Raw genomic sequence first — 57,671 nt, 5'->3', positions numbered from 1 at the left:
CAATCGTCTCATCTGTACAAAACTTTTGAATTTTTTATCAGTTTCCAAGCAAACTACATGAGCGATGGGGCTGTTTCAATGTTGAAATGTATCTGTAACGTTGTGCTTCGGCAGTTTTAATGATTAAAGCTACAATTTTTATTCATCTTGCATCGCTTAAAGGCTTTTAGGATACAACACCACATTGTGTGCATTGGATCGTGGACAACAAAATTAAAAGTAAAGTTTATCCTCCGATTCTAAGACAGGTGTTGATCAAACCAATATATTCAACATAAAAATGTCTGAGCATGGATTCATGCTCAGACGCTGTCTATAAGAAGTCTAAAAATCAATGCTTCAGATATTGAGTCGGGACTTTTGGTAAAACCACGCTTGATGGGTATTGTGAATTCGAATAGATCGAAATCGATCCCAAAAGCGATGAAGTTAAACTTGGTAATGGGGCAACGCCTTTCCATACATCACTGGAAACCACCGAAATTTGAATACGATGTCCTTTAGGAATAAGCGCAGCAGTTGCTGGAATCTCAACATTGACCAAGACTGGCTTGTTTTTGTCTAAAGGCTGAATATCCGATGCTTTAAATGTATGCCAAGGTTGAATCATTTGTCCTTTGATATAACGAGAACGTGATTCGTCAACTTTACGCATGGACGCTGTGATAATACCCGTGCTTAATGTTTTAGCATTGCCCGTTCTTGGGTCCACATCGGATACACGTACGACTAAACCACTGTCTTTAGAGCTGGATGAAATCCACAAGTCAGCTTGTATCGGTCCATTTAAATAATAGTCTTCAGTTAAAGGGACTGAGTTAAAGACCGAAGCAGGAATATTCGCTAAGTTGCTATTTTCCAGACATGGGAACGGTAGGATAGACGTTGCACCAATGAGAACTTGTTCAACAGTACTTGAGCATAAACCGAAAGCTGGCGCTTGTAATAAGTAGTTTTCACCAGAGCTTGACGTTGGTCGATCTTTTGCAAGATTTCCACGTGTATTTAAGAATAAACGATCAGGTTCTAATGCTACATGCGGCCAATCCGTGCTGACGACATAATCTTCATAACCGTGCACCCATTGTGTGACATTAGGTAGAGTTTCAGCGCCAGTGTTGATGCCTTTTAAATATTGATCAAACCATTGAAGTTGCATTTTGTCTAAACGCGGTACATTACCTTTAGGCAAACTTGGGAAAAGTTGTGCGGCTTGAATGTGTGCCCAAGGTCCAATAAAGGTTTTTACTGTGGTATGACCTTTTAATGCTTCATGCCAAAGCGGTTCACTGCGTTGGAACAAATCACGTGTACCCCCGACAATAAAAGTCGGAACTTTAATATTATTGGCTTGTTCTAACAACGATCGTTCTTGCCAAAAGTCATTATCAAAAGCATCAGCTTTGCCTTTTAGAGCATTGGCAAAAAGCGGTATTTGGAATTCTGTACTGTTAATAATTTTATCGAGTGCGGTCAGTTTTCCAGTAATCGGATCTTGCACCAAGGTATCAATCGGTAAAGTACCCAACAGTGTAATCAAACTCATCCAAAGTGGAATGAAGTTCGTATTTAGCTGTCCGCCATTGAAAAGAATATCACGGTACGCATCACCCATAGGTACGATGGGAAACGCTGCCTTGATCGCTGGATGTTGTGTCGCTGCACCCAGCATCGCCGTGATTCCTAAATAAGAAACGCCATATAAGCCGACATTTCCATCAGAGAAGCTTTGTTTACTTGACCAGTCAATAATTTCATAAGAATCTTGTTGTTCGACTTTGCCAAAAGCTTCCCACTTGCCTGTAGAGTTACCTGTTCCACGAACATCTGCAACGACTGTTGCATAGCCACGTTTCACCATTTCAGGGTCTGCACCACCTGCTATTGCTGAAACCTTACCTGCAACCCCTGCGCTATAGGCCGTTTGAATAACAATTACAGGGAATTTTGCATTGATAGGACGACCTGACTCATCCGCAGGGAGCGTGACATAAGTGGCGATTCGCGTTCCATCACGCATGGTAATCCACTGTGCTGGCAAGGTCACCGACTTAGGATATTCAGCAGGTCGATCATACAATTGCCATTGAGCATTGGCATTGGAAAGTAATGGGACTTGAGTTTGACTCGGAGATTGTCTAGTTCCGAGTCGGGTGTTTTTTAATGCAACGGGAGTACTTGGGAGTGTGACATCTGGGGAGGTCACTGGGTCGGGTTGAGGACTTAAATAGCTTAAGTCTGGTGTCACATTTGGTGTTGGATTAATTGTTTTATTTGCTATGCCGATGGTGGTCGCAAGTATCGTGACACCGATGCCAACAGCAGCATAGAAAGAATTTAGCAATTTCATTACATAATTCCTTTTTGTTTTTTCATTTTTTTAGTCGTGCTTGAGTGAAGAATGAAATATGCATAAAGCCAAATCGTTCCATTCATTTTATTGTTATGTCTCCTAATCTGATCAAAAAAGATAATTCAGATCAGGCTTCAATGTTGTATCACTGTTTAGTTTAACTAACAAGTTTGGGGCTTGCTGTTTGTCGGATTGGCAATGATGTTTTGATTAAGTATTTTATTTTTAATATAAAAAAATGTTTATTGGGTCAGTTTAAAAAATACAACTGTATATAAATTAATCATAATTTAGAAGATATTTCTTCTATCTGATTTCTAAAGAAAATTGTTGAAGGTGAGCACTTATGCCAATCAGGAACTGTGATTAAGAAATCATGAAGTAGCTTCATTCCAATTAAAAAAGCACAGTTGGTTTTAGCCAATTGTGCTTTTGTAGTTTACGAATGATCAGATGAATGGTGTTTAGCGTCTTAGAAATGTTCACACTGTTGAAGATTTTGCGCGTTAAAGTGGTTTTTTAGCGCGTTAAAGTTGGATTGTTTCGTCGAATCTTGAATATCAAATACGGTTTGTTTTTCTTCGACATCAGCATCTAAATTTGAATGAGCCGAAACCAGTTGCTCTCCTTGGAAGAACCAGTATTCAGTGGCTTTTCCTGTTTCAAAGTTGCCTGTAAATTCGATGAGGCAGTTGTCGTTTTGTTTAATGAGGCGAGCAATATTGTGTTGAGTTTCAGGTTCTACAGCAATGTTTTTATGTTGTTCTAATACGATAGGGGTATTGGGATTTGATGGAGCTGTTGAGCAAGCGCTAACAAATACAGCGATAAGAGAAATAAATACCGTTCCTTGGAATTGCATAAGATTCTTTCTTGTTCTTTGTGGTTAGTTTGATTATATGCAAAAGGGTAAAAGTTGGCTATAGAAACAATTTTAGCTATCTCAACATATGAACTGTATATTTGGAAAAGTTAAAAAAACAGTTAGTATTTTAAAGATTAAAAAATAAAGAGAAAAACATGTACTTACGTAACTTTCATATTAGGAATATAGGCCCACTTGCAAAAATCGATATAGAGTTTGAATTACAAGAAGACTCTACGCCTAAGCCAATAATATTGGTTGGGAAAAATGGATCTGGTAAAACCTATATGCTTTCTTATATTGCAGATGCTTTCTTTGAGTTCGCAAAGGAATTTTATTCTGATGTGGTAAATGGACAAGGTTATAGCTCTCCTTATTTTAAAATAATAACTGGTAAAGATATCAACACTCAGTCAACTGGTGGGGCAGCAATCTATTTGAGATTCCAGGATATTAACAAAAATGAGGAATTACATTTTGGACAGAATATAGCAAAGGAAGATCCAAAAGAGCTTTCTAATTTATATGGTAACAAGTTAGCTATTTCTGATAAAACTACGAAGAAGTCAGATATCAGTAAAGAAAAATCGGAGCAAATTTTTCAAGAAAATGTCTTTATATTTTTCCCTGTATTTAGAAGTGAAATTCCACATTGGTTGAATCAGAATGCTATTAATGATTTAGATATAAAAAACAAAGAGAAAATGCACAAAGAGTTAGCTCGAGAAATTCTTGTAATTCAAAGTTTAGATAGAAATATAACATGGTTGTTAAATGTACTATTAGACTCTAAACTAACTCTCGAGGAATCTGCATTGGCAAGCCAAACTAATCAGAGTGAGGAATTTCAAAGAAATATTAGAGTGAAGAATGCTTTTGATTATTCCTTAAAAAAAGTAAATGAAATTATTCAAACTATATTAGAAGATTCTACTGCAAAGATTCATTTAGGGTGGCGTAATAGAGCTGGTGAGAGATTAAGCATTTTAAAGAATAATGGAAGAATACCTTCAATTCAGCAGCTTTCTACGGGTCAGTTGCAATTGTTTAATATGTTTGTGACTATTATTAGGCATGCTGATAACAATGATGTGTCAAACAGTTTTCAATATGAAAAAATATCGGGAATTGTTGTTATAGATGAAATAGATGCTCACTTACATACAAAACATCAAAGTGAGATTCTGCCAAAACTAATAAAACTTTTTCCAAGAATTCAATTCATTGTCACTTCTCATTCGCCGCTATTTATTTTAGGAATGGAAAAAGAATTTGGCGCTGAAAACATCCAATTAATCGATTTACCTTCAGGAATGAATATCACTTCTGAGCGGTTCGGAGAGTTTGAAGAATCATTCAACTTTTATAAAGATACAGCAAAATTTGAAGAAACTTTACATAAAAAAATTCAAAAAACTCAAAAGCCTCTAATTTTGGTTGAAGGTGAAACAGATGTTAAATATTTGAAGAAAGCGTTGGAACTTTTTGAAAAAGAAGAATGGATTGAACTAGTACAAATTGATGAAGCAGGTTTATCCGAGCAAGGCGGGAGTAGGAACAGTGGGCAAGATAGTTTAAAGAAGGGTTTTGATTTTTTACTTACAAATAAAAAGTCTTTCCAACGTAAAGTTCTATTTCTATTTGATTGTGATTCTAAAAACTTTACTGAGTATAAAGATGAACATATTTTTAAAATGAAAGTGCCACATAACGGTGAGAATACAAAAGTTTTAAGTGGTGTAGAAAATTTACTTCCTGAATCATTATTTGAAATTAATTTTTATTCAAAAGAAGTTAAAGAAACAGGGGATGGAGGAAGAACCACTATCGAAAAATTAAAAAAACAAGAATTTTGTGATTTTGTATGTAATTCTAATGATAAAGAAATTTTTGAAAAATATAGAGAGTTTATATTCCCTATAATTGAAGAATTTTTAGCATCGTAAATAATAAAAAAACCCGCTCTAAAGCGGGTTTTTTAATGCTGAAAGCTTAGTGCTGTAACACTGAAATATCAGCCACTTTGGTAAACAAATCACGAAGCTGTGCAAGCATACGTAAACGGTTTGCTTTTAGGTCAGCATCATCTGCCATCACCATTACACCATCAAAGAACGCATCGACTGGCGCACGAAGTGCAGCAAGCGCAGACAATGCAGCAGTGTAGTCTTTGGCAGCAAATAACGGCTCAACGACAGGCGTAATTTTCGCAAGTTCAGCGAATAATGCTTTTTCAGCTTCTTCAACCAAGTTTGCTTCAACAACGTTTCCTTCAGGTGCAGCTTCTTTTGCAAGAATGTTTGCAACACGCTTATTCGCAGCAGCAAGCGCTGCAGCTTCAGGCAATGCACGGAAGTGATTTACCGCATTTACACGCTTGTCAAAATCAAGAGGAGATTTTGGTGACAATGCTTGAACAGCTTGAATCACATCAACAGCTACGCCTTGATCTTCGTATTTCGCACGGTAACGACCTTCAAGGAATGCAACAGCATCGTTTAGCGTCTTATCATGATCTTTTAATACATCGCCATAAGCCGCTAAAGCAAGTTTGATCAAGTCTTCAATCGATACATCAAGCTCGTTTTCAGTCACAAGACGTAAGATACCAATTGCAGAACGACGTAGTGCAAACGGGTCTTTAGAACCTGTAGGTGCTTGACCAATACCAAAAATACCTGTGAGCGTATCTAAACGGTCAGCAAGGGCAATCGTTGTACCTGTTTTGGTTTTCGGTAAAACGTCACCAGCAAACTTCGGTAGGTATTGCTCACCTAAAGACTCAGCCACTTCGTCATTTTCGCCTTCAAGACGTGCGTAGTAAGTGCCCGCAATCCCTTGAAGTTCAGGGAATTCACCCACGAGTTCAGAGGTTAAGTCACATTTTGCAAGAAGCGCAGCTTTTTCAGCGTCTTGAGGGTTTGCACCTGTAATTGGTGCTAAAGCAACAGCGAGTTTTGCAATACGTGTCGATTTGTCCCAAAGCGTACCCAATTCTGCTTGGAAGACCATGTTCGCCAATTTCTCTTTACGAGAAGCAAGCGGTTGTTTTTGGTCTTGTAAGAAGAAGAATTCAGCATCCGACAAACGTGGACGAACCACTTTCTCGTTACCTTCAATAATTTGTGTCGGGTCTTTCGACTCAATGTTTGACACAGTAATGAAGTACGGTTGAAGTTTATTGTCAGCGTTTACTAAGCAGAAGTACTTTTGGTTGTCCTGCATTGTTGTGATGAGTGCTTCTTGAGGAACAGCAAGGAAGCGTTCTTCGAAGCTTGCACGAAGTGCAACAGGCCATTCAACCAGTGCAGTCACTTCGTCACGTAAGTCGCTAGGTACAATCGCAATCGCATTTACTTCATCAGCTAAAGCTTTGACTTGACCGTCAATGATTGCTTGACGCTCTTCAAAGTTTGCCACAACGTAAGCCGCTTTTAACTTCGCTAAGTATTCATCAGCATGCGTTAAAGTAATTGCTTCAGGTGCATGGAAACGATGACCGAAAGTTACGTTACCTGCTTTGTGATCTTGAATTGTTGCATCAACAACGTCGTTGTCTTTAAGCAATACCACCCATTTTACTGGACGTACAAATTCGGTACGGCTTGCCGCTGAACGCATACGTTTCGCAATTGGAAGATTGTCCAATGCATTTTGTAAAATTTGTGGAAGTAAAGCATCAAGGCTTTGACCTTTGACATCTTTTAAGTAGCAAACTTTTTCGACTTTACCCGCTTGAAAAGTCGAGATTTGATCAACCGTGATGCCTTGACCACGCATAAAGCCTTCAAGCGCTTTAGTTGGGTTACCTTCAGCATCAAACGCTGCTTGTTTCGCAGGGCCATCAAAACGTTTTTGCGTGTCCGCTTGCGCGCCATCAACGTTTACGATTTTCAGGGCAAGACGACGTGGTGCTGCATAGGCTTCGATCGAGTCGAATGCAAGACCTGCATCTTTTAAGCCTTTTACAGTTTCAGCTTGCAGTGCATCACGTAATTTTTTTAAGCTTTTTGGTGGAAGTTCTTCACAACCTAATTCGAACAAAACGGTATGTTTAGACATTATTTGCTCTCCTCAGATTTTGCTTCTGCTTCAACTTGTGCCTTTAACTGTGCCAATACTTCATCACGTAATGCTGGTTCTGCCATTGGGAAACCAAGTTCCGCACGTGCAGCCACATAAGCATTTGCAATTGAACGTGCCAATGTGCGTACACGTAAGATATAACGCTGACGTTCTGTCACAGAAATCGCACCACGCGCATCGAGTAAGTTAAAGCTATGCGACGCTTTAACCACTTGCTCATACGCAGGAAGTGGAAGTTTTGCTTCGATTAAACGTGTTGCTTCAGTTTCATAGAAGTCGAAGAGTTCAAACAGTTTATCAACAGGTGCGTATTCAAAGTTATAAGTCGACTGTTCAACTTCATTTTGATGGAATACATCACCATAAGTCACTGTACCAAACTGACCTTTAGTCCAAACCAAATCGTAAACTGAGTCTACACCTTGCAAGTACATTGCAAGACGCTCTAAACCGTAAGTGATTTCTCCAGTAACAGGGTAGCACTCAACACCACCGACTTGTTGGAAGTAAGTGAACTGAGTCACTTCCATGCCGTTTAACCATACTTCCCAACCTAAGCCCCACGCGCCAAGCGTTGGAGATTCCCAATTGTCTTCTACGAAACGAATGTCGTGTACCAACGGATCAATTCCGATCGCTTTAAGCGAGTCAAGATACAACTGTTGGATGTTGTCTGGGTTTGGCTTAAGTACCACTTGGAATTGGTAGTAATGTTGCAAACGGTTTGGGTTTTCACCATAACGACCATCTTTCGGACGACGTGAAGGTTGAACGTATGCAGCGTTCCAAGTTTCAGGCCCTAATGCGCGTAGGAAAGTTGCAGTGTGGAATGTACCTGCACCCATTTCCATGTCGTAAGGCTGTAACACGACGCAGCCTTGCTCCGCCCAGTAGTTTTGTAAGGCAAGAATTAAGCCTTGGAAGGTATCAATATGCGATATGGCGCGACTCATGGTCATCCACTTAAAATTAGAGAAAAATTGTGCTTGATTATAAGGATTTTACAGGGGAGTGGCAAAGGGTTAATACGCTGAAAATATTTTGGAAAAAATTAAAATGGTCTTGATTCATGCCAGATTTTGCGCGGCTTTGCTGCAATTTTATGCTAGATCAGCAATGGGGTGAGATCTAAAAATCAGGAATAAATCAGATGTATAACATCCTGTTCACTGAAGCGCGATAAAGTTAAACTGATCTCATACGATTGCGGTCTTAGAATTAGTTCAATCTTCACACAATATAATAATGCCTAATAATAAGGAACTTCATGACCACTTACCAAATTCAGTGTCATTTGAAATACAAGATTGTGCAACCTACCGAATTTATTTTTATGGTTCAGGTCGCCCATCATCCCGATCAGAATATTCTCGAAGAACAGCTCACCATGAATATGCCGGTCAAATGGCATGAATTTCGGGATGCTCAGCATCAAAACCGTCATATCCGGTTGCAACTCGAGCCTTGTGAGGCATTTGAACTGAATTATAGCGCGACAGTTACCCGTCAGCCGTGCATTCCTGTTGATCTGAGACAAAACCTGAATGAAGTCAAAATTCCAGACCTGCCGGATGAAGTACTACCTTATTTGCTGGCCAGCCGCTATTGCAATTCAGATTTATTACTAGAAATGGCGAAACGCTCATTTGGCTGGATGACACCCGGCTATACGCGTGTAAAAGCCATCGAACAGTGGATTTATAACAATATTTTTTATGTCTCTGGCTGCTCTGACCAGTTTACGACTGCGACGGATGTACTGATCCACCGGGCGGGGGTATGCCGTGACTTTGCCCATTTAGGCATTGCGCTGTGCCGTGCTTTAGGAATTCCGGCACGCATGGTAGTCGGTTATGTGGAAATTGAAAAGTTTTTACCTGATTTTCATGCCATTTTTGAAGCCTATCTGGAAGGAGGATGGGTGCAGTTTGATCCGACCCGTTTAGCTCCAGTCGACGAGCTGATTCGCATTGGCACCGGGGTAGATGCCGGAGATGTGGCATTCTCAACCTATTATGGTCAGGTCGAGCTGCTTAAAATCGAGCCTCTGATTAAACCTGAATGCGATAGCGGCGCTGAGGCTAAAATTACCTGACATGAATGATCTTATTGAAAATCCTATGAGGAGTTGAACCGTAAAAGAGAACTAGATGGATGACTGTTGCCTGGAGAGAGACTTGGCTTTTTAAACAGCATCCATTTAAGTGTAATTAAAAGATATAAAATGAATACATCTTTAAAGCGACTAGTTTTATAATGAGCAAAATCTGTAAACATTAAAATCAGGCGCGCCGTGTTCCATTCCAATCTTGACTGGCTCAATACCTTAAAACCGAATTTTAAAGTTCTTCCACTCAAAGACCGTTTACTCTGCGGTATTGGGGCACTACTGGGTCTCACGGTATCGTCATTACTGAGTTTATGGATTCTGGGTGATTTTGAAGCCTGGTATATTGCGCCGATGGGGGCCTCATCTGTGCTGCTGTTTGCAGTTCCGGCCAGTCCCTTGGCACAGCCCTGGAATATTCTGGTAGGTAATACTATTGCTGCGGTAGTGGGTGTGACCTGTGCCTTGTTTATTGCCAGTCCGACTGAAGCTTTTAGTCTGGCGGTGGCCTTGGCCATTATCCTGATGATGACCACAGATTCCCTACATCCACCCAGTGGTGCTGTCGCCATTACGGCGGTACTCGGCGGCAATGCGGTCCATGAACTCGGCTATGCTTTCGTTTTCTATCCGGTGCTGCTGAATTCGATCTTATTGATGGTAATTGCGATCGTCTTTAATCGAATGATTGGCAAGCGTTATCCGCAGCAGGCGCAATTGAATACCCGTTCCAAAGATCCGACCCCGACCCAGAAAGTCACTATTCAGCCGCAAGATATTCAGGAAGTACTAGATCAGCAAACCGAGCTGCTGGACATTAGTGAATATGACCTGCAAAAGATTATTCTGGAAGCGCAGGACCGAGCCAATGCCCGTGCGGTCAACCAGTTTACTTGTCAGGACATTATGACCAAAGACGTGGTGACCTTGCATGCCAATGATGATATTCAGCATGCACTGGACAAGTTTAAGCAGATGAACCTGATGAGCCTGCCGGTGGTTAATGCGGAAGGCAAGCTGGTGGGAACGCTGGCCATGTATCAGGTGGTAGAATGGTTTAAACGTGCTGCAGATGTGCGCAGCAGCTGGGAACATCAGGTCAAACATATTATGACCCGCAAGGTAGTCACAGTGCAGCCATTGCAGCCGATTCAGGATCTGGTGCCCTATTTTGTGGAACGTTCTTTTAACTATATCCCGGTAGTGAGCGAGCAGCGTCTGGTCGGAATTATTAGCCGTGCAGATATTATCGCTGCCCTGAATCAGGAACTAAACCATTTTAAAATGAGAGCTTAAAACTGTTTTAGATTGTCCTAAAAAGCACCCAAGGGTGCTTTTTATTTGGAATCTGGATTTATTTAAACTTAGATAAAGAACCAGTAAATAAACAGGGAAACCAAGAAAATACACATGATATTCAGGACAAAGCCGACTTTCATCATTTCACTTTGTTGAATATGGCCAGTACCAAACACAATCGCATTCGGTGGTGTCGCAACAGGAAGCATAAATGCACAAGAAGCACCAATGCCGATCACAATAACTAAAATTTCCTTAGGCATGCCCATTTGATCTGCAATCGCTGCAAATACTGGTACTAACAGTGCAGCTGATGCAGTGTTACTGGTGAATTCAGTCAAGAAGATAATGAACGTAGCGACGACGAAAATAATGAGGAGTGGGGAGGCATCACCAAAGGCATTGGCAAGCGTTTGACCAAGCACCAATGAACTGCCTGAATCTTTTAAAATTGCACTGAGGGTTAAACCACCTCCAAATAGAAATAAGACGCCCCAATCTGTATTTTCAGCGACTTGTTTCCATGTTGCAGTACCGATAATCACGACCAAGCATGCTGCTAACACAGCAATCCAGGTATCAGGTTGAGTGATACCAAAAGTATCGGTGAGCTTTTTACTGAAGATCCAAGCGATAGCTGTGCAGACAAACAATATCATTGTTGCAATTCGGGTGCCTGTCCAAGGGATATCCTCAGTCACAAATTGCACTTTATGATTGAGCTTAGGTCTAAGTACCAGATAAAGACTCAAGAGCATGGCAGGTAAAATAAGAAGCATCATCGGTAAACCGATTTTCATCCAATCTGCAAAATCATAGTCTAAAGCTTTTGCTGCAATTGCATTTGGTGGAGAGCCAACCATGGTCCCTAAGCCACCAATACTTGCAGAATAGGCAATACCTAACAGGATAAAAACAAATGTTTTTCGATCTCGACTGACATCTAAATGTGAAAGTAAACCAAGGGCAAGTGGAAGCATCATTGCTGCAGTCGCCGTATTTGAAATCCACATAGATAAAAGTGCTGTTACAGCAAAAATCGCTATTACAGAGATGCCGAGATGACCACCAGACATAGAGATGATCCACATCGCAATTTTTTTATCGAGCTTTTGAATATGCAGCGCGGTCGCTAATGCGAAGCCACCAAAAAATAAAAAAATCACAGGATCTGCAAATGTAGCTAATGCCGCTTGTGTTGTGATTGGTATAAGCTCATCGCCTTTAGCCATAGGCATCGCGAGAAGAACTGCGAGTACGGGTACCAATAGGGCGGTAATCGTGATGTGGATGGCCTCAGTCAGCCATAAAATGCCGATAAAGCAGAGTAATGCCAAACCTTTATTGGCATTTTCATCATAGGGTAAGACTTGATAGAGTCCATAAGAAATAAAAGCGGCGATCAATATCAACACCCAACCTTTGATGAGCCCTTTAGGCATCATGTTGGTTGGGGTCGCGAGTTGTTCCGTCATATTCGCTCCTTTTGAATGTCGCTATAGGTTTTATAGTTGCATCTATTAAACTTCTTAATTCTGAAGAATGAATATCCTTATCACTTTTCAAAATATACTATTTAAACAATGAAATCGATTGTTCTAATAAATTATAGCTTTGCCACAGGGCTTGAATACCGAGCAAAAGTAATAGGATCAATACTGTATTTTTAAAAAACTGTTGAGAGATGTGTTGCCTGATCAGTCCGCCGATCCATACCCCAAATATTGCAAAAACACAGATCAACATGACTAAAAGTTGTTGATGCTCATCAATATTGACCAAAATTGGGTAAAGTAGAAGGAGTTGTATCAATTTGCTGGCGATAAAGCTTAAATTACTCACGATCACAATATCGGTTTTACTCAGCTGACAGCTGAGTAAATACATCATTAGAAATGGTGCCATTGCATTGGTAGCACCACCGATAATGCCTGCTAACAGACCGAATATCAGCATATTGAGCACTGACGGGCTGACGGTGAATGAATGTTGTCGTAATTGATCAATCACATACAGCACCATCACCATGCCAAGTAAAAGCTTTAAATAACCTTCATTGAGCCACAATAAAAGTTTTACCCCAAGCAGACTGCCAACTAAGCTACTTAGAATAAGGGGGAAAAATCTTATGCTGTAGTGTTGAATGCTCTGCCATATTGAATACTGAGGGTGAGCAGTTAGCAGAATTAAATTTAAAATGAGGCAGGGAAGAATGACCAAAGTGACAGCGAGGCTGAGCGGGAGTTGAGTAGAGAGTACGGCGGTACTCATCATGGGAAAGCCGAAACCGCTCAGGCCATGTAATAATGCGGCCAGTGCGCATAGCCACAATACCATCCATTCCGACTGTGCCATTGATTGTCCATATTTGTTGTTTTGTTCAAGTTAGCGCTATTTTGAGAAAGATGCAAAATGAGAATAAAAAAAACACGATAATTGGGGGAAATTATCGTGTTGAAAAACTCACCCGAGGTTGTGTGGGTGATTGAGGGTAAACTCAAGTTAAAGCGGTGATCTGTCCTGATGTACAGTGCGCATTGGACGATCATAAGTATCTGAATGTTCGTGCTGAACTTTATTTTTTGGCATCACTAACCAAAGCACTAAGTACACTAAAATTCCTGGAAATGCAGCGCTCATCACTGACACTAGAACAAAAATAATTCGTAATAAATTCGCATTCCAACCAAAACGTTCAGCAATACCGCCCATCACACCAGCAATCATGTTAGAGCGGTTTGAGCGATATAAACCAACATTGGCCATTGAGTTCTCCTTTAGAACCTAAAATAGTCATGAAATAGACTTCGCAATTTCTCTTTAACGTTTGTCTATACATTTTATATGGAGAATAATTTTTAGTTTTAAAGGAGATTATTCACAAAATATCGTAATTTTATGTAATGAAAAAGATAAAACCTTGATGTGGTATAGGTTCTGGATAATTAGACAGAACATGCTAATACTTGTATATCCCTATTTTATAAGGATAATATTTTTATACATCGCAATTTATGAAATGGCTCAAGATATAAAATGATGAATTTAAATTTTAAAGTTCATTCAATCTCAATGTTCAGCATTATCGCCATCATGAATATTGCACTTGCAGCATGTAGCCAGAATGAATCGCCACACATTGAACACATCAACCAAATTCAGGAGTCGCATACGCCTGAGTCTTCTAACTCATTAACGAATGTTGCTGGTAAGGCACGGCCTCCAGTTCAAGAGAAAGCGGATACAACACCGCAGTCTGTTGCTAAAGAATGGCAAAAATTTGTAGGTCGTTACCAAACCACGATGCAATGTGATGATGGCTTTGCTCGTTGTGATAAGGGTGAAGCTGAGTTTATTATCAATTTATTGGCTGATGGCACAGCTCATCGTATTTTTATGCATCGTGGTAAGGTTGAATTTACAACGCAACGTCAATATCGCCAAGACCGTTGGTTGTACGATCCGCATCACCATCAAATCATTATTTTGAGAGAGAGTGGGGTTCAATTTTTTTACGATTTGGATGAGCAGGGTAATATGGTCATGGATCTTGATAAAATTGCCAATGCAACGCAAGTGAACCAAACTTTTTTTAAAGACAATCCGCTTCCGTCACGTGCATATACTTTGCAACGTCAAAAGCTTTGAAGATATAAGAATTGATACTCTATGAGGGTTGCTTGTATTATATTTCAGGCAATAAAAAAGCCTTTCAAGATGAAAGGCTTTTTTAAGAATCTGGTGGGTCGTCCGCGACTCGAACGCGGGACCAACGGATTAAAAGTCCGCTGCTCTACCAACTGAGCTAACGACCCATAGGGTTTCAAAATAAGTGGTGGGTCGTCCGCGACTCGAACGCGGGACCAACGGATTAAAAGTCCGCTGCTCTACCAACTGAGCTAACGACCCATCTCGTTTTGATGTTGCGTATTTTAGCAAGTTATTTGAGTAGCGCAAGTAAAAAATATAAAACTTTGTTACGTTTGGCTAGAAATGACACAATTTCGTGTTTTCTAGCCAAAAAACAATCGATTTTAGCTTAAAAACGATATTTATACTGTTCAATATTTTTCAGAATCTCTTCATTTAAATCGCAATATGCATCTTCATTTGGTAATAAAACCAAAATACGATCTGAAGTTTTGTCTGGAAAATAAGCTTCTTCCTTTAACTTACTCTTTTGATATTTAAATGTTCCTGTAGTTTCGAGTGTTTTCTGTACACGTAAGAACACTGGAACTGCATAGCTAGGCAAAGACTTCTTAAAGAACTGAGCCATATCGGATAAATCTTGCTCATTTAGTTCAGCACCTTCTGCTAAAGTGATGGCTGCCATACCTGCACGACCGTTAGTATTTGGAATCTCAACGCCGTATACCACTGCTTCTGTGATCTTTTCATAATCACTACAAATATTTTCAACCTCAGTTGTAGAGACATTCTCACCTTTCCAGCGGAAGGTATCACCGAGACGGTCAACAAATTGAGCATGGCGGCACCCGATATCTCGCACGAGGTCACCTGTGATGAAATAAGAATCTCCTTTGGTAAAAACATCATGCATGATCGAGGATTTATTCTTTTCTGGATCGGTATAACCATCAAAGGGCGAGCGATTGGTAATTTTACCAATCAATAAGCCTGTTTCACCTTTTTTGACTTTAATACAATGACCTTTTGCATCACGAATAGGAGCTTCTTTTTCCTTGTCATATTGGATAATGGCATAAGGAATAGGAGAGAAACCTACGGTATTGTCGAAGTTTAAAATATTGGAAAAGCCGACATTGCCTTCACTTGAAGCATAAAGTTCGAGTACTTCTTCAATGCCAAAGCGATTTTTAAATTTATCCCAAATATTTGGACGCATGCCGTTACCAATCATCTTGGTGACGCGATGATTGCGATCTTGGTGTGATTCAGGTGCATCTAGAAGATAGCGACATAGCTCACCAACATAACCAATTGCTGATGCATTAAATTTTTGAACATCTTTCCAAAAAGAAGAGGTTGAGAACTTACGACGAATCGCTAGTGTCGAACTACCAGCAATTACACCACACCAGCACACTACCATGCCTGTAGCATGATAAAGCGGTAAAGTGACATACATAACGTCATCTTTATTTAGATTGAGGACATGACCATATGTGCCATACGCTAACATCCAACGACTATTGGTAAAGACTACGGCTTTTGGTAAACCTGTTGTGCCAGACGTATAGATGTAGAATAAGCCGTCAGCACCAGTCACCTTATGTGTTTCAGCTAGATTATCTTTAGATTCAGATAAAATTTCTTGTGCAAGATTATGATAGCCTTCAGGTGCTTGACCAGCATTTTGGCGTGTATTTTGATCAGCAAACCAATAGAGCTTATCTTTTGCGACAGTCAGTTGTTCGCGTACTTCATCGACAGCTTCACGGCATTCTTCACCGACAATTACGCCGATTGGTTTAACCAAATTAATACTATGGGTAAGTACCTTACCTGTTTGAGACGTATTGACGAGCGCTGAAACAACCCCAATTTTTGCAAGACCAATGACGGTGGCAATAAGTTCACTACGGTTTTCAACAATAACCGCAATCACATCACCTTTTTTTGCACCCTGAGTGATGTAGTAGTGTGCAATTTGGTTTGCCCAATCATTTAGTTGTTGGTAGGTATATTTCTGATCTTCACATAACAGCGCAATACCTTGAGGATTTTTTTGCGCTGCACGCTCAAAAGCGAGGGCAAGACCTGCTGGCGTTTTAGGAGTACGTAAATAAGCCTGTTTGAGCCCGACAAGAATATTTGGCAACTTCGTGACCAAATGTGGGAGTCGTGCTGCTACGTCTTTGATTCCAATGAGATCGTTTTGATAAGTCTGGCTCATACTGGTCCTATTTTTTGTGATATTCCGTTTAGTCTTTAATTTTTCGCAAGTTTTTTACTTGGTTTTGTCACTGAATATCTTATCCATTTTGAAAAATTGATCAATTCTGAACAGGATTTTTCAGTCAAAACTTTAAAGACCATAACAAAAAAACCTAGCCACCGTAATGACTAGGTTTGTCAAAAGCTAATGTAGTTTAAGCAAATTACTCAGCTGATGGGGTTGCTTTTTTTGGTGGGCGACCACGAGGGCGACGCGGACGAACAGGTTTGTCTTCTTCCTGCTGTTCTGCATCATCCTTATCTGCTTCAGCTTGTGCAGATTTATCCTCAGCACTTACGGCAACTTCCGCCACTTCAACTTTCGCAGTTTCTGCTTCTGTAGACGCAACTTCAGTTGATTCTGAAGATTTTTCTTCAGGTTGCTGTTGTGAAGAAGTTTGAACTTTTTCTTCAGTCTTCACTTCAGATTGAGTCACTTCAGCTGTCTGTGTTGCTGTTTCTTGATGTGCAACTTCAGATGTTGCATCAGCTGCTTGTGGAGCATCCGTAACAGGTGCTTCAACTTTCACGGCTTCTTGTGCTGCAACTTCTTCAAGGCGCGCTTGTTTTGCTTGCTCTGCTGCAAGTTTTGCAAGACGACGACGCTCACGTGGATCGTTTGCAACACGCTTATCAGACACTGGTTTTGGAGGTGTTAAGTCCAACACAGGTGCAGGCTCTTTTTCAGCTGGAGCTTGTTGAACAGCGACATCACGTGTTACTGGTTTTTTCTCAGTAGCAGGTTCAGCAGATTGAGTATTTAAACTCGCTGCATACTGTTCAGTGAACTTTTGCAATGCGCGATTGAAGGTTGGAATTAATCCAAACTGCTCAATCAATACAGAGCAATCCGCACCATAAACATGTTGAATTAAACTTAAAACCGTATGTTGTGCTAAAGCTGGCACTTGTGAAGGGCGAAGCTTCGGCGCATCTGATTTTGCTTTCTGGTCATGTTGATGCTTGTTACGACGACGTTGACGTGGGTCGTTACTTGCACGTTGTGGTGCTTGTTGAGGTTTAACCTCAGCTTCAATGACAGGTTCATCAACCGTAATTTCCACTTGAGGTGCTGACACTTCAGCGTCTGTCACAACAGGTGCTGGAGCAGTTGCTACAGGTGCTGCCACTTCAGGCGTTAATGCAACAATCTCACTTTGTGCTTGATCAACATTAACCACTAACGCTGTTTTAAGCTCATCATTACGAGGTACATCAATTAAATCAACTTTAACTTGAGCTTCTGGAACAACAGGTGCTGAAGATTGCTCTTGATTTAATACACTTTGATCGCGGTGACGATTTGGGCGTTGTGGACGTTGTGCATTACGGTCACGACGTGGCACAGCTTGTTCAGTTTGTGCTTCGAAAGCCGTCTCATTTTGTTGAGGGCGCTTTTGATGACGTTTCTGATCACGCTGTTCTTGACGTTGCTCATGACGGTTTTCATTGCGTGACTCATGACGATTGTCTTGACGTTGTTCATGGCGAGGTGCCTGTACAACTTCTTCAATCACATGTTGATCTGCGTTAACTTCGCGTGTGTCACGTTGCTTATTGCGATTTTTCTTATTATGACGTTGTGGACGCTCGTCTTTTTCAGTTTGGCGTTCTTGGTCACGTGCATCATTTTTCGTAACAGGTGTATGTGAAATATACGCATTTGTTTCGACAGGTGCAGATGCTTCAATTGCCACAGGCGTCACAGGTGCAATTTGACCGAATTGACCACGACTTACGGCACCACCGTTCACCATTTGTTCAATTGCAGCCGCTGCAGAGTTAGCCGTACGCGATTGATCAATCGTACTCGCTTGCTTTTGAACAAAAAGATTTTCTAACCATGCGCATGGGCTAGTTGCTGGAGCAGCTACTGCTGGGGCAGTTTTTTGTGCTACCGCAGGTTGTGTAGCATTTTGGTTGTTTTTATGACGCTTATTGCCTTTTTCCTGTGTGACAGGGGCATGCGTATGTGGAGCTGTATGCTCTTCTTCTAAGTGCCATTCTGAAGACTCATAACCCAACTCTTTTTCACTTGAACGAGTCGCTTCAGTACGTTCATAGCTGGTTGGTGCAAAGCCTTCAGGATTATACGAGATTTCGTAATGTGGCGTTTCTAAATGCGGGTGAGGGAGTACAGTCACACGTACATTTGAAGTTTGCTCCAAATAGACGAGGCTATGACGTTTTTCATTGAGAAGGAATGCTGCAATTTCAACAGGAACTTCTACTTGAACTTCACCTTGACGCTCACGAAGTGCAATTTCTTCAACTTTACGCATGATCGAAAGTGAAAGAGAGCGTAAGTCACGAACCATACCTGTGCCATGACAACGTGGACATACATAGCCAGTCGCTTCTTCTAAAGAAGGGCGTAAACGTTGGCGACTCATTTCCATTAAGCCGAAACGAGACAATTGACCGAACTGGATACGTGCACGATCACTTTGAGTTGATTCACGCAGTTTCGCTTCAACCATACGTTGATTACGTTCTTTGGTCATATCGATAAAGTCAATCACGACCAGACCACCGATATCACGTAAGCGAAGTTGGCGAGCGATCTCTTCTGCTGCTTCTAAGTTAGTACTAAGCGCAGTTTCCTCTACATCGTGACCACGAGTAGATTTTGCAGAGTTAATATCGATCGAAACCAATGCTTCTGTTTGGTCAATGACAATTGAACCACCAGAAGGAAGTTTAACTTCACGCTCGTAAGCAGTTTGAATTTGACTTTCGATACCAAAATGAGCAAATAAAGGCTCATTCAAAGTATAAGTTTTTAACTTGTCTAATTGGTTCGGCATCACGGCTTTAACGAAATTATATGCTTCGTTATATGCTTGTTCAGAATCAATTAAAATTTCTGCAACATCATCACGTAAATAGTCGCGAATTGCACGAGTAACTACACCAGCTTCCTGATGAACCAACATTGGAGAAGGGCCAGAATTTGCTGTACTTTGGATGCGTGCCCAAAGATCGAGAAGGTGCTGAAGATCAAGTTGAAGCTCTTCTTGTGAGCGACCAATCCCTGCAGTACGTACAATCACGCTCATCCCACGAGGTACATTTAAAGATGCCAACATTTCTTTCAATTCTTCACGAACTGAACCAGAAATTTGACGACTAATACCACCACCTTTCGGGTTGTTTGGCATTAAGACCAAGTAACGACCAGCAAGGGAAATAAAAGTTGAAAGAGCAGCGCCTTTGTTGCCACGTTCCTCTTTTTCAACTTGAACTAAAAGCTCAGTACCTTCAGTGATTAACTCACGAATGTTTGAAGTTTGACGAGGGTCAGCTTTGTAATATGAGTTTGCGATTTCACGCATTGAAAGGAAGCCTTGACGGCCTGCACCATATTCTACAAACACAGCTTCAAGAGATGGCTCAACGCGAGTCACATGACCTTTGTAGATATTGGCTTTCTTTTGTTCACGAGTACGATTTTCTAAATCGAAATCGTAAAGACGGTGACCAGTGATGAGTGCAACGCGAACTTCTTCGGCATGTGTTGCATTGATCAACATACGTTTCATGGGTGTAACACCTAATAGTGATACACAAGCAAAACATCGCGATTTACGTAGCGAACATCAACCCGCATGGATCAATTCCTAGATCACCATAATCAGTTTGATCTAAGTGTATTACCGGCCTTTATTGATCGGCTTCGGTATTTTGATTCACGTATTGATGACGGCAATACGGCTTTAATCCTGTCACTGATTAAAGAAGCCTGAACATTCACTGGCGGACTAACGGTGCATTGGATGTTCGTTACTTTCACTGTCACATTGCTCGAAGATCATCTCTTCAATTTTTTGATAGAGTGTCTTGATACGGAATTATCGTCGTATCTTTACAAATTGTGCAGATCCAATGCATCTAACGTTATAGCCTGAATGAGAAATCAGGTTGCGACCATTCTGATGTGTATCAGTTAACGTTTAAAAACCAACATAATTGTTGGCGACATATTTTTTTAAACAAACTGATTTATGTGCAAAAGCACAATTAAACGCAACAGTTTGTCTTTTTGCCGATATAATAAGCCTTCGGCGTTGGCATATTCTTTTGGGACCATTCCGAGTTTATGCTAAACAAAAATTTAGTTTGAATTTCAAAATTTTGAAATCTCTAAACAAATGTTCACTTACGGCGGTATCCGTGCGCTGACTATAGCAAACCTTAGATCATCTGCCTATGGGCTACACAGACATTTCTAGTCAATAGGGTAGTCTAAATGATCAGTTTTTAATCGAATTTAGTATTTTTTTAGGTCAACGTAACTGTATGAATTCTACGCAAGAATGGCAAAGCGTCACTTGGTTTGAAGTGGATGAGCACCAATTGGGGCAACGCATCGACAATTTTCTATTCGCTCGTCTTAAAGGAGTACCGAAAAGTCGAATCTATCGTTTAATTCGTGAAGGTCAGGTGCGGGTCAACAAAAAGCGTGTGAAAGCGGAAACCAAATTAAATATTGGTGATCAAATCCGTGTTGCACCGATTCGTTATGAACAAAAAGATGAATCTCAAGCTCCAGTATCAGACAAAGTCGCGCAGGGCTTGTTAAGCCGTGTGGTTTATGAAGATGAAGGTCTTTTAGTGGTGAACAAACCTTCTGGGATTGCGGTGCACGGTGGAAGTGGTGTGGCGTATGGTTTAATTGAAGGCTTACGCGCAGCGACAGGGAAAAAATATTTAGAACTGATCCACCGTATTGACCGAGATACTTCAGGCTTGGTGATGATTTCTAAAAAGCGGAGCGTGTTAAAAACACTTCAAGATATGCTTCGTGAACACAAGATTCAAAAAACTTATGCTGCTGTGGTGAAAGGCCAAGTCACATTAGACTCACAATTAATCGATGCACCATTACATCGCTATGAGTTAGCCAATGGTGAACGTCGAGTACGTGTATCTAAAGAAGGAAAACCTTCAAAAACCCAATGGAAGGTAGCAGAACGCTTCATGCATGCATCACTTGTGTATGCGTCACCGCTTTCTGGTCGTACACATCAAATTCGTGTACATGGACTCAGTATCGGTCATCCCTTGGTGGGTGATGAAAAGTACGGGCATGAGACGGAATATCGTGGACCTAAACCACGCCGTTTATGTTTACATGCAATGCGCTTAGAGATCCCAGGATATCCAGTAATTGAAGCACCATTGCCTGAGGATATGCAAAGCTTGGTTGCACAACTTCGCGCACAAAAAGCGGATAAACCTGTAGTGCAGTCTCAACAAGACTGAGTGCGTCTCAGTGGTTGGTAAGGATTGAATCATTGTGTCATGACGAGGTCATGCAACGATGGGATCTTAATATGTCATTATGATATTTACATGGCATCCACCCGATCAAAATTAGGATACAAAATATGACATCAGCGGTAAAACTCATTATTTTTGATTGGGATGGCACTTTGTTTGATTCAGTGGGTCAAATTGTTGAAAGTTTAAAATTTGCCGCCCAACAATTTAATCAACCTTTGACTGATGAGGATGCTAAAAGCATTATTGGCTTAGGATTACCTGAAGTTGCGCAGGTTTTATTTCCTCAGGTTCCTGATTTACACGAGGCAATTTTACAGTCTTATTCAGCGCATTATGTTGAACACTCGAAACATGATCGTTGGTTTGATGGTGTGGCTGAAATGTTGCATGATCTCAAAGAATCAGGAATTCATTTGGCTGTTGCGACAGGAAAAAGTCGTAAGGGGCTAGATCGAGTACTGGGGCAAACTCAGAGTGTGAGTTTGTTTTCAGCGACACGTGCAGCCAGTGAAACAAAATCAAAACCAGATCCGTTGATGTTGGCTGAAATTTTAGCCGAAACTGGTTTTAATGCAGATCAAGCGATAATGGTAGGAGATACTTCATACGATCTTGAAATGGCATTGAATATTCGTATGCCAAGTGTAGGGGTGACGTATGGCGTTCATGTGCCTGAGGTATTACAGCAATATCATCCCCTTGCGGTTGTGGATTCCATTGATGAATTACATCAACTTTTAAAAAATTTGATTAATCAGTCAGTTGCTTGCTAAATCACATCGATAAAAAACCCGCTCAATTCAGCGGGTTTTTTTATTCACGTTGAACTTTGATTAAAGTCTAAATAAAAGACTTTTGAAAGTAACTCCATAAATTTTTGCACAGCAATACCAGTGGCATTCTTGCGATAACTTACAAAGAGATCCAGAGAAGGTAGCTCTACATCGAGTGGACGAGTCACACTATTTTCCAAGAGAAGTGGCATAATATAGCCAGGAAGAATCGTACACCCTAAACCAATACCAATAGAGTTAATGTTAAACAAGATATTGTCAGCTTTTTGAACAATTTTAAAAGAAACGCCATTTTGTTCAGCGAAGCCTAAAATGGTGTCATGCAGGGTCTTAGATTGCTCATCTGAAGGAATAACAAAATCAATGCCATCAAGCGCTTTTACAGGAATACGTTCGTACTTTGCCAAAGGGTGGTCTTTAGGCAGAATAAAAACTAAAGGTTCACGCAGTACAAAGCGACTCTCGATCTCTTCAGAATCTAAACGTTGACGAGTAAAAGTAATGTCCAATTCACCTTTCTTTATGCCTTTGAATTGCTCAATATTATTTAAGCTTTGTAATTCAATTTTTAATTCGGGATTTTGAACACGTAAGTTAGGTAATACATAAGGAAAGATTTTCATTTCTGCAACTGGCACAAAACCAATGCGTAGCATTTTTTGTTTTGCTTTAGACACTTGGCGAGCCATATTAATTGCTTTTTCTGCTTGAGCAATGGTGAGTCTCGCCTGTTCCAGAAACACAGCGCCTTCTTCGGTCAATTCAACTTTTCGTTTGGTACGATTTAGTAAACGCACACCAACATCTTCTTCTAAATCTTTGATTTGTTGGCTGAGTGAAGGCTGTGCTGTGTAGAGCTTAAGTGCAGCTTTGCTAAAATTAAGCTCTTCTGCAACTGTAATAAAATAGCGCAAATGCCGTAATTCCATATAGCCTTCCAGAGAATAATCTAAAAAATGTCTTAATGTTGCTAAAGATGAGTATAAGTGAAATTGATCAATAAGTAGATGTATTTTGATATTTAGTTAGTGAATGAAGCATTTTTTTTTATTTTAAAATTCACATGCATTTAATTTCTTACTTAGATAGAAATTCTACATTTCAAGATCGAACTCTCATCGTGAATGAGTGACTGATTTGTATAGGTTTAGAAAAGATTGTATCTATTAAAGTTGAAACCAATTGTTTCGGCTTTAAGTCTATGAAAAATAATAATGTAGAGAAAAGTACGTTGAAGCTTTGGGAGATCAGTTGTTCAGCGTTAAGTCACATCCTAAACAAAATTTAACTTCCTCTATTTAAGATTTTTGTGGGTGATTAAAAAAACATCAAAAATCAGAAAAAAACAACAAAATCATAAACAAAAAGAAAGTCTGAGTTGTATATGATGAATAATAGAGGGATGATTGGTGTTCTATTTCACAATTTATTGATGAAATTATAACCACTTCATGGGAATTGAGATTGATGTTGTCTTAAATGAAACACGAACAGTGTATCTTTTAAAAACATAATTTAAAAATGCGAATAGATGATGAACATAATCTATTTATATAACTGAATAATCAACTATTTCAAAATCGCTTCGGTTTAAGGTGCTTACATTTATTATGTCTAATTTGACTGATATTCCAACGACGACTTCGAGTAATCCAGAGTCTACACTTGTTGTTGGACGGAAGCCGCAAGATTCTAATCTGCACTATCAACTAAAGACTGAAGATTGTATTCGGCATGTGTGGTTTAAACCAAAACTTAAATTGGTTTCACAGGATCACCATAATGGGCAAAGATTCGTTAATCAGGAACCACGTCCTGCACAGCTCAACCAATGGAATTTATATAAATGGTTGATGGCTCGTAAAAGCTTTACCTGGCAAGGTGATTTCGCGAAAGAGCAACAGGACTTTATTCAAACCAAACGTGCTAAGCCTGAGGCTCGTCCGCATGCAGATTTAGAAGATTGGCAAGTATGGTTTGTTGGTCATGCTACGGTTTTAATTCAAATTGGTCCATATAACTTCTTAACCGACCCTGTATGGGCGGATTATGTAAGCCCAAAGCACGGGAGTGGACCGAAACGTGTTATCCCTGCAGGGATTGCACTTGAAGATTTACCGCAGATTCACGCAGTATTACTCAGTCATAATCACTATGATCATATGGATTTAGCGAGTTTGAATTGGCTACATCAAAAATTTGCTATGCCGATCTATACAGGTCTAGGAAATGCAGCCTATTTACCGAAAGCATTTCATGTGATTGAGATGGATTGGTGGCAGTCTGCCTTATTCAAAGATTTTAAAATTGTCTACACGCCTGCCCAACATGGTTCTGGTCGAGGGCTTCGTGATCAAAACCTTGCATTATGGGGTGGTTTTTCAATTTTATCTGAGCATGGTCATTGTTACTTTGCTGGTGATACAGGCTATGCACAACATTTTAAAGAGATTCACCAGCGCTTAGGTGCACCAAGGATTGCTTTACTGCCAATCGGTGCATATGAACCAAGAGTATTGATGCAATATCTACATATGAATCCTGCTGATGCATTCCAAGCACATAAAGATTTACACGCAAAACGTTCACTAGCGATTCACTATCGTACTTTTCAGTTAACAGATGAAGATCGGAATCAACCTGAGTTGGATCTGCACCAAGCGATGAAAAATGCATCTAAATTTATCAGTCCGTTTTATTGTATTCGGGAAGGTAAAAAACTAATTGTTTGAATAAAAAAACCGCTGATAACAGCGGTTTTTTTATGGAGATATTAATTAAAGTAAGCCTGGATTTCCTTGTGCTGGGTCAGTTGCACGTGCAGCCTGTGCATCAGCTACGGTCATGCCTAATGCTTTTGCAACACCCTCGCCATATGCTGGGTCACAAGCATAGCAGTTACGAATATGACGATACTTAATGAAATCTAATGCATCGCCCATTGCTGCGGCTGTATTGTCAAATAAAGCCTGTTTTTGCTGATCATTCATGAGATTGAATAATGCGCGTGGTTGACTGAAATAGTCATTGTCATCTTCGCGGTAATCCCAGAAATCTGCCGCACCAGAAATTTTTAATGGTGGCTCTTTATATTGTGGCTGTTCCTGCCATTGGCTGAAACTATTTGGTTCATAGTGTGGCAAAGCACCATAGTTACCATCAGTACGACCTTGACCATCGCGACGGTTTGAGTGAACAGGGCAACGTGGTGCATTCACTGGAATTTGATAATGGTTAACACCAACACGGTAGCGTGCAGCATCTGCATAGTTGAACAGACGTGCTTGAAGCATACGGTCAGGTGAGAAGCTGATGCCTGGCACTAAGTTACTTGGGGCAAAGGCAGCTTGTTCTACGTCTTGGAAGTAGTTTTCAGGGTTACGATTAAGTTCGAATTCACCGACTTCGATCAAAGGATAGTCCCCTTTAGGCCATACTTTGGTTAAGTCAAATGGGTGATATGGAACTTTCTCTGCATCTAGCTCAGGCATGATTTGGACGTACATTTTCCATTTCGGGAAATCACCACGTTCAATCGCATCAAATAAGTCAGTTTGAGAACTTTCGCGATCTTTCGCAATAATCGCTTCAGCTTCTGCATCAGTTAAATTCTTAATGCCTTGTTGCGTGCGCATATGGAATTTAACCCAGAAGCGTTCGTTGTTGGCATTGATAAAACTGAAGGTATGGCTACCAAAACCATGCATGTGACGGTAACCATCTGGGATACCGCGGTCTGACATGACAATCGTCACTTGATGTAATGCTTCTGGAAGTAAAGTCCAGAAATCCCAGTTGTTGGTTGCACTACGTTTGTTGGTTTTAGGATCGCGTTTTACTGCTTTGTTTAAGTCAGGGAACTTACGCGCATCACGTAAGAAGAAAACTGGAGTGTTATTACCTACTAAATCCCAGTTACCTTCTTCAGTGTAAAATTTCATTGCGAAACCGCGGATATCACGTTCAGCATCTGCTGCACCACGTTCGCCAGCAACTGTAGAGAAGCGCACAAAAATATCGGTTTTTTTACCGATTTCAGAGAATAATTTAGCGCGAGTATATTGCGTAATATCATGGGTAACAGTGAAGGTACCAAATGCCCCAGAACCTTTCGCGTGCATACGACGCTCAGGAATCACTTCACGAACGAAGTTACCTAGTTTTTCATTCAGCCATAAATCTTGTGCAAGTAAAGGACCACGTGCACCTGCTGTCATACTGTTTTGGTTGTCTACTACAGGAGCACCAGCATCAGTTGTTAAGTGGGTGACAGGACATTTTTTTGAGTCATCGCTCATATTCATTCTCCATTTATAATATATGTCTTTCTTGATGGTTGGCTGAGCATTCACTTTTATAAGATCTAGCGCTTCCAATACCAGAGACATGAACCGTTTTGTTCGATCATTCTAAAGCAACATTGTGACAAGAATGTGTGTTTTATTGAGTTTACAAATTCATCATAAATCATGATGCGTTCAATTGGAGAGTTTAATTTGTAAATAAAATTCCAATTACCCTCATATAAATTAAGGGTTTATTTGAATATTCACCAATAGAATATTTGGTTCAGGTTAAAAGGATTTAACGATGATTTACAGTAAGGTTTTGGTTGTGCAATTCTTGGATATGAATCATAAGTTTGGTTGTTTAAGTGTTTGAATCTTACTGTCATGAAGCATTGCATGATTACTTCATGACGGCGATTAACTTAAGAATCTTTGTTAAACATCAAGCACAATGATTGGTGAGCGAGCTACAGTGTTGCATAGGGTAATGCGATGTTGAATAGTGGATGAGTCAACTTCTAACTGAGTTTGACCTTCCAATTTAGTGCATACACAGGCTTTGCATAAACCTTGTTGACAACCGCTTGGCAGTTTCAGTCCAGCTTGACGCGCGGCTTCAAGTAAAGTGACATTCCCTTCAATGTCGATACTTGAATTACTCTTTTTGAAAATCACTCGACGTGTAACCCCATCAGACTCAAAACTGAGAGGAGCAGGTTTAAAATTTTCTGTGTGAAATGCTGCTGCTTTAACGCCTGCTTGAATAAGTTGTTGGCGAGCAGAATCGATTAATGCTTGAGGGGCGCAGGCATATACGTGTTGGCATTTAAAATCTCGAATATAAGGTTGGAAAATTTCAAGACTAAAACGTCCTTGTCGTAAATCAGATGCCGACTCGTTCTGAACTTTGGAGCAGATGAAGTGAACATTCAAATTTGAATACTTCGCGATTTGACGAATCTCATTTTCAAACAAAATAGAATTTTCATCATGGTTAAAGTAAAACAAATGAGCTTCAGCTTTACTTTCGATACGCTGATATTTTCTTAACATACTTAAAATTGGTGTAATACCGACTCCTGCTGCGATAAAGATTAACTTCGGCGGGAGGGTGTCTAAAACAAAATCAGGTGTAGATTGTGGTGGACTTACAATCGTCACCTCTGTATTTACAGGAACATGATCATGAATATAGTGAGAAACGATGCCCGCAGGTGTACGTTTCACTGCTATTTCAAAATAGCCATCTGCGCTTTGGCTTTCATGCAATAAGCTGTATTGACGAATATAAGTTTGCCCATTTATTTCAAAGCTTAATGAAATAAATGCACCTGCCTGCCATTTTAAATGTTCCCAGCCTTGAGGCTTGCTCATTTTGAGTGTTTTGACTTGACCATTAAGCTGTATTTCGACTTGTATAACTTTTGCCGACGCATTATAGAACTGTGGCTTGTGTAAATATGTCATGGTTGAGGGTGGCTGATATTGAATTCCTCGTTTGATACGTTTTAATAATTCTTTTGGTCGAATGAGTAATTTGAAAGGGTTATTTTTTTCTTGATTACCAAAAGGTAGAGTTCTTTTAATGAGGCTGAGCGGTATCGCTGGAATCAGCTTTTCCATGGGTGAATTGTGATAAGGCAAATGATATTTTTCACAAATACTACGTACTACAGCTTTGATTTGTCTTTGACGATTACATGCTAAATCTGGAAATAAATGATGCTCAAGATGTGTATCTAATCCGCCATAAAAGATTTCAAATGGAGGTGGATTTGGATACGGGACCTCATCATCAAGGATTTTTTTGAGAAACTGATCCAGCGGTGCATATGGGATAAAATTGGTGGTACTTTTAATCTGTCGTATGAAATATTCTTCTTGCGTCTCATCAGGTCCAGGATCTGAATAAAGCTCCAAATTTTCAGCGTGATGTTCTAAGAAGAGGATATGAAGTAAAAAACCATAGCCTATCGTTGTTGTAAGATAATTTCCGATAAAAACAGGTAATTTTTTTGACCATTTTGCAGCGACAGGTGCTTCAATAAACTGTTTTTGAGCATGAGCTTTTATGAGACGAAGTGATTGAGTAAAGGTTTCTTTGGAAAGGATCTTTCGACCTTCTGTACGTGCTGCTGATGTGGCTGTATAGAGTGTGAAATAGTAGGAGGGAGTGATCATCAGCGCACTGTAAATCAGCAATTGAACACTGTGATGCCCGTACCAGCTTTGACCTGCCAAGCTTCTTAAAAAGGAATACCCTAAATCATGATCTTTGCCAACGATGTTGGTAAATGGATGATGATTTTGATGATGCATGACGCGCCATTCACGAGGATCAGTCACAAAGTCCCATACCCAGCGTTCTGAATGAAACTCGGTTGCTTGGGGGAGGTGATCATAACTTCCGTGCATGATGTTATGACCGAGCTCTGAAAATTCGAGTAGGGTGTGTAAACAACCCAGAATAATGCCCCGTCCCCAAGATTCTAAACTTATACATTCACGAATAAGTTGCTCACTGCGTAATTTTATAGCCTTTGAATATGCAGCAACATTTCGAATATGATCAATATCTTGGTCGTTCATCTCGGCTTTGGTTTTTTGATATAACGCCGTGAGTTCATTGACCAGGCTTTGCTGTTCCTCAACAAGATTGGCATACATGTTCATAAAAAATTCCATTTTCTTTTATTTATGAATATAAGAGATTGAATTCACTTGTAGAATGATAATTAAACAGTTAAATTTGACATTAGATGACAAATAAAAACGCGAATAATGATGCTTAATTCATGGAAGTTTTTAAGGGAAGCGAATACAGCTCGGGTACTATGTCATGTTGCAGAAAGCTACGGTATTACTTTTGAGCAATGCCTAGAAAATACACAACTGACGAAACAAGATCTTTATCAAGAAAATTTTGAAATCCAAGAGCGAAATGAATTACAGATCATCAGAAATATTCTGAATCTAATCTCTGATGAACATCCCATTGCGCTCGAAGCTGGGCTTCGACATCACACCACCACATTAGGGGCTTGGGGATTTGCAATTTTAAGTAGTGCCAATGTCAGAGAAGCGTTGCTGATCGCGATACGATATCTGAAATTAGGCGCAATTTTTTCTGATGTGGCTTTGCAAGAAGATGGTGAATTTACACATTTAAATTTATTTCATCATGACCTAAGTGCTGATATGCAATTATTTATTTTAGAAAGAGATATTGCGACCATCATCACACTTCAAAATGACATTCTTGGTGCTCAATTACCATTTCAGATAGATTTAGCGATGACCAAGCCTTGCTATGCAAATCAGATAGAAGAATTAACTGGTTATCCTATTTTTTATGAGAAACCACAAAGTCGAATCACGATTCAATCTGAATTGTTGCTTACCCCATTGCGTCAAGCTGATGACTTCACTTTTATCCGTTACCAAAAAGAGTGTGAGCATGTATTTCGACGCCGAAAAAGCTTAGGGGACTATAGTAAAAAAATACGCGAGTTTTTATTAAAGAATGCATCACAAATGCCGACGATTGAAGATATATCCAAAGCTTTAGCTGTCAATGTTCGTACCATTCAGCGCAATTTAGCCAATGAAGGGATTACGTTTCACCAATTGGTTAAAAATTTACGTGAGGATTTGGCAGATGATTTATTGCTGGGTACTGATCTCACAATAGATCAAATTTCTGAACGGTTGGGTTATGCAGAAGTATCTGTTTTTTCTAGAGCATTCAAGCGCTGTAAGGGTATGCCACCAGCAAAATATAGAAAGATGATGCAACAATAGCAGAACACAATACTGAGATCATATTAAGACGTTAATAAAAATTTAATGACAATTTAGGTCATCATTTACACTAGATAATCTACTTTCAAAAGCTATACTCGATAATATAAATAATGAAGTTATAGATAAAAATTCCAAAGAGGGTGCGTTTATGTCGGCATGGATGACACATCAAATACATAATCAATTTGATGAGCTTCAAGATTACAATCTATATACAACAGATCCAATCTTACAAGAAATCTTACAGCGTTATGGCAGTAGAAACTCAGTCCATTTAAGTGAGTTTGGCGCAGTCGTAGGTTGTGAAAGCTTTTATCACCATGCTGATCTTGCCAATAAACTTCCTCCTATTTTACATAGTTTTGATGCTCGAGGCAGGCGGGCAGATTTTGTTGAATTTCATCCTTCATGGCACAAATGGATGGCGTTAAATCGTAAATATGCGGTTCATGCACATCCTTTTCTAAATTTTACTCAAGAATCTGGTTGGGTGGATTGGGCAGCAAAATTCTTCCTCAGTGGTCAAGTGGAGTGTGGAAACTTATGTCCAAATTCAATGACCTTGGGCAGCATTCCATTGATTCAAAAAGAACCTGAGCTGTGGAAAAAGCTAGGAGATAAAATTTTATCCACTGAATATGACGAACGTGATTTACCAATTGCTCAGAAAAAATCGATTTGGATTGGAATGGGCATGACTGAAAAGCAGGGTGGTTCTGATGTGCGTGCTAATGAAACGACAGCTGTTCCAGTTGGGCAGTCTGGAAGAGGACAAGCCTATTTACTAACTGGGCATAAATGGTTTTTTTCAGCACCTATGTGCGATGCACATTTGGTTGTTGCTAAAACTGAGCATGATGGCTTGGCATGTTTCTTTGTTCCGCGATGGTTGGAAGATGGCACAAAAAATGCGATTCATATTCAACGACTCAAAGAGAAGGTTGGAAATCGCAGCAACTCCAGCTCTGAGGTCGAATTTAAAGAAGCTTGGGGCATTATGATGGGGGAGGCTGGACGCGGCATTCCAACGATTATTGAAATGGCGAATTATACCCGATTAACGTGTGCGGTAGGTTCAAGTGGCATTATGCGTCAGGCCCTAGTACAAAGCATTGCCTATACTCGTCAACGTCAAGCATTTGGTAAGAGACTCATTGAGCAGCCATTAATGCGGTCGGTGCTCACAGATCTTGCTTTAGAAACTGAAGCGGCAGTGCAGTTGAGTTTTCATTTGGCTCATTGTTATGAACATGACAGCGAACTTTGTTTGGCATGGAAACGTATCATGACACCAGCAGCAAAATTTTGGATCTGTAAAAGAGCAGTAGAAATGACTGGTGAAATGATGGAAGTTTTCGGTGGCAATGGCTACGTTGAACATGGCATCATGGCTCGTCTCTTTAAAGAAGCACCTGTGAACACTATTTGGGAAGGGTCAGGTAATGTCATGTGTCTCGATGTGCTTCGTGCTATTTCACGTGATCCTGAATCAATCGAGCATTTATTTAAAGATTTAGCATCTACTGCAAGTCACGACAAAATACTTAATGAAGAGTTGCAGGGACTGTTTAGATTATTTCATCAGGAACCTGATGATTTACAATTTATGGGGAGAAGCTTAGTCAGTCGTTTGGTTGTGCTCTCTCAAGCAGTATTGCTGAAACGTTATGCGCCAGATTTTATTGCCAATGCTTTTATTGAGACGCGTTATCAAAAATTTCATGGTCAAGTGGTGGGAATGCTTGATCCTAAACAAGTAGATGTGACCTCAATTTTAAATCGAGCATTTGCCGCTTAATTATTTTCCAAAACCCTTTTCTGATAGACAGCCAACACATAGATGCGGTTGGCTGTTATCGATACATAAAAATAAATAAGTACGACAGTGTGAAAAAATAGAATTCACTAGAATCGTGTCATTAAAAATTTTTAAATTTTGATCATATTAAAGTGAATAAAACATGTTGATCAAAAGTTATCTCCTCAATAAAGATTATTCGTCATTATGCACATGCAAAAAAAATCAAAAAAATTAAAGTATTTTTTGGTCTTAGTGGTATTGGTTGTTTTAGCACTTTCTGTTTATTTCTATATTCAGGCACAAAAAAAACAGCCAGAACCGCAGACCGTTCAAGTCACTCAAGGTGATCTAACGCAGATTGTTAAAGCCACAGGTGAAATTTATGCATCCGATATTGTCTCCGTGGGTGCGCAAGTCTCAGGTCAAATTCAAAAGCTGTATATCAAGTTAGGACAGGATGTAAAAAAAGGCGAATTAATCGCTGAAATTGACTCGACAACACAGTTGGACAAGCTCAATACCAGTAAAGCCGAACTTGAAGCTGCGAAGGCAGACTTGGCAGCGAAACGTGTCGCTTTACAAACTTTAAAACAAAACTATCAGCGTAAATTAACTTTATACAAAGCTGAAGCAGGCTCTCGTGAAGAGCTCGAACAGGCGAATAATCAGCTTAAACAAGCGATTGCAGATGTTGAGTCAAATGAATATCGGTTGAAACAATTACAGATTAATGTGAATACAGCACAAACTGAATTGGGCTACACTCAGATTCGCTCCCCACTGACGGGTACCGTGGTTTCCATGCCTGTTGAAGCTGGTCAAACCATTAACTTTGCACAAACGACACCTTTGATCGCGACGATTGCCAACTTGAATAAGATGGAAATTCGAATGCAGGTCGCAGAAGGTGACTACACTAAATTAAAAGAAAACATGCCAGTTAAATTTAGCACTTTGGCAGACCCCAATGTGAAATTAGATGGTGTGCTTCAAAGTATTGATCCTGCTTTAACGACCCTGACCAAAGGAACTTACGACGACAAAAATGAAAATGCGAATGCAGCAGTGTTCTACTATGCAAGAATGTTGGTGGACAACCCTGAGCGTAAACTCAGTATCGGTATGACAACTCAAAATGACATTATTGTAAATCAAAAAAAGAATGTGCTAAAAATTCCGAAAACAACGGTGATTGGATATGGATCAGATGCCATGGTTTACCTCTATCAACCTGATGCGAAACCTCAACCAAGAAAAGTTGTGACTGGAATTTCTGACTCAAATGATATTGAAATCAAGTCTGGTTTAAAGTTGGGTGAAAAAATTTTGGCAGAGGCACCTGACGATAGTGCGAATACATCAGGCGATACTCAATGAGTTTGATTGAATTAAAAAAAATAAATAAATTTGTAGGTCCAGATAATAATCAGCAACACATCCTAAAAGATGTCAGTCTAAGTATTGAACAGGGTGAGTTTATTTCGATTATTGGGCAATCAGGTTCAGGTAAGTCTACTTTAATGAATTTACTTGGATGTTTGGATCAAGCCTCTTCAGGACAGTTTCTGTTTCGTGGACAAGATATTTCCTTATTGAGTAATGATGAGCTTTCATCGTTACGTTTAAAAAGTTTTGGGTTTGTGTTCCAACGCTATAATTTATTGAATGCTTTATCTGCGTTAGAGAATGTCGCCTTGCCCGCGATTTATTCAAATTTGAATGCAGAAAACCGTGCAGATCGAGCACTGCAACTTTTAGCTCAGCTCGGTTTAGCTGATAAGAGTGACAATAAACCCAATGAAATGTCGGGTGGACAGCAGCAACGAGTCAGTATTGCCCGCGCGCTTATGAATGGTGGTGAGGTTATTTTAGCCGATGAACCCACAGGCGCTTTGGATTCTGAAAGTGGTGAAATGGTCTTGCAAATTTTGGAAGATCTACACCGTCAAGGGCATACGATTATTTTAGTTACTCATGATAAAAGTATTGCAGAACGTGCAGATCGTGTCATTGAAATTAAAGATGGACGCATTCTTTCGGATACGCAGCGTAAATCTTTAGGGCAAGTTTCTCCATCAAAAGTTTTTCATGCGGACATGAAATTCAGCTTTGTTTCCCAAGTGTATGAAGCGATGAAAATGTCTTTGCACTCAATTTTCGCCAATCGTTTAAGGTCATTTTTGACCATGCTAGGGATTATTATTGGCATTTGCTCAGTCACCATTGTCATTGCGATTGGTAATGGCGCAAAAGAAAAGTTTTTGAATGATTGGGGAGGATTGAAAACAGCAACACTTGAGATTTATCCGGGGGGAACAGCTTTAGCTGCATCTGCCAGCCGTTTAAATATGGATGATTTAAATGCTCTCAATGAGATGAAAGAAATTACCCATGTTTCTCCACATGTCAGTTTAAGCGGGAACATGATTTATCAAAATCGTAATATTGATGTGAGTGCAACAGGTGCAGATGGTTTTTATTTAAAAATTAGAAACATGAAAGTTCAATATGGTCGCTTTTTTACACAGAGCGATGTTGAACAGCGTTCCCAAATCGTAGTGATTGATAAGCAAGCTGCTGAAAAGTTATTTGGACAGCAAAAATTAGCTTTAGGTAAAACAGTGTTATTTAATAAGCGTTCTTATGAAGTTGTTGGAATCGCTGAACCTCAATATAGCTCAGGTTCTTCACAAATTTGGATGCCTTATAATGTATTGATGTCACAAATTTCAAGTAGTGATAATGTCAATCTGCTGACTGCGGTACTACATCAAAATACTGACTCAGTGAAAGCCGAAAAGAAAGTGAGGCAACTATTGATTGCTCGTCATGGTGTGGAGGATTTTGATATATATAACAGTGATGAGTCTATGAAGTCCTTTGAAAAATATTTAGGAACGATGACTTTCTTTATTTCTGCAGTAGCCTTTATTTCATTGGTCGTAGGTGGCGTTGGTGTGATGAATATCATGCTCGTTTCTGTGACCGAGCGAATTAAGGAAATTGGCTTACGAATAGCAGTTGGTGCTCGCCAAAGTGATGTGCAGGCTCAGTTTTTGATTGAATCTGCAGTTTTATGTTTAATTGGTGGCGTAATTGGTGTTGCGATCGCCTTGATCGCCAGTTTTATTTTTAATGCGATTAGCTCAGATTATAAGATGGTATTTTCATGGTCAGTTGCTATTATCGCACTGCTATTTTCAACGCTGGTTGGTTTGATCTTTGGTTATATGCCCGCTAAACGTGCTGCAAACTTAAAACCAATTGAAGCTTTAGCCCATGAATAAGAAAAAATTAGAGATGGCTGTTCAGTGAGTATTGTCTGTATTAACAGGTATTCAAAGTTCAAGATACTAAAGTTAACATTTTTTATCGTGGAATTTATTGTTGCAAATCAGTCTAATATTTTAACTGTAAATTCGATTTTTTTACTTACTAAACCGTAAGTACTTCTCATCCTTCTTCTACCTCAATAAGCTTTTAATTCGTCTTGTTGCACTGCCACATCCGCAGTATGACGAGGGGGAAATATGGCACTTTTGCTTTAAAGCTTATTTAAAAAATAAAGATCAATAAGAACCATAGATAAATTTATCTCATGAGGCTGATATGAAAAATCTCCTAACCACTAGTTTATTTGTGACCACCATTGCTTTAAGTGGCTGTAATGATTCTGATGATAAAAGTCCAAAAGATTCATCAAATCCATCTCCACTCACTTTGCAGACTTATACTCCTGGCGAGGATGCTGTTTTTGCCGTTGCATCAACTTTAATTTCAGGAAAAAAAGATGCTATTTTGGTCGATGCTCAATTTCAGAATCAATACGCTAAAGACGTAGTCAATCTGATTAAGAAATCAGGTAAAAATTTAAAATATATTTATATTTCCCATAGTGACCCTGACTATTATTTTGGAACCAATGAAATTTTAAAAGCATTTCCAAATGCTAAGGTTGTTTCAACCGCGCAGACAGCTTATTTGATACAAGCCTCTAAAGAAGATAAGTTATCAATTTGGCAGCCACAATTAGCAAAAGGCGATGCCCCTGAAAAGATTATTATTCCTGAAGCCTTAAATTCAGGATATATGGAATTAGATGGGCAAAAGATTCAAGTCCAACTTGATCCAGAAGATTCCACACATAGTTTCTTATGGATTCCAAGTTTAAAAACGGCATTGGGTGGTATTTCGGTCGCTTATGGTGAGCATTTGTGGATGGCCGATACCAATGGTGTGCAAGGGATCGATCTTTGGAAGAAGCAAATTGATAAAATACTGAGTTTAAATCCTGAAAAAGTGATCCCAGGTCATTATTTAAAAAGTGACTTTTCACCTAAGCCATTGGATTGGATTAAAGGGTATTTAACGAACTTTAAAACAGCAGTTACTGAAAATCAAAGCTCGGAAGGGATTTTTGGATATATGAAAGCAAAGTATCCAGATCTTGAGTCGAGTGAAGAAGTGCTAAAAATGTCTGCACAAGTATTTGCCAAAGAAACCGATTGGAAAGTTGCATCTCCTTATCCGCCAATAGGGCAAAAAATTCAAGTCGATTTTACGAGTTTGGAATTTGATCTTGATGTCAAAGACCATCAAAACCTAACTTTTACAGGTGCCGGTGGCGCAGATGGGCCAGATCTTTCTGAAGCGGTAAAATACACACCTGTTGAGATTGCTAAAAATATTTTTATGGTTTATTGGCATGAGGATAAATCAGGAGATAATGTCGTTCATATTCAAGATTATAATCGAGATATCGTTTACACCAACATTGCTGGGAATGATGGAACAATTCATCTTAAAGGCAAAATACTAGGCGTCAAAGGTGTAATCAAGGACATCGGTTTACAACAAGTATTGAACAAACCATTCTTCGCTATTGGACAGACTTTGGCGTTAAACATCAATGGTCAAACGCGGCGTCTTGAATTCAAAGACCAAAGTCTTTTAAATATCACATCAGGACAAAATACATCTGCCAATATTGAATATTTAGCCACACAGGTTGGACCTGAGCAGTTTATGGTGTATTGGACAGATGATGCGACTAAAGAAAATGTTGTACTGATCATCGATCAAAAGCAAAAGATCATTTACCAAAATATCGCAATGCCAGATGGAAAATTTAATCATCATCGAGGTACATTTAGTCTTCTACCGAAAGAATGAAGATTTAGTCCTTTCTATGCTGAGTAAGAGTACCTTCGGGTGCTCGAGTTTTTGATCAATTTAACATAGAAAAATGGCAGAGCTAATCTTAAACATTGTATGCATTCGATGAATGTCATTGAAAAAACCATTATGAATTTGCTTGTATAATGTACAAAAAAGCGTAATATCGCTTTCCCATCATGAAGGATGGATAAACTGAAGGTGATTAAAAAATGGCAAAGAAAAAAGCGTTGCCAGAAGTTGTGATTCACAACTTTGTGGCAAAACATATGCATGAAGTCAACAAAAGCCAAGTTTTTGTAGATCGTAAGAAAAATGCAAAACGTGGCTATAGCAAGCACAAAAAAGGGAGATATTCGAATGATTATCTCCCTTTTTTTATATGCCTAAACACGTGAAGGTTAGTCTGCTCCACCACTACTTCCACCATAATCTATATCTACATATGATGATTCGCTCATTTGGTGTTCAGAATTCATCGTTCAACCATGATCTAGCGTATAATTTGAAATAGGTTTATTGGGTCTTGAACTACTTTTTAATTTACTAACATATAAATGAAATAGAATTACCGAGATCGCTACGATCAACATGAAGATTAAAAAAAAAGCCAATTGATTATGTTGTTACTCAGCTCTTTCTCTGCTTAAACCGAGATTCATATTAGGCATTTACAATACGATTCGATTTCACCATATCCGCTAAACCATGATGACGGAAATAATACTCCATCCAACTTTTCACAATGAGTGGATTACTCATTTTCACCACTTCATCCAAAAGTGTTTGCGCATCGACCATTGGAACATGACAAATTGCTTTACGGACTCTGAGAATATTGCTCGAACTCATTGAAAGCGTATTAAAGCCCATTGCCATCAGTAAAATTGCTGAGAGTGGATCGCCAGCCATTTCACCACAAATACTGACAGGTTTGTCATATTTATGACACTCTTGAACTAAGCGTTGCAATGCTCGAAGCACTGAGGGATGGAAGTGAGAATAAACACTCGATACACGTGGGTTATTACGGTCGACTGCCAACAAATATTGGATTAAATCATTCGAACCCACAGAGAAGAAATCAACTAATTCTGCAAACTCACCAATTTGGAGTAAAACACTAGGTACTTCCACCATGATGCCAATCTTAGGACGATTAATTTTAACTTGTTCTTCTTCCTGAACCGCAGCTAAGTCACGCTCAATAATATAAAGCGCTTCTTCTACTTCACTGACGCTGGTGATCATTGGCAGCAAAATATGCAAATTATTCAAGCCGACACTGGCTTTTAACATCGCACGAATTTGTGAAGAGAAAATCTCAGGATGATCCAAGGTAAAACGAATCCCTCTCCATCCTAATGCTGAGTTTTCTTCTTCTATTTCGAAATAAGGTAAATCTTTATCTGCACCAATATCCAAAGTACGCATCACGACTGGTTTATTGGCAAAGTGACTAAGTTGTTGACGGTAAATCGCCCGTTGCTCTTCTTCACCCGGGAAACGATCACGCAACATAAATGGAATTTCTGAACGATAGAGTCCGACACCTTTGGCACCGCGTTGTACACCACGCACGACATCAATCATTAAACCTGTATTCACAAATAAGCGTACTGCAACACCATCAGGAGTGATGGCATCTTTGGTTTCATACTGTTTAAGATCTTTGGCGATTTGTTCTTCTTCTTTTTGGATGTCACGGTAACGTTGACGTAAACGACGTGGTGGATTGATAAATACACGTCCTTGATAGGCATCAACAATCATTTCCACATCATCAAGGGTAGTCACCGGAAGTTCGGTGACACCAACAACTGTGGGGATACCCAAAGCACGTGCCACAATCACCATATGTGAATTGGCAGCCCCTTCAGACGTCACAATCGCTGCAATCTTATCTACAGGAAGTTCAACCAATGCTGCCGTACTGATTTCTTCACCCACGATGATACTGTCATTGCTCAGTTCACGATGACTCAGATCATCTTCTTGAAGTGCTGCTAAAATACGTCGCCCAAGGTCTTTTAGGTCTGCAACACGTTCTCGTAAATAATCGTCTTCCATTTGTGCAAAGATTGCCACATGACGATCAATAACGTGTTTAACTGCACCTTGAGCCCAGTGACCATCACGGATTAACTCTTTGATTTCAGCAGGCAGGGCATTCTCATCCAACATTCTCAAGAATACGCTAAATAATGCACGTTCCTCAGACATCAAAGAATCTTGCATTTTATCATCAAGTGATTGAATTTCTTGGCGAACTGAATCAACTGCATGATCAAGTAATTCAAGCTCTTCACTGATATCTTCAGCTTCGCGGTCAGGTACTGAACCTAAATCTGCGGGTGGATAAAGAATAAGTGCACGACCTAATGCAATACCACCTGCACCTGATGATCCTTGAAATGTTTTATAGGTTGGAGAATTATTTGGCTTACGGAAAACATCAATATTTCCAACTGCATGCGCATGGGCGATAACGCCAGAAAGTTGCGCACAAAGTGTGACTAAAAACGATTCAGCAGCTTCGCTAAAGTCTTGTGGTTCAGTATTTTGAACCACGAGAACACCCATGACTTTTCGACGATACATAACAGGAACGCCAAGGAAAGAGTTATAAATCTCTTCACCCGTTTCTGGGAAATATGCGAAACGCTCATGCTTAAACGCATTCTCGATATTGACGATTTCCTCGCGTTGCCCAACGAGTCCGACCAAACCCTCACCCAGCTGCAGTGAGACATTGCCAATAGATTCAGCATTTAAGCCTTTGGAAGCCATCAGAACGTAACGTTGGTTACGTTCATCAAGTAAATAAATAGAGCACACATCTACATGCATTGCTTCAGAAATTTGGTTGACCATAATTTCTAACGAATCATGCAAACTGACAGACGCATTGATTTCTTGGACAATGCGCCGTAAAGAGTCTAATTGCATGTTCGACATGTAGCGGTGCTCCTCTTAAAGGGATGTAATTATGGTGATTATTCAAATAGTCGAAATAAAAATCAAACATTTAAATTCAATGTTTAATATAAATCATGCTATGGCAGATGCATACACAATTCCAACATGGCACGACGGTAAACATCTTTTTTGAAGTTCACCACTTGGCCTAGTGGATACCAATAGCTGACCCATTGCCATTGATCAAACTCTGGCGGATCATTTAAGTTCAACTGAATATGATTCGTTGACGCGACTAATTTCAATAAAAACCATTTTTGCTTTTGTCCGATACACACAGGATCAGAATCTGATCTGATGTAGCGAAGTGGCAAACGATAATGTAACCAACCTTCGGTCTGAGCAATTATTTGGACGTGCTCCGGCAATAACCCGACTTCTTCACGGAGTTCCCTGAAAAGTGCCTGTTCTGGAGTTTCACCAAATTGGATGCCTCCTTGAGGAAATTGCCAAGCATTGTGACCAATGCGTTTTGCCCATAAAACTTGTCCAATATCATTTGCCAAAATGATCCCGACATTCGGTCGGAAACCTTCTGAGTCGATCATTTGGCACCTAAAATTTATTAAATTCGTTGACTTTGGGTTCGGGGGCATCCACTCTCTATGCCCAACTCGAAAAGTTCAAAGTAATAATGTTTTAAAATTGCTATGATCTTAACGAATTTCTATCGACTAGCGGAAATAGATTTACATTTTTTTTCTTAAATTTCAGTTTGAACGAGTAATTTCATGAAATTGGCGTTGTTTGATTTAGATCACACCTTGTTAAATACCGACTCTGACCATTCTTGGGGTGAGTTTTTAGTCAATGAAGGCTTGGTTGATCCAGTTCGACATCGCGCCATGAATGACAAATTTTATGAAGACTACAAAGCAGGACAACTTGATCCAATTGCCTACAACGAATTTGTATTTGAATTTTTAACGCAACATGACAATGAGTATTTGACCGACTTACATCAGCTTTTTATGCAAAAAGTGATTCGACCTCAAATGCGTCCTGAAGGTTATAAAGCGATTCAACGTCATCAAGATGCTGGGCATCAATTAGTAGGGATTACCGCAACATCAGATTTTATTACTGCACCTATTTTTCGTGAATTTGGTATTACAGAAATTATTGCAACCAATGCAGAAGTGGTTGATGGTAAATATACGGGTAAAGTCATTAATATTCCGTGTTATCAAAAAGGTAAATTGGCACGATTAGATCAATGGCTCGAGGGACGAGACGTTACTGAATCATGGGCATATTCAGACTCCATTAACGATCGATTCTTATTGGAATATGCGGATCATGCGATTGCAGTCAATCCAGATGAGCGTCTTGAAGCATTGGCTAAAGAGCAGGGTTGGGATATCCAAGACTGGTCCATTTAAGACAGTTTTATTCTCAAAATTAAATCATTGCTAAAGCCATTGTATCAATGGCTTTTTTTCATTGATCAGCATTGAAATAACTTGAGATGAAATTCAGCATAAATTTACAGACGCTTTCATCGCTTGGTGATACCTTATGCGCAAACAACTAACTTAAAATTAATCAAAATCATAAGGAATACACGATGCTAAATGCAGAGCCAAGAATGACCAACTTATTTGAGCAATTAGGATTGGATTCTAGCGAGCAAGCTATTGCAGAATTTATTGAAACACATCAGTTAGAAGCTGAAACCTTTTTGACTGAAGCAAGTTTTTGGTCTGAAGGTCAACGTCAATTTTTGAAAGAAAAATTATGTTCAGATGGTTCATGGGCATTAATTATCGATCAGCTCAATGAGTCTTTACATGAAGATTCATTGAAGAAAAAAGCTTAAGTAGCTCACTTGTCTTAATAAAGTAAAAAGTCATCTTATTAGATGACTTTTTAAATATCGAGTGCCGAAATTATTTCATTAAATCAACCAGTGCCTTGGCAGCCTTAGATTGGGTGCGTCCCGGATGCCAAACCATACCCAATTGACGCTGCATTTCTAAATTAATATCCAGTCTGACCAAGTCTTGATTGACTAAAGTACTTGGCAGGACAGACCAACCTAACCCAATAGAAGCCAACATGCGAATGGATTCAAGCGGATTATTGCTCATGGACACTTTAGGTTTTAATCCATTTTTTTCAAATTCTGCAAGGGTGATCTGCGCTGTATATGTTTGAGCTGCAGGTAATAAACTTGGGTACTGCATGAGATCTTCAAGGCTTAAATTTTTCATATTTGCCAATGGATGAAAAACTGCAGCAACGAAAACCAAAGGGTCACTCCATAAAGGAACATATTTTAAACGTTCATCTAGGACAGGGGGTAAGGTTAAGAATGCCAGTTCAAGGTCACCGGCTAACACTTTTTCATGCGCTTGTTCTGAATCTACAAAATGCACATCTAATGTCACATCAGGATATTGCTGAACATAGCTTTTTAAATGTTGCGGTAAATGATGTAATCCAATGTGATGGCTGGTACCAACTTTAAGCTTTCCTTTAATCTGATTTTGGTCGTGGCTTAAGGTGTGATGAATATCACCTAGTTCATTTAACCAATTTTTAACTTTAGGAAGCAGGGAATGAGCCGCATGGGTGGCTTGTACACCTCGGCCAGCAGATTCAAATAATTTGACACCAAAATAATCTTCTAAACTATGAATACGTTTGGTGACAGCGGGCTGAGTGATAAATAGTTGATCAGCTGCCATAGAAATCGAACCCGTTTCCATGACTTTTATAAAAGCTTCAAAGGCAGCAAGATTCATAATTTAAACTCGGTTATGAAAATATTATTTAATTATAAAATAAATTTATATCTATTGCGAAGTAATTCTTCATAAACTGTTGCAAAAAAAGCCGCATAGTGCGGCTTAGATGAGGAGGATCACAGGTGAAACTATGCGACGATATTTTCTTCCTGTTGTATCGTTTTTTTCTCCCACACGCGTTCGTGAATGAAATAAGCCACGGCTTGTACAGTAGGCTCAAGTAAACTTAAAGTAATTGCCATCCAAATGCTGCCTGTGACAAGGTAGCCTACAATCATGGCTACCGTAATGTGCATAATGTAGTAGCTTAATGTTTTTTTGAACATGCGTTGATTATCTTCAACAAATTTTTGAATATGTGCCATGTGAACATCCTCAGTTGGTGGTGATCTTGGAGATGTTAAAATGATAAGCATTCTTATTTAATCTGTAAAAGCGAATATTATTTTTAAATTAATCGTTTTTATAGATGGTTTTTGTGTTTAAATTGATTCTAAAAAGTTTTTAAACTAATAAAAATGATAAATTAGATTTATGTGAATAGGCCGTTATAATCGTAATTAATGACAGAATTACCCAGTCCAGTGGAGCAAATCGACATGGCAGGCGAAACCCAAAAAGCAGAAACTCAAACAAAAAAAACGTTGTACGATAAATTGTGGGACGATCATTTAGTTAAACAACGCGATGATGGATCTTCTTTACTTTATATCGATCGTCACTTGTTGCATGAAGTGACTTCTCCACAAGCTTTTGAAGGCTTACAACTTGCAGGACGTAAACCTTGGCGTTTAAGTGCAAACGTGGCAACTCCTGACCATAACGTACCAACGTCTACGAAAGAGCGTTCTGAAGGGATTGCGGGGATCGAAGATGATACTTCACGTATCCAAGTGCAAACTTTAGATGATAACTGTAAAACATTTAATGTTGCACAGTTTGATATCAACGATGTCCGTCAAGGGATCGCACACGTTGTTGGACCTGAGCAAGGTTTAACTTTACCGGGTATGACGGTTGTTTGTGGTGACTCTCATACAGCGACGCATGGTGCGTTTGGTTGCTTGGCACACGGTATTGGGACATCAGAAGTTGAACATGTATTGGCAACGCAATGCTTAGTTCAAAAGAAAATGAAAAACATGTTGGTACGTGTTGACGGTAAATTAGGTCAAGGCGTAACACCAAAAGACGTGGTTTTAGCGATTATCGGTAAAATCGGTACAGCTGGTGGTACAGGTCATGCCATCGAATTTGGTGGTCAAGTATTCCGTGATATGTCGATCGAAGGTCGTATGACGGTGTGTAACATGGCAATCGAAGGCGGTGCCCGTGTAGGTATGGTTGCCGTTGATGAAAAAACCATTGAATACGTAAAAGGTCGTCCATACGCACCTAAAGGAGAGCAGTGGGATCAAGCTGTAGCTTATTGGAATACTTTACATTCTGATGAGGGTGCACACTTTGATACAGTTGTTGTATTACAAGGTGAAGAGATTGAGCCACAAGTGTCTTGGGGTACATCTCCTGAGATGGTGATTCCTGTATCTCAAGCAGTACCGACATTAGAACAAGCAAAAGATGATGTACAACGTAACGATTGGACACGTGCTTATCAATATATGGGCTTAACCGCGGGTCAAGCATTGTCTGATATTAAATTGGATCGCGTATTTATCGGTTCTTGCACCAACTCTCGTATTGAAGATATCCGTGCGGCAGCTGAAGTTGCAAAAGGCAAAAAAGTTGCAAGCACGATTAAGCAAGCGATGGTTGTTCCGGGTTCTGGCTTAGTCAAAGCACAAGCAGAAGCTGAAGGTTTGGATAAAATCTTAATTGAAGCTGGTTTTGAATGGCGTGAGCCGGGTTGCTCAATGTGTTTAGCAATGAACGCAGACAAATTACAACCGGGTGAGCACTGTGCATCAACATCAAACCGTAACTTCGAAGGTCGTCAAGGTAATGGTGGTCGTACGCATTTAGTGAGTCCAGCGATGGCAGCAGCAGCGGCAATTGCAGGTCACTTTGTAGATGTGCGTACGTTCTAAGCAAACCTAGAAATGAGTTATGTAACTGAAGTGAAATGCTCACTGACTAGAGACTCAGTTTGCATGGGGGATGATGTAAATGCTCCTCATTTGTTACAGACTCACATTGTAAAATATGAACAGAGTGAACAGTTTTTCAATGAAATTTTAAAACACTATTCATTTCCAGCTATGGCATGTTGGTCTTGTTATTTAAATGATGAACTGTTTGCACTCATTAAATTTGATCATAAAGAAAATGGAGTCCATGTGGAGTACAAATATTTAAAAGATAAAGTTGAACTGTTAAAAGTTAATTTTATACATTTTAGATATGATAGTTCTTGTGAAACATGGTCTTGATTCCATTAGGTAGTAATCATGAAAAAATATACCGTTGAACAAGGTATCGTTGCACCTTTAGACCGTGCCAATGTCGATACAGATTTAATTATTCCAAAACAGTTCTTGAAATCAATTAAGCGTACAGGTTTCGGCGCGAATTTGTTTGATGAGTTACGTTATTTAGATGAAGGCTATTTGGGGCAAGACAACTCAAAACGCCCTTTGAATCCAGACTTTGAGTTGAATAAACCACGTTATCAAGGTGCTTCAATCTTGATTTCACGTGCCAACTTTGGTTGTGGTTCAAGCCGAGAACACGCGCCATGGGCTTTAGAAGAATATGGTTTCCGTACCGTAATCGCACCAAGCTATGCAGACATTTTCTACAACAACAGCTTTAAAAATGGCATGTTACCAGTGATCTTGTCTGAAGAGATTGTTGATCAATTATTTAAAGAGTGTGCAGCACAAGAAGGTTATCAGTTAACGATTGATCTTCAAGCACAAGAAGTGCGTACGCCTACAGGCGAAGCATTTAAATTTGAAGTTGATCCATTCAGAAAGCACTGTTTGTTGAATGGTTTAGATGATATTGGTTTAACGTTACAAGCGGCAGAAGACATTCGTGCTTATGAGGAAAGAACTAAAGCTGTTCGCCCATGGGTATTCCAAGAAATCAAAGCGTAACTGATACTTAAAGCTATAGTGCTCTGATTCAAGTCTTGCTAATATCGGTGCAAAATTATTCTTTTAGTTTTGCGCCGTTTGGTGAGGTTGGGCACAAATGAAGGCAAAAGTTTTATTACGCTATGCGTTTTTCGGATTGTCTGTCGCCGTTTTATCCGCTTGTCAGACCGTAGACCGATTACAACTGAAAAAGATTAAAGAAACGCCTGAAACCAGAAATCATGCTTTGATTTATTGCTCAGGAACGTTGAATTGTGAGTTTGAAAGATTCGATGAGCATCCCATTGTTGATGCTCAATCTCGAAGATTAGATCAGCGTGCGATCAAGCAAGGTATGGTGCGATTAAATGCTGACTCTTTGAAAGATCCGCAAGCCTTATATCTTTCAGTTCCTGCTGGACTGCATGAGGTGGTGGTTCGCTTTTATCCGATTTCAGAGGAAAAAGCAGAAACTATTAATGTCATCCATCGCTTCGAAGCAAAAAAAGATTACCGATTTGTAATGTTTAGAGATCGAAGCAGTGGGAAAAAAAGTTTACTTGATGCTTCTGCACCAGAGCCATTATGTGTTGACTTGTTGCAAGAGCAACAAACCATTCGCCGTTTCTGCAAACCCTATAATGTTCTCAATGGACTAGGTGAGTTTGTGGAACAAAAAAATTTAAAAACACGTTAGTTCATACTAACTTTACAAATGGAAAATCTCATGTCTAAACAAATCTTGATTTTAGCTGGTGACGGCATTGGTCCTGAAATTGTAAAAGCAGCTGAACAGGTCCTCACCCGTGTCAATGAAAAATTCAATCTAGATTTAACATGGGAACAAGGTTTATTGGGTGGCGCTGCAATTGATGCGCATGGTTCACCTTATCCAGAAGTTACCTCTGAACAAGCAAAAAAAGCAGATGCGATTTTGTTAGGTGCTGTTGGTGGTCCGAAGTGGGATACAATTGAGCGCTCAATTCGTCCTGAGCGTGGTTTATTGAAATTACGTAGCGAACTTAACCTTTTCGCTAACTTGCGCCCAGCGATCTTGTATCCTCAATTGGCAGATGCTTCAAGTTTGAAACCTGAAATTGTTTCAGGCTTAGATATTTTAATTGTCCGTGAATTAACTGGTGGTATTTACTTCGGTCAACCACGTGGTATTCGTGAATTAGAGAATGGTGAGAAGCAAGGCTTTAACACCGACGTATATGCAGAGTCAGAAATCAAACGTATTGCTAAAGTGGCGTTTGAAATGGCGAAACTACGCGGTGGTAAAGTGTGTTCAGTTGATAAGGCGAATGTTCTTGAAGTCACTGAGCTTTGGAAACAAACAGTAACTCAGTTGCATGCTGAACAGTATGCTGACATTAACTTGTCACATATGTATGTCGACAATGCAGCAATGCAATTGGTTCGTGCACCTAAACAATTTGATGTGATCGTAACAGGTAACTTGTTCGGTGATATCTTGTCTGATGAGGCTGCGATGTTGACTGGTTCAATCGGTATGTTGCCATCAGCTTCTTTAGATGAAAATGGTAAAGGGATGTATGAGCCTTGTCATGGTTCAGCACCAGATATCGCAGGTCAAAATATCGCAAACCCATTGGCAACAATTTTATCTGTTGCAATGATGCTTCGATATACGTTCCGTCAAGAAGCTGCAGCAAAATCGATTGAAGATGCAGTAGGGAATGTTTTAGACCAAGGTTTACGTACAGCTGACATTATGTCTGAAGGCATGAAGAAGGTTGGGACAATTGAAATGGGTGAAGCAGTTGTTGCAGCGCTTAACTAATTTCAGTTGATTCATTCAAAACGCAGCCTATGAGCTGCGTTTTTTATTGCCGAGCTTTTGAAAGCGATATTGTTTTTTTAAGCTAAAAACACTTGAGCAAGTCATTACGTTACCGTATGACTGACTTGCTGAAGCTGTCCATACAGGAATCATAAAACTATTTTCATCTCTCATCGAATTTCCCATTGGAATCGAGGTGTTGACTATACGTTCAAAGGTGAAAATGGATCGATCATCTCGAATCTCAAGATTGGGCTTCAGCTTAATGTTAAAAGAATTCAACTCGGTAGTTTCTCGGATATGTTGGATATCTTGTCCTACAAATTGTGAAACATAAGTATTCATATTTTTTTGTTCTGAAAATTTGCTGTTTGGCATGCCGTAAACAGGAAAAGTGTAAATATGCAGATGGGCAAAAAACACAATTTATTTAGTGCACGAAATAGTGGGGCAGTACGACGATTTTTTAGATTGAATGTGCAAATGGGCTTTGTTGGTATATATGATTGGATAGTAAATGAATAAATAGTGAGTTTAATTATTCTATATATCTGAATTTGTCTCTTATCACAAAGACAGGCGATTGATTTAGCTGAATGAACTTTCTATGCGATTCATAAAATAAAAGTACAAAAACAAAAAAAGCCACTCAATGTGGCTTTTCGCTTACTAACACTTAGCGTGCACGGTAAGTAATGCGACCCTTAGATAAGTCATAAGGTGTCATTTCAACTTTAACACTGTCGCCAGTCAAAATACGAATATAGTGTTTACGCATTTTACCAGAAATGTGTGCAATTACTTCGTGACCGTTTTCTAAACGTACACGGAACATAGTATTAGGAAGCGTTTCGGTGACAACGCCTTCGAACTCGATAAGTTCCTCTTTATTGGCCATAGCCTACCTGATGATCAAATTGGAAAGGCGCAAATTATAGGCAAAATTTTAGAAAAAAACAAGGTTAAACCAAGTTCAGTCGGCGTTTCTATGGTCAAACTTGTCGAACAAACAAATAAAATTTTTAAACAAAAAAATGCTTAACTATGTTGTCAGTTTGGTCAATCGACTGTAATCTAATTCATAAGTTTTAAGTAAATATTAATAACATACAAGGAAGGGCACTGCGTGAGTCAGCTAACTGATGCTTCGGTTGTTCTACGATTAGGTTATCAAGCAATTCGTCGTGCTGGATTGCCCACAGAAGAAATTTTAACAAAAGCGGGTGTAGCCTTAAATCAAGTAGATCAAAATGCGCGTACGCCTTTAAGCGCGCAGTACGCTTTCTGGGTTGCTGCCGAAGAAGTCAGTAAAGATCCAGACATTGGTCTACATTTAGGTGAGCATTTACCACTTTATCGTGGTCAAGTGATTGAACATCTTTTTATTTCATCTGAAAATTTTGGCGAAGGCCTGAAAAGGGCTTTAGCGTATCAACGTCTAATCAGTGATGCATTTCATGCCAAATTAGTTATTGAAGATGATCGTTGCTACCTAACCAATGGTGAACAACCTTTCTCTGAAAACCTAGTCAATCGTCATTTTTCTGAGTGCGCGATTTCAGGCATTTTAAGATTCTTCAAATTTATTACTGAAGGTCGATTTCAACCTATATATATCGATTTTAACTTTAGCGAGGGTGCTTCAGACGATGAGTATTTCCGTGTATATGAGTGCCCGGTAAGTTTAGGCCAAAAAGAAACGCGACTTTATTTTGATCCTGCAATTTTAGATTATGTGCTTTGGCAAGCCGAGCCAGAATTACTTCAACTGCATGAGCAGTTGGCGATTGAAAAATTACAGGAGTTGGCTCGATACGATTTAGTGGGTGAGGTGCGCCGTGCCATTGGTTCTACACTTGAGAGTGGAGAAACAACGCTAGAAACTGTGGCAGCTCAGTTGAATATCACCCCACGTCGTTTGAGAACACAGCTCAGTGAAGCCAATACAAGCTTCCAGCAAATTTTATCTGACTATCGTTGTCGTTTAGCTAAAAAACTTTTGGCAAACACCAATGAAAGCGTAGAGAGAATTGTCTATCTGACGGGTTTCTCAGAACCAAGTACGTTCTATCGTGCCTTTAAACGATGGACCAATGAGACACCTGTTGAATATCGTAAGCGTAAACAGCGCTAAAAAAATCCCTTCTTATGAAGGGATTTTTTTCAATTCAAAATAAAAAATTATTCAGGCATGTTTAACCAATGAGGGCCTAGCGGCACTTTAGGCAAGTTAAACTCTTCAGGATAGTGTGCTTGGATAAAGTAAAGGCCGTCAGGTGGTGCTGTGATCCCTGCTGCTTTACGGTCTTCTGCTGCGAATATTTCATCGATATGGTCAATGTCGTACATCCCCTGACCAATTTCCAGTAAACAGCCCATAATATTGCGAACCATGTGGTGTAAAAAACCATCTGCTTGGATGTCTAGAACGAGGTAAGCACCGTGTTTGATGAGTTTGCAATGGCTCACATGGCGTACAGGCTGGTTGGATTGACACGCAGCAGCTCTAAAGCTTTCAAAGTTATGAGTACCCTCAAATTTTGAGGCTGCAGCAATCATTTTATCTACATCAAGTGGGTAATAAGCATGCGTTACTTGTTTGTGGAGTAAGGCAGGGCGCATGGGGCTGTTATAAACGACATAACGATAACGGCGAGCCTGCGCTTTAAAGCGTGCATGAAAATCGCTATCCATTTCTTGAATCCATTGGATGGCAATATCTTTAGGGAGTGTACTGTTAGCCCCCATAAGCCAGCCACGAATTGGACGTATTGCATTTGTGTCAAAGTGAGCCACCATATTTGTGGCATGAACACCTGCATCTGTTCGACCCGCACCATGCAAAATGATGGGTTCATCAGCAATTTTGCTCAACACTTTTTCCATGGTTTCTTGTACGCTCGGCACGCCTGGTTGCTGTGTTTGCCAACCTCGATAACGAACGCCACTAAACTCAATTCCGATTGCAAAACGTGGCATTTGAACCTCTAATTTGATGAATCATACCAATGCTGTAACCATTGATCTGTGGAGGGGTATTGTAAATACATTTTTAGAATTTTGGCATAAAGATCGGCATCACTGAGTGTATCGTCGATCAAAATATCAGATGCTTTAATCCAACTGCTAATTGCATAGCGTTGATCTAATTCTCCAAACATGACCTGACTACTTAATACAATATGGCAGCCTAAGGCACGAAGCTGCTTCAAAATATCTGTGGTATCCGCATTAATTGCTAAATTACCGGTTCCATATGCTTGAAGTATGAGTACATGAGGCGAGTTGTCGATAAAACGCGTTAAATGCTGATTGAATAATTTGATTTCAATGGGGCGAAGACTCAGATTCGCAATATTGAGTTGTGTCGAGCGTTCAATATGTTGCTCAGTAATGTCGACAAAAGAACTTGATATGGGCTTGATGACATTTGTAAATGCTTCACCACAAAATGCATTTAGTGCCGTGCGATGAGTCTTGACTGCAGTTCTGGCATGAAAAATTTGATGGTTAAAGCATAAGTAAACACCATCAGACACATTTTCCATATATTGGATGGCATGATTCAGATTATCTAAAGCATCGCTCGATGGATGCAAAGATGTCGCTGCATGATTGAGCAGAGGAAATTGGCTACCTGTGATAATGACTCGACACGTATCATGGAGAAATCGAGAAAGAATAGCCGCAGCATAACTCATGGTATCGGTACCATGAATGACAATAAAATTTTGAAATTGTTTAGCTTGCAATTGTTGAATTTTTTGGATTAACAGCAACCAATCACGCGCCGTACATGCACTACTGTCTTTAATCTCATGAGCCTGAACAAGCTCTATTGGATTTTGAACGGGCAAAATTTCTTTTAATTGCGGGAAAAAATCGGCAGCAGGCATAGGCGCTAAAGGTTCACCAACGCAACCAAATGTACCACCCATATAGATTAAAGCTATTTTTGAACTCATAAAAAAAGCAGCCTGATTAGACTGCTTCATATTAAGATTAATTGGAATCAGATTCCATGCTCTCTCGGAGTTTTGCTGCACGCATTTTTTGTTCGTCATTGTAATGCGATTCATATTCCGTAATTAATTTTTCTGCTTCATCAAACGCGCCAAATTTAATGTATTGATCCGCTAAATCTAAGTTAAGTTGAATTTCATCAACATTGAGTAATTCAGGAAAACGTTGTACAAGAGGATCATCAGGACGATTCGGATTCATTTTTATCGCAGATGTTTCATGCGAATGACTCTGTTGCACATCCACGTTTTCATCTGAAGAATTGAGGTCAAAATTAAACTCGTTTGTCGCTTCAATTGAGCTTTCTATTGTAGATTTTGAATTAAGATTTTCCTCAAAGTCGAAAGTTACAAAATCTAAAATCTGATCATTCACGCTTTGCTCTGAAACTTTTGCTGAGCTAGATGTTTCAGCATCAAAGTTAAAATCATCTGAAAGATCAAAAGTGAGTTCATCCTTGGATGTTGTTGTTTGAGAATGAGACTGTTCCGATTGATCTGAAAAGTTAAATTCCAATGGATCGATTTCAATATTCAGTTCTTGTAGATTTTTTTCTGATGGAGAAGAACTCAGTGCTGAATGAGGGAGATCTGTTTTTTCACCCCATTCTTGACTCAAATCAAGTGTGAAGTCGAGATTTTGGATGGACTCATTTTCTGAAGCACGGTTCTCTCTAGCGGTCGACTGCACTGATTCTGTTTGTGATTTATTTTCAGACTGAAAACTGGTGAAGTCTAAATCAAATTCTAAGGGTGCGCGATCTTCAGTCGATTGATTGGTTGTTTCAGATTCAGTCTGTGTTTGAGCATTTGGCTCGAAAGTTAAATCTGTCGTTATAAATTCTAAAGGTGTTTGCTCTTTTGATGCAGGAGTCTTCTCATCATCTTGCTCGAATGGGTGTTGTGAGGTTGGTTGCGGTGTATCTTCCATAAAAAAATCGAGTTCAAAATGCTCGTTTTGCGATGGAGTCTGTTGTTCAGTTGCCTGCTGATTTTCAGCCTGATCAGAAGGGAGCTGGTCAATGATTTCTTCATTGGTTTTATTGAGCGTAAACTCTTCTGCTAAATCCAGCTGTTCTGAGCTAAATACAAAATGAGCAGTAGGTTCAGCAGAGACATGCTCATTTTCTTCTTCAGGGGTGCTTTTCTTCTCTTTGGCTTGTAAGGGATGTGGGTATTGTTCTGTTTCAAACACAAATGTTGAGCTTTGAGAAGGAAGAGAAGATTGCTCTGTGGTCTCATTTGTTTCAGTGGGTGTGCTTTCCTGAGAGCTATGTTGTTCATCCTGAGACTTGATGAGATGATCAAAAGCTTGTTCTGATTGCACTGCAGGAATTTCAGTTATAAAACTGGTGCTATGAAACTGTGCAGCATGACGAGGCTGATTCTCGGAGTTCGATATATCCCGTGATTCTTTCGCAATTTCTTTATTCCGTTCCGCTTCTTTTGCAGCTTTAAGTTTGTCTTCAGCTTCATCCGCAATGTAATGTAATCCAGTGGAGCGTAAATAATTACTTAATTGTTTTAAAGCAAATTCATCATTCTGTAAGATGTGAATATCAATCAAATACGAGTAAAGCTCATGTTGTCTAGGATCGCGATTCAATGCTTGATTGATTTTTGCTTCGGCTGACATATAGCTTTCTGATTGAATTAAGTATTCAATACTGGCTTTAAGTTCATCAGCCACTGGTTCGGCACTTAAGTCTTGTGGTGCGCCATGACCGTGCTGTGAATAGGCTTGTTGTGGGGTGGAACGAGTTTTGGGGCTTTTCTTAGCGCGTTTTACACTCACATTTTTTTTAGATTTTGTTGATCCTGTGTCACCATTTTTTTGTTTATCCTCACGTTTTTTGAGCACCAGTGCGATTAACAGCAAGACGACAAATGGAATGACATACAACATAATTTTTCCCCTTCATTGAATTCAATGAATTTATTGCAAATCTAATACCTGAGTGCTCGAAATATTGGACTGTTTTTAATCTCGATTTTTTATATTCTCAGTTCATCATTATGTATCGATCAAGATGTTCGAAATAAGAAGTGATGAGATTGTAATTTAACTGTTTTTTGTATCGATGTCATAATATTTCCTTTCAAATAGCACTCCAAGCTCTAATCAATTCAAATTGCATAAAAAAAGCCGATCTAATCAGACCGGCTTTTTATTGAAGTGACTATTAAATATTAAGCATTTTTATAGTCAATCAAGATGCGTAGCATACGGCGTAAAGGTTCAGCAGCACCCCAAAGTAATTGGTCACCAACAGTGAACGCGCCTAAATACTCTTTACCCATATTGAGTTTACGTAAACGGCCTACTGGAACTGTAAGCGTGCCAGTTACTGCAACAGGTGTAAGATCAGTCATTGATGCTTCACGTGTGTTCGGCACAACTTTAGACCAGTCATTTGCACTTGCAATGATGTCTTCAATTTCATTTAAAGGAACATCTTTACGAAGTTTTAAAGTCAATGCTTGTGAGTGACAACGCATTGCACCAATACGTACACAGTGACCATCAATAGGTACAATTTGTGAATTACCAAGAATCTTATTGGTTTCAACTTGACCTTTCCATTCCTCTTTCGATTGACCGCTTTCAAGCTGTTTGTCGATATAAGGAATTAAAGAACCTGCTAAAGGTACACCGAAGTTTGCTGAAGGGAATCCTTCACCACGCTGTAATTCAGCAATTTTAGAGTCGATATCTAAAATTGGAGAACGTGGATCGTCTAATAGATCTTTTGTATTGTTATACAAATAGCCCATACCTGTGATGAGTTCACGCATGTTTTGCGCACCCGCACCAGAAGCAGCTTGGTAAGTCATTGAAGTCGCCCATTCAACAAGATTGTTTTGGAACAGACCACCAAGACCCATTAACATCAATGAAACAGTACAGTTACCGCCCACAAATGTTTTCGTACCTTTTACCAAACCGTCTTTGATCACATTCATGTTGACTGGATCTAATACGATGATGGCTTCATCGTCCATACGCAATGTAGATGCAGCATCAATCCAGTAACCATTCCAACCATCAGCTTTCAACTTAGGGAAAACTTCAGTGGTATAATCACCACCTTGGCAGGTAATAATGACATCCATTTGCTTCAGACTATTAATGTCTGTCGCATCCATAAGTGCTGGGGCAGTTTTACCACCAAACGCAGGGGCTTCACCACCTGCATTACTGGTAGAGAAGTAGAATGGCTCAAAATGAGCGAAATCATTCTCTTCAACCATACGTTGCATAAGGACGGAACCAACCATCCCGCGCCAACCGACCAGACCTACTTTCATGTCACTTTGCCTCGGTGCGTTAAAATAAAAAAGGGGGTTCGAGTGTATCAAAAGAGTGTATAACTGCAAGTGGTACACAATCAAAACAGCAAATATATTGTGCAATATATCTTGTTTATGTTACATGCAAAACTAATATAAATTTATGAATCATCGAAAAATTAAGAATATATAAAGAGAAGCGCTATGCTATGGATTGAGATACTGGCTGTTGTTGTGATTTGGTTAAGTTTTTGGTCTTTGATTCCGCGTGATGAGTGGTGGTTTCGAGGTGCCGATTTTCCAAGACTACAAATTTTAGCCCTAGGCTTTATCGCATTTATCCTCCTGTTGATTTGGGATGGGGAATGGGATTTAAGACGCCAAGTCATATTTGTTGGATTAATTGCTGCATTAGCATATCAATTGAAGATGGTCTTGCCTTATACCTTAATTTGGAAAAAACAGGTGAAACAGGTCCAACCAGATCAACTTGATCCATCAAAGCAAATCTCTTTAATTGTGTCGAATGTTTTAACACCAAATACAGAATATCATCGTTTGATTGAACAGATTCATCAGCATCAACCCGATATCGTATTGACGCTTGAAACAGACCAAACCTGGCAGAATGAACTTTCAGTCATCGAAGCGGATTATCCTTATCGTGTTCCAGTACCTTTAGATAATCTCTATGGAATGCATCTCTACAGTAAGTTGGAATTGAGTGATACCGAAGTCAAATTCATACTGAGTAATGAGATTCCTTCTATTCATACCACAGTGAAATTACGTTCTGGACAGCCTGTTCAATTATATTGTTTACATCCCAAACCGCCGAGTCCAACTGAAGCCAAAGACTCGACATTACGTGATGCTGAATTGTTGATTGTCGGTGATCAAATTAAAGACTTGGATGAAAGTTGCATTGTCATGGGAGATCTAAACGATGTGGCATGGTCTCGTACCACACGACTATTTCAACGTATCAGTGGTTTGTTAGACCCGCGTGTTGGACGTCATTATGTCAATACCTTCCATGCGGACTATCCGCTATTACGATGGTCACTCGATCATGTATTCCACAGCACTGATTTTGCTTTGGTGAAAATGGAGCGATTACCGCATATTGGTTCGGATCACTTTCCTGTGTACGTTGTTTTACAAACTGGACGACAATTTGAGCAAGTACAGCAAGAATTAGAACAGACGGATGCTGATGAGCAAGAGGCTCAGGAGGCGATTCAAGAAGGTATTGCGAAAGCTGAGAAAGAAGAGAAACAAGTGACAGATGAAATTGCGCAAGATTATAAAGATGGCAAACAAGTGTGAATGGATGCGTGTAAGAAATTGCTTACAATGAATGTGTCTGTTGACCCATAGTCACGAAGCGAGCTTAAGCGTAATCTAAGCTTATCGGCACAGGGAGTGGGAATGGAATGATCCCAATATGGAAGACGACGCCGACGGAAAATCATCATGGAGATGATGTAGGAAAGGAAAGCCAATAAAACAATAATATGATTTTTGAAAAGCACAACCTCATCGACCCGAGTTTTACAGGATGTAGAACTCGGGTTTAGTTTATGGTGGATTTAAACGTTTAAATGCATACAGGTCGAATGAATTAAATCTCGTTATTCAGCTCTAATCTTTTATTAATGCTATGATTTGCCAAAATGAAAATATTGAGCAGATGGGGTATGAGTTTGTTTCTTAAAAATATGAAAGACATAACTACAAGCAAATCCTTCGCTTCAATCGTTGTGTTAAATGTACTAATGAGCACCAGCGTATTTGCACAAGAAGCTGATGAAAAAATGATGGATGCGGTTGCATCTCAAGAACAGGTCGCGAACACTGAAGCTAAAGAAGCTAAAGAAGCTAAAGAAGCTAAAGAAGCTAAAGAAGCTAAAGAAGCTAAAGAAGCTAAAGAAGCTAAAGAAGCTAAAGAAGCTAAAGAAGCTAAAGAAGCTAAAGAAGCTAAAGAAGCTAAAGAAGCTAAA

The 57,671-nt window shown here is 39.6% G+C and carries 46 protein-coding genes and 2 tRNA genes; 24 read left to right on the top strand and 24 right to left on the bottom strand.

The genetic code is table 11. The annotated features are described in order from the left end of the window. Nucleotides 1–331 precede the first annotated feature (331 nt). Together CL42_RS01575 and CL42_RS01570 are read right to left on the bottom strand one after the other, a co-directional pair. Nucleotides 332–2,350 (bottom strand): CocE/NonD family hydrolase, encoded by a 2,019-nt coding sequence (locus CL42_RS01575; RefSeq protein WP_081403221.1) that lies wholly within the window; start codon nucleotides 2,348–2,350, stop codon nucleotides 332–334. 475 nt (nucleotides 2,351–2,825) lie between these two features. Next, the gene (locus CL42_RS01570; protein WP_035264242.1) at nucleotides 2,826–3,215 is read right to left on the bottom strand and encodes a hypothetical protein; all 390 of its coding nucleotides are present in this window, start codon (nucleotides 3,213–3,215) and stop codon (nucleotides 2,826–2,828) included. Nucleotides 3,216–3,373: 158 nt separating this feature from the next. Here CL42_RS01570 and CL42_RS01565 point away from each other — a divergent pair, with 158 nt between their 5' ends. Next, a complete protein-coding gene (locus CL42_RS01565) occupies nucleotides 3,374–5,164 on the top strand; it encodes an AAA family ATPase (RefSeq protein ID WP_035264220.1) in 1,791 nt (596 codons plus the stop codon). A 46-nt stretch (nucleotides 5,165–5,210) separates the two neighbouring features. On the opposite strand, the gene glyS is transcribed toward CL42_RS01565, so the two are convergent. Both glyS and glyQ read right to left on the bottom strand, forming a co-directional pair. Beyond that, nucleotides 5,211–7,280 (bottom strand): glycine--tRNA ligase subunit beta, encoded by a 2,070-nt coding sequence (glyS, locus tag CL42_RS01560; protein WP_035264218.1) that lies wholly within the window; start codon nucleotides 7,278–7,280, stop codon nucleotides 5,211–5,213. Then, nucleotides 7,280–8,257, bottom strand: coding sequence for a glycine--tRNA ligase subunit alpha (glyQ, locus tag CL42_RS01555; RefSeq protein WP_035264216.1), 978 nt, complete (start codon nucleotides 8,255–8,257; stop codon nucleotides 7,280–7,282). Before glyQ ends, glyS begins: the two co-directional genes overlap by 1 nt. A 314-nt stretch (nucleotides 8,258–8,571) precedes the next feature. Here glyQ and CL42_RS01550 point away from each other — a divergent pair, with 314 nt between their 5' ends. Beyond that, nucleotides 8,572–9,399 carry a transglutaminase-like domain-containing protein gene (locus CL42_RS01550; RefSeq protein WP_035264213.1) on the top strand — a complete coding sequence of 276 codons (828 nt, stop codon included), beginning with the start codon at nucleotides 8,572–8,574 and terminating at the stop codon, nucleotides 9,397–9,399. Between the two features lie 198 nt (nucleotides 9,400–9,597). Next, nucleotides 9,598–10,707 (top strand): HPP family protein, encoded by a 1,110-nt coding sequence (locus CL42_RS01545; protein WP_035264211.1) that lies wholly within the window; start codon nucleotides 9,598–9,600, stop codon nucleotides 10,705–10,707. Between the two features lie 68 nt (nucleotides 10,708–10,775). On the opposite strand, the gene CL42_RS01540 is transcribed toward CL42_RS01545, so the two are convergent. The 3 genes from CL42_RS01540 to CL42_RS01530 all read right to left on the bottom strand — a co-directional run bounded on the left by CL42_RS01540 (nucleotide 10,776) and on the right by CL42_RS01530 (nucleotide 13,476). Further along, complete coding sequence (locus tag CL42_RS01540; RefSeq protein ID WP_035264209.1) at nucleotides 10,776–12,185, bottom strand: SLC13 family permease; 1,410 nt, start codon at nucleotides 12,183–12,185, stop codon at nucleotides 10,776–10,778. A gap of 97 nt (nucleotides 12,186–12,282) precedes the next feature. Next, on the bottom strand, nucleotides 12,283–13,065 hold the full coding sequence (locus CL42_RS01535) for a sulfite exporter TauE/SafE family protein (protein ID WP_035264205.1): 783 nt from the start codon (nucleotides 13,063–13,065) through the stop codon (nucleotides 12,283–12,285). 147 nt (nucleotides 13,066–13,212) lie between these two features. Continuing rightward, nucleotides 13,213–13,476 carry a PspC domain-containing protein gene (locus CL42_RS01530; protein ID WP_035264203.1) on the bottom strand — a complete coding sequence of 88 codons (264 nt, stop codon included), beginning with the start codon at nucleotides 13,474–13,476 and terminating at the stop codon, nucleotides 13,213–13,215. Nucleotides 13,477–13,746: 270 nt separating this feature from the next. On the opposite strand from CL42_RS01530, the gene CL42_RS01525 reads away from it, so the two are divergent. Then, nucleotides 13,747–14,358: a hypothetical protein gene (locus CL42_RS01525; protein ID WP_051586498.1), complete on the top strand. Its 612-nt coding sequence runs from the start codon at nucleotides 13,747–13,749 to the stop codon at nucleotides 14,356–14,358. A gap of 91 nt (nucleotides 14,359–14,449) precedes the next feature. Here CL42_RS01525 and CL42_RS01520 read toward each other — a convergent pair. The 4 genes from CL42_RS01520 to CL42_RS01505 all read right to left on the bottom strand — a co-directional run bounded on the left by CL42_RS01520 (nucleotide 14,450) and on the right by CL42_RS01505 (nucleotide 20,174). Beyond that, a tRNA-Lys gene (locus tag CL42_RS01520) sits at nucleotides 14,450–14,525 on the bottom strand. 18 nt (nucleotides 14,526–14,543) lie between these two features. Then, nucleotides 14,544–14,619: transfer RNA gene (locus tag CL42_RS01515), tRNA-Lys, on the bottom strand. A gap of 130 nt (nucleotides 14,620–14,749) precedes the next feature. Beyond that, nucleotides 14,750–16,591, bottom strand: a complete 1,842-nt coding sequence (locus CL42_RS01510; protein WP_035264202.1) for a long-chain-acyl-CoA synthetase — start codon at nucleotides 16,589–16,591, stop codon at nucleotides 14,750–14,752. A 205-nt stretch (nucleotides 16,592–16,796) separates the two neighbouring features. Next, complete coding sequence (locus tag CL42_RS01505) at nucleotides 16,797–20,174, bottom strand: Rne/Rng family ribonuclease (protein WP_035264201.1); 3,378 nt, start codon at nucleotides 20,172–20,174, stop codon at nucleotides 16,797–16,799. Nucleotides 20,175–20,240: 66 nt separating this feature from the next. Here CL42_RS01505 and CL42_RS16960 point away from each other — a divergent pair, with 66 nt between their 5' ends. The 3 genes from CL42_RS16960 to CL42_RS01495 all read left to right on the top strand — a co-directional run bounded on the left by CL42_RS16960 (nucleotide 20,241) and on the right by CL42_RS01495 (nucleotide 22,691). Further along, on the top strand, nucleotides 20,241–20,378 hold the full coding sequence (locus tag CL42_RS16960) for a hypothetical protein (protein WP_155756939.1): 138 nt from the start codon (nucleotides 20,241–20,243) through the stop codon (nucleotides 20,376–20,378). A 553-nt stretch (nucleotides 20,379–20,931) separates the two neighbouring features. Then, nucleotides 20,932–21,897 carry an RluA family pseudouridine synthase gene (locus CL42_RS01500; protein WP_035264199.1) on the top strand — a complete coding sequence of 322 codons (966 nt, stop codon included), beginning with the start codon at nucleotides 20,932–20,934 and terminating at the stop codon, nucleotides 21,895–21,897. Between the two features lie 125 nt (nucleotides 21,898–22,022). Beyond that, nucleotides 22,023–22,691 carry an HAD family hydrolase gene (locus tag CL42_RS01495; RefSeq protein ID WP_035264197.1) on the top strand — a complete coding sequence of 223 codons (669 nt, stop codon included), beginning with the start codon at nucleotides 22,023–22,025 and terminating at the stop codon, nucleotides 22,689–22,691. A 44-nt stretch (nucleotides 22,692–22,735) separates the two neighbouring features. Here CL42_RS01495 and hcaR read toward each other — a convergent pair whose 3' ends face one another. Further along, a complete protein-coding gene (gene hcaR / locus CL42_RS01490) occupies nucleotides 22,736–23,641 on the bottom strand; it encodes a DNA-binding transcriptional regulator HcaR (RefSeq protein WP_035264195.1) in 906 nt (301 codons plus the stop codon). A gap of 681 nt (nucleotides 23,642–24,322) precedes the next feature. Between hcaR and CL42_RS01485 the strand changes: the two genes are divergently transcribed. Next, nucleotides 24,323–25,444: an MBL fold metallo-hydrolase gene (locus CL42_RS01485; RefSeq protein WP_081403220.1), complete on the top strand. Its 1,122-nt coding sequence runs from the start codon at nucleotides 24,323–24,325 to the stop codon at nucleotides 25,442–25,444. Between the two features lie 45 nt (nucleotides 25,445–25,489). On the opposite strand, the gene CL42_RS01480 is transcribed toward CL42_RS01485, so the two are convergent. Beyond that, nucleotides 25,490–27,010 (bottom strand): catalase, encoded by a 1,521-nt coding sequence (locus tag CL42_RS01480; RefSeq protein ID WP_035264193.1) that lies wholly within the window; start codon nucleotides 27,008–27,010, stop codon nucleotides 25,490–25,492. 426 nt (nucleotides 27,011–27,436) lie between these two features. Then, nucleotides 27,437–29,674 carry a fatty acid desaturase gene (locus CL42_RS01475; RefSeq protein ID WP_228133216.1) on the bottom strand — a complete coding sequence of 746 codons (2,238 nt, stop codon included), beginning with the start codon at nucleotides 29,672–29,674 and terminating at the stop codon, nucleotides 27,437–27,439. 111 nt (nucleotides 29,675–29,785) lie between these two features. Here CL42_RS01475 and CL42_RS01470 point away from each other — a divergent pair, with 111 nt between their 5' ends. From CL42_RS01470 to CL42_RS01445, 6 genes are all read left to right on the top strand, one after another. Beyond that, complete coding sequence (locus CL42_RS01470; protein ID WP_035264191.1) at nucleotides 29,786–30,802, top strand: AraC family transcriptional regulator; 1,017 nt, start codon at nucleotides 29,786–29,788, stop codon at nucleotides 30,800–30,802. A 151-nt stretch (nucleotides 30,803–30,953) separates the two neighbouring features. After that, entirely contained in the window at nucleotides 30,954–32,603 is a 1,650-nt protein-coding gene (locus CL42_RS01465; RefSeq protein ID WP_035264189.1) for an acyl-CoA dehydrogenase family protein, read from the top strand. Nucleotides 32,604–32,810: 207 nt separating this feature from the next. Next, nucleotides 32,811–33,983 carry an efflux RND transporter periplasmic adaptor subunit gene (locus CL42_RS01460; RefSeq protein WP_051586497.1) on the top strand — a complete coding sequence of 391 codons (1,173 nt, stop codon included), beginning with the start codon at nucleotides 32,811–32,813 and terminating at the stop codon, nucleotides 33,981–33,983. Then, a complete protein-coding gene (locus tag CL42_RS01455) occupies nucleotides 33,980–35,893 on the top strand; it encodes a MacB family efflux pump subunit (protein ID WP_035264187.1) in 1,914 nt (637 codons plus the stop codon). Before CL42_RS01460 ends, CL42_RS01455 begins: the two co-directional genes overlap by 4 nt. A gap of 322 nt (nucleotides 35,894–36,215) precedes the next feature. After that, nucleotides 36,216–37,778: an MBL fold metallo-hydrolase gene (locus tag CL42_RS01450; RefSeq protein WP_081403218.1), complete on the top strand. Its 1,563-nt coding sequence runs from the start codon at nucleotides 36,216–36,218 to the stop codon at nucleotides 37,776–37,778. A 215-nt stretch (nucleotides 37,779–37,993) separates the two neighbouring features. Continuing rightward, nucleotides 37,994–38,179, top strand: coding sequence for a hypothetical protein (locus CL42_RS01445; protein WP_035264181.1), 186 nt, complete (start codon nucleotides 37,994–37,996; stop codon nucleotides 38,177–38,179). A gap of 265 nt (nucleotides 38,180–38,444) precedes the next feature. Here the strand turns inward: CL42_RS01445 and ptsP are convergent, their stop codons facing one another. Together ptsP and CL42_RS01435 are read right to left on the bottom strand one after the other, a co-directional pair. After that, nucleotides 38,445–40,739, bottom strand: coding sequence for a phosphoenolpyruvate--protein phosphotransferase (gene ptsP, locus CL42_RS01440; RefSeq protein ID WP_035264179.1), 2,295 nt, complete (start codon nucleotides 40,737–40,739; stop codon nucleotides 38,445–38,447). A 98-nt stretch (nucleotides 40,740–40,837) separates the two neighbouring features. Continuing rightward, complete coding sequence (locus CL42_RS01435) at nucleotides 40,838–41,308, bottom strand: RNA pyrophosphohydrolase (RefSeq protein ID WP_035264177.1); 471 nt, start codon at nucleotides 41,306–41,308, stop codon at nucleotides 40,838–40,840. 183 nt (nucleotides 41,309–41,491) lie between these two features. On the opposite strand from CL42_RS01435, the gene CL42_RS01430 reads away from it, so the two are divergent. Both CL42_RS01430 and CL42_RS01425 read left to right on the top strand, forming a co-directional pair. After that, nucleotides 41,492–42,142, top strand: coding sequence for an HAD family hydrolase (locus CL42_RS01430; protein ID WP_035264175.1), 651 nt, complete (start codon nucleotides 41,492–41,494; stop codon nucleotides 42,140–42,142). A gap of 185 nt (nucleotides 42,143–42,327) precedes the next feature. After that, nucleotides 42,328–42,579: a DUF2789 family protein gene (locus CL42_RS01425; RefSeq protein WP_035264173.1), complete on the top strand. Its 252-nt coding sequence runs from the start codon at nucleotides 42,328–42,330 to the stop codon at nucleotides 42,577–42,579. 70 nt (nucleotides 42,580–42,649) lie between these two features. Here the strand turns inward: CL42_RS01425 and CL42_RS01420 are convergent, their stop codons facing one another. Beyond that, complete coding sequence (locus CL42_RS01420; RefSeq protein ID WP_035264171.1) at nucleotides 42,650–43,507, bottom strand: LysR family transcriptional regulator; 858 nt, start codon at nucleotides 43,505–43,507, stop codon at nucleotides 42,650–42,652. A 131-nt stretch (nucleotides 43,508–43,638) separates the two neighbouring features. After that, on the bottom strand, nucleotides 43,639–43,875 hold the full coding sequence (locus CL42_RS01415) for a DUF2061 domain-containing protein (RefSeq protein ID WP_035264169.1): 237 nt from the start codon (nucleotides 43,873–43,875) through the stop codon (nucleotides 43,639–43,641). Between the two features lie 234 nt (nucleotides 43,876–44,109). Between CL42_RS01415 and leuC the strand changes: the two genes are divergently transcribed. From leuC to leuB, 5 genes are all read left to right on the top strand, one after another. Further along, the gene (gene leuC, locus CL42_RS01410; RefSeq protein WP_035264359.1) at nucleotides 44,110–45,558 is read left to right on the top strand and encodes a 3-isopropylmalate dehydratase large subunit; all 1,449 of its coding nucleotides are present in this window, start codon (nucleotides 44,110–44,112) and stop codon (nucleotides 45,556–45,558) included. 12 nt (nucleotides 45,559–45,570) lie between these two features. Then, the gene (locus tag CL42_RS01405; RefSeq protein WP_155756938.1) at nucleotides 45,571–45,900 is read left to right on the top strand and encodes a hypothetical protein; all 330 of its coding nucleotides are present in this window, start codon (nucleotides 45,571–45,573) and stop codon (nucleotides 45,898–45,900) included. An 18-nt stretch (nucleotides 45,901–45,918) separates the two neighbouring features. Continuing rightward, nucleotides 45,919–46,569 carry a 3-isopropylmalate dehydratase small subunit gene (gene leuD, locus CL42_RS01400; protein ID WP_035264160.1) on the top strand — a complete coding sequence of 217 codons (651 nt, stop codon included), beginning with the start codon at nucleotides 45,919–45,921 and terminating at the stop codon, nucleotides 46,567–46,569. A 97-nt stretch (nucleotides 46,570–46,666) separates the two neighbouring features. Next, nucleotides 46,667–47,245, top strand: a complete 579-nt coding sequence (locus CL42_RS01395) for a hypothetical protein (RefSeq protein ID WP_035264152.1) — start codon at nucleotides 46,667–46,669, stop codon at nucleotides 47,243–47,245. Between the two features lie 30 nt (nucleotides 47,246–47,275). After that, on the top strand, nucleotides 47,276–48,355 hold the full coding sequence (gene leuB, locus CL42_RS01390; RefSeq protein WP_035264143.1) for a 3-isopropylmalate dehydrogenase: 1,080 nt from the start codon (nucleotides 47,276–47,278) through the stop codon (nucleotides 48,353–48,355). A 27-nt stretch (nucleotides 48,356–48,382) separates the two neighbouring features. Here the strand turns inward: leuB and CL42_RS01385 are convergent, their stop codons facing one another. Both CL42_RS01385 and infA read right to left on the bottom strand, forming a co-directional pair. Next, nucleotides 48,383–48,700 (bottom strand): hypothetical protein, encoded by a 318-nt coding sequence (locus tag CL42_RS01385; RefSeq protein WP_143047400.1) that lies wholly within the window; start codon nucleotides 48,698–48,700, stop codon nucleotides 48,383–48,385. A gap of 331 nt (nucleotides 48,701–49,031) precedes the next feature. Continuing rightward, nucleotides 49,032–49,253 (bottom strand): translation initiation factor IF-1, encoded by a 222-nt coding sequence (gene infA, locus CL42_RS01380; RefSeq protein ID WP_004692529.1) that lies wholly within the window; start codon nucleotides 49,251–49,253, stop codon nucleotides 49,032–49,034. Nucleotides 49,254–49,481: 228 nt separating this feature from the next. Between infA and CL42_RS01375 the strand changes: the two genes are divergently transcribed. Next, nucleotides 49,482–50,489, top strand: coding sequence for an AraC family transcriptional regulator (locus CL42_RS01375; protein WP_035264130.1), 1,008 nt, complete (start codon nucleotides 49,482–49,484; stop codon nucleotides 50,487–50,489). A 47-nt stretch (nucleotides 50,490–50,536) separates the two neighbouring features. Here CL42_RS01375 and truA read toward each other — a convergent pair whose 3' ends face one another. The 4 genes from truA to asd form a co-directional block, all read right to left on the bottom strand. Then, entirely contained in the window at nucleotides 50,537–51,334 is a 798-nt protein-coding gene (gene truA, locus CL42_RS01370) for a tRNA pseudouridine(38-40) synthase TruA (RefSeq protein ID WP_035264128.1), read from the bottom strand. Nucleotides 51,335–51,342: 8 nt separating this feature from the next. Next, nucleotides 51,343–52,320 carry an asparaginase domain-containing protein gene (locus tag CL42_RS01365; RefSeq protein ID WP_035264356.1) on the bottom strand — a complete coding sequence of 326 codons (978 nt, stop codon included), beginning with the start codon at nucleotides 52,318–52,320 and terminating at the stop codon, nucleotides 51,343–51,345. A gap of 37 nt (nucleotides 52,321–52,357) precedes the next feature. Continuing rightward, nucleotides 52,358–54,283: a hypothetical protein gene (locus tag CL42_RS01360; protein WP_035264126.1), complete on the bottom strand. Its 1,926-nt coding sequence runs from the start codon at nucleotides 54,281–54,283 to the stop codon at nucleotides 52,358–52,360. Nucleotides 54,284–54,567: 284 nt separating this feature from the next. Then, nucleotides 54,568–55,686 (bottom strand): aspartate-semialdehyde dehydrogenase, encoded by a 1,119-nt coding sequence (gene asd, locus CL42_RS01355; RefSeq protein ID WP_035264122.1) that lies wholly within the window; start codon nucleotides 55,684–55,686, stop codon nucleotides 54,568–54,570. A 186-nt stretch (nucleotides 55,687–55,872) separates the two neighbouring features. Between asd and CL42_RS01350 the strand changes: the two genes are divergently transcribed. Both CL42_RS01350 and CL42_RS17380 read left to right on the top strand, forming a co-directional pair. Continuing rightward, nucleotides 55,873–56,997 carry an endonuclease/exonuclease/phosphatase family protein gene (locus CL42_RS01350; protein WP_035264120.1) on the top strand — a complete coding sequence of 375 codons (1,125 nt, stop codon included), beginning with the start codon at nucleotides 55,873–55,875 and terminating at the stop codon, nucleotides 56,995–56,997. Nucleotides 56,998–57,368: 371 nt separating this feature from the next. Next, the coding region (locus CL42_RS17380; RefSeq protein ID WP_212771589.1) for a hypothetical protein at nucleotides 57,369–57,671 on the top strand (303 nt) is incomplete at its 3' end.

This window comes from Acinetobacter sp. Ver3 (assembly GCF_000632455.1).
Classification (GTDB): Bacteria; Pseudomonadota; Gammaproteobacteria; order Pseudomonadales; family Moraxellaceae; genus Acinetobacter.
The sequence above is the reverse complement of the archived record's forward strand: the minus strand, read 5'-3'. Positions and strand labels throughout refer to the sequence as shown.

What these genes read in the sequence shown, in the direction of transcription:
- CL42_RS01425 (WP_035264173.1), top strand. Translation starts at nt 42,328, where the DNA reads ATGCTAAATGCAGAGCCAAGAATGACCAACTTATTTGAGCAATTAGGA.
- CL42_RS01445 (WP_035264181.1), top strand. Translation starts at nt 37,994, where the DNA reads ATGGCAAAGAAAAAAGCGTTGCCAGAAGTTGTGATTCACAACTTTGTG.
- CL42_RS01435 (WP_035264177.1), bottom strand. Translation starts at nt 41,308, where the DNA reads ATGATCGACTCAGAAGGTTTCCGACCGAATGTCGGGATCATTTTGGCA.
- ptsP (WP_035264179.1), bottom strand. Translation starts at nt 40,739, where the DNA reads ATGTCGAACATGCAATTAGACTCTTTACGGCGCATTGTCCAAGAAATC.
- CL42_RS01550 (WP_035264213.1), top strand. Translation starts at nt 8,572, where the DNA reads ATGACCACTTACCAAATTCAGTGTCATTTGAAATACAAGATTGTGCAA.
- CL42_RS01365 (WP_035264356.1), bottom strand. Translation starts at nt 52,320, where the DNA reads ATGAGTTCAAAAATAGCTTTAATCTATATGGGTGGTACATTTGGTTGC.
- CL42_RS01530 (WP_035264203.1), bottom strand. Translation starts at nt 13,476, where the DNA reads ATGGCCAATGTTGGTTTATATCGCTCAAACCGCTCTAACATGATTGCT.
- CL42_RS01420 (WP_035264171.1), bottom strand. Translation starts at nt 43,507, where the DNA reads ATGAATCTTGCTGCCTTTGAAGCTTTTATAAAAGTCATGGAAACGGGT.
- CL42_RS01500 (WP_035264199.1), top strand. Translation starts at nt 20,932, where the DNA reads ATGAATTCTACGCAAGAATGGCAAAGCGTCACTTGGTTTGAAGTGGAT.
- CL42_RS01415 (WP_035264169.1), bottom strand. Translation starts at nt 43,875, where the DNA reads ATGGCACATATTCAAAAATTTGTTGAAGATAATCAACGCATGTTCAAA.
- CL42_RS01450 (WP_081403218.1), top strand. Translation starts at nt 36,216, where the DNA reads ATGAAAAATCTCCTAACCACTAGTTTATTTGTGACCACCATTGCTTTA.
- CL42_RS01405 (WP_155756938.1), top strand. Translation starts at nt 45,571, where the DNA reads ATGAGTTATGTAACTGAAGTGAAATGCTCACTGACTAGAGACTCAGTT.
- leuB (WP_035264143.1), top strand. Translation starts at nt 47,276, where the DNA reads ATGTCTAAACAAATCTTGATTTTAGCTGGTGACGGCATTGGTCCTGAA.
- asd (WP_035264122.1), bottom strand. Translation starts at nt 55,686, where the DNA reads ATGAAAGTAGGTCTGGTCGGTTGGCGCGGGATGGTTGGTTCCGTCCTT.
- glyQ (WP_035264216.1), bottom strand. Translation starts at nt 8,257, where the DNA reads ATGAGTCGCGCCATATCGCATATTGATACCTTCCAAGGCTTAATTCTT.
- CL42_RS01470 (WP_035264191.1), top strand. Translation starts at nt 29,786, where the DNA reads ATGCTTAATTCATGGAAGTTTTTAAGGGAAGCGAATACAGCTCGGGTA.
- CL42_RS01455 (WP_035264187.1), top strand. Translation starts at nt 33,980, where the DNA reads ATGAGTTTGATTGAATTAAAAAAAATAAATAAATTTGTAGGTCCAGAT.
- infA (WP_004692529.1), bottom strand. Translation starts at nt 49,253, where the DNA reads ATGGCCAATAAAGAGGAACTTATCGAGTTCGAAGGCGTTGTCACCGAA.
- hcaR (WP_035264195.1), bottom strand. Translation starts at nt 23,641, where the DNA reads ATGGAATTACGGCATTTGCGCTATTTTATTACAGTTGCAGAAGAGCTT.
- leuD (WP_035264160.1), top strand. Translation starts at nt 45,919, where the DNA reads ATGAAAAAATATACCGTTGAACAAGGTATCGTTGCACCTTTAGACCGT.
- glyS (WP_035264218.1), bottom strand. Translation starts at nt 7,280, where the DNA reads ATGTCTAAACATACCGTTTTGTTCGAATTAGGTTGTGAAGAACTTCCA.
- CL42_RS01460 (WP_051586497.1), top strand. Translation starts at nt 32,811, where the DNA reads ATGCACATGCAAAAAAAATCAAAAAAATTAAAGTATTTTTTGGTCTTA.
- CL42_RS01565 (WP_035264220.1), top strand. Translation starts at nt 3,374, where the DNA reads ATGTACTTACGTAACTTTCATATTAGGAATATAGGCCCACTTGCAAAA.
- CL42_RS01465 (WP_035264189.1), top strand. Translation starts at nt 30,954, where the DNA reads ATGTCGGCATGGATGACACATCAAATACATAATCAATTTGATGAGCTT.
- leuC (WP_035264359.1), top strand. Translation starts at nt 44,110, where the DNA reads ATGGCAGGCGAAACCCAAAAAGCAGAAACTCAAACAAAAAAAACGTTG.
- CL42_RS16960 (WP_155756939.1), top strand. Translation starts at nt 20,241, where the DNA reads ATGGATCAATTCCTAGATCACCATAATCAGTTTGATCTAAGTGTATTA.
- CL42_RS01505 (WP_035264201.1), bottom strand. Translation starts at nt 20,174, where the DNA reads ATGAAACGTATGTTGATCAATGCAACACATGCCGAAGAAGTTCGCGTT.
- CL42_RS01480 (WP_035264193.1), bottom strand. Translation starts at nt 27,010, where the DNA reads ATGAGCGATGACTCAAAAAAATGTCCTGTCACCCACTTAACAACTGAT.
- truA (WP_035264128.1), bottom strand. Translation starts at nt 51,334, where the DNA reads ATGCCACGTTTTGCAATCGGAATTGAGTTTAGTGGCGTTCGTTATCGA.
- CL42_RS01385 (WP_143047400.1), bottom strand. Translation starts at nt 48,700, where the DNA reads ATGAATACTTATGTTTCACAATTTGTAGGACAAGATATCCAACATATC.
- CL42_RS01495 (WP_035264197.1), top strand. Translation starts at nt 22,023, where the DNA reads ATGACATCAGCGGTAAAACTCATTATTTTTGATTGGGATGGCACTTTG.
- CL42_RS01430 (WP_035264175.1), top strand. Translation starts at nt 41,492, where the DNA reads ATGAAATTGGCGTTGTTTGATTTAGATCACACCTTGTTAAATACCGAC.
- CL42_RS01475 (WP_228133216.1), bottom strand. Translation starts at nt 29,674, where the DNA reads ATGAACATGTATGCCAATCTTGTTGAGGAACAGCAAAGCCTGGTCAAT.
- CL42_RS01485 (WP_081403220.1), top strand. Translation starts at nt 24,323, where the DNA reads ATGTCTAATTTGACTGATATTCCAACGACGACTTCGAGTAATCCAGAG.
- CL42_RS01540 (WP_035264209.1), bottom strand. Translation starts at nt 12,185, where the DNA reads ATGACGGAACAACTCGCGACCCCAACCAACATGATGCCTAAAGGGCTC.
- CL42_RS01535 (WP_035264205.1), bottom strand. Translation starts at nt 13,065, where the DNA reads ATGGCACAGTCGGAATGGATGGTATTGTGGCTATGCGCACTGGCCGCA.
- CL42_RS01510 (WP_035264202.1), bottom strand. Translation starts at nt 16,591, where the DNA reads ATGAGCCAGACTTATCAAAACGATCTCATTGGAATCAAAGACGTAGCA.
- CL42_RS01350 (WP_035264120.1), top strand. Translation starts at nt 55,873, where the DNA reads ATGCTATGGATTGAGATACTGGCTGTTGTTGTGATTTGGTTAAGTTTT.
- CL42_RS01525 (WP_051586498.1), top strand. Translation starts at nt 13,747, where the DNA reads ATGATGAATTTAAATTTTAAAGTTCATTCAATCTCAATGTTCAGCATT.
- CL42_RS01395 (WP_035264152.1), top strand. Translation starts at nt 46,667, where the DNA reads ATGAAGGCAAAAGTTTTATTACGCTATGCGTTTTTCGGATTGTCTGTC.
- CL42_RS01360 (WP_035264126.1), bottom strand. Translation starts at nt 54,283, where the DNA reads ATGTTGTATGTCATTCCATTTGTCGTCTTGCTGTTAATCGCACTGGTG.
- CL42_RS01570 (WP_035264242.1), bottom strand. Translation starts at nt 3,215, where the DNA reads ATGCAATTCCAAGGAACGGTATTTATTTCTCTTATCGCTGTATTTGTT.
- CL42_RS01575 (WP_081403221.1), bottom strand. Translation starts at nt 2,350, where the DNA reads ATGAAATTGCTAAATTCTTTCTATGCTGCTGTTGGCATCGGTGTCACG.